This is a genomic window from Rhodococcus sp. NPDC003348, assembly GCF_053589375.1.
On the sequence record NZ_JBSFRT010000038.1, the window covers coordinates 1 to 57,671 of the forward strand.

Consider the following 57,671-nt stretch of genomic DNA (forward strand, 5'->3'; position numbering starts at 1 on the left):
GGCACGTCACGGGCGACCACCCGTGACGTGCCGACCGGGACCGCTCAGTCGGCGGCTGCGCCGAACCACCTGGGCAGGTGGCCCAGCAGGTCCTGCTGATCGTCGCCGACCCACGCCACGTGACCGTCCGGCCGCAGCAGCATCGCGGGCACGTCCAGTTCGGCGTCGGTGTCGACGACGTGGTCGACCCGATCGGCCCAGCCCGACACCGACAGCCGGCCGGTCCGGTCGAGCAGCAGTCCGCGACCTCCGCGCATCAGCTCGTAGAGGCGCCCCCGGGTCAACCGCACGTCCCGCATCCTCCGCCCGAGGAGCCGGTGCCCCTCGCCGAAGTCGTAACGAACCCCGATCGCGGTGATCTTCTCGATCAGGTAGCGGTTGACCTCGTCGAAGTCCATCAGTTCGGCCAGCAGCCGGCGCAACGCCTGGGCGCCCGGCGCGACGGACATCAGCTCCATCTGCGCACGGGTGTTGTCCAGCACGTCGGCCGCCACAGGGCGCCGTTCGGTGTGGTAGCTGTCCAGCAGCCCCTCCGGCGCCCAGCCCGCCACCTCGGCGGCGAGCTTCCAGCCAAGGTTGAACGCGTCCTGGATTCCGAGGTTCAGTCCCTGCCCGCCGGTCGGCGGGTGGATGTGCGCCGCGTCGCCGGCCAGCAGCACCCGGCCGCTCCGATAGCGGTCGGCGAGCCGGGTCGCGTCACCGAAGCGGGAGAGCCACCGCGGGGAGTGCACGCCGAAGTCGGTGCCGGCGACCGCCTCGAGCTGCCGTCGCAGTTCCTCGAGTGTCGGCGCGGCGGTGCGGTCCTCGGCCACCCCGGCGGCAGGCACGATCACGCGGTACAGCCCGTCCCCGAGAGGTGCGGCACCGAAGCGCAACTGGGATTTGCGGATCTCTGCCACCACGGCGGTGATCTGCTCCGGCTCCGCCGTGAACTCCACCTCGCCCAGGAGCGTCTCGACGCGGGAAGGTTCACCGGGGAAGCCGACGCCGAGCAACTTGCGCACCGTGCTGCGGCCGCCGTCGCACCCGACGAGGTAGCGCGCACTCAGCGCGGTGCCGTCGGACAACTCCGCGGTCACGCCCCGCTGGTCCTGACTCAGCCCGACAAGTTCGATGCCGCGCCGAATCTCGGCGCCCAGTTCGGTGGCGTGTTCGGCCAGCAGACGGTCGGTGACCGGTTGCCGGATGCCGAGGACGTATCCGTGTGCGGTGTCCAGCCCGTCCGGCCACGGCTTGACGAGGCCGGCGAAGAATCCGCCGACCTCGTGTCGCGTGCCGTGTGCGAGGAAGCGTTCGAGCAGCCCGCGCTGATCCATCACCTCGATGCTGCGCACGTGCAGGCCGAGCGAGCGGACCACCTTCGTCGGCTCCGGCTCCCTTTCCAGCACGACCACATCGACCCCGTGCAACCGCAACTCGCCGGCGAGCATCACACCGGTCGGCCCGCCGCCGGCAACGATCACGTCACTCATGCACACCCCATTCGTCCACCTGGATTCCGGGCGACCGCGGACCCGCGTCTCGATCGCCTGATCGCCGCGGGTTCCGACCCGGACTGACGAGTCTGCAACGCACCCGGGGTCTTGCCGCAAGACCCGGGGTGCGCTGTACGTTGGAAGGGGGTGAGGGGTGTGCTCCGCTGTTGCCACCGAAAACCGCATCACACCGACAGCCACCCGAGACACGAGTGGGGCCGACCCGGAATCCGGTTCGGCCCCACTGGCTCTGCTCCTCGAGGTTCCCGTGTCAGCGCGAGGTGGCGCCCCGGCGGATCAGCAGCGTGAAGCCGATGGCCGCCAGCGACATCACGCTCAACATCACGATGACGGCATTGAGGCCGCTGATCGTGTTCAGGCCGCTGGCCAGGGCAGTGCTCGACAGCAGCATGGTCGCGATCGAGACGCCGATGCCGCTGCCGCCGGTGCGGACCACCGCGTTGGTGCCGGTGGCCTCGCTGGTGGCGTGCTCGGGGACCGCCTCGACGAGCAGGTTCGGCAGCGCCGTGTAGGCGAAGGCCGTGGCGACCGACACCGTGATGACCATGACCACCATCCCGGCGACGGAGTCGTGGACGAAGAAGAGCAGCACGTTGCCGATCAGGAACAGGACACTGCCGATGAGCATCGAGGTGCGGGCACCGACCGCCGCGGCGATGCGACCGCTGAGGGGGGTGCAGACGAAGCCGAACATCGAGCCGACGAACGAGAGCCACCCGGCGTTCGTCGGGGTCAGGCCCAGCCCGAACGGTGCGCTGGTGGGCGACTGGAGCACGATCGGAATGATCATCGTGGTCACGCCGATGGGGCCGATCGAGATCGCCAGGGTCGCCAGCATGGTGAGGGCGAACTTGCGGTCGGCGAACTGCCGGATGTTGACGATCGGGGACGTGGCCCGCAACTCCCACAGCACCCACAGGACCATCATCGCCAGGCCACCGAGCACCAGGCCGAGGGTCGCCGGGTCGGTCCATCCCCACGTCGTCGACTTGTTGACGCCGAGCAGCACTGCCGCGATCGCGGGCACGAAGGCGACCGCGCCGACGTAGTCCACCTTCTCCGTCGTGCCCTTCGGCGGGCGCCACGGCAGCACGAACGCGACCAGTGCGATGGCGCCGATCGCGTACACGGCCGCGACCACGAAGATCATGTGCCAGCTGGCGTGGTCGAGCATCACGCCGGCCACCAGCAGCGACGCGGAACCTGCGGCCACCGCGGAGCCGGAGATGATCGCGACCGCGACCGGAACCTTCGCCGCGGGCAGGTGCTCGCGGGCCAGGCCGATGCACAGCGGCAGGATCGCGCCCGCCACGCCCTGGATCGCCCGTCCGACGATGATGCTGCCGATGCTGTCGCCGACGGCACTGATGATCGACCCGGCCGCGGCGGCGAAGAGCAGCACGATCAGGACCCGTTCGCGGCCGTACATGTCGCCGAGCCGCCCGCACACCGCCGCCGACGCCGCCGCCACCAGCAGGAAGGCGGTCACGGCCCAGCCGACCGTGGCCGCGTTGCTGTTGAACTCCGCGATGAACGTGGGGATGGCGGCGTACACCATCGACGTCTCGAACGCGCTGATGATCTCCACCGCCACGAGAACCGCGATGATCACCCAGGCGGACCGTTGACGGTTGTATCGACCCTTCCGCGCGGTGCCGTCCGGCGCGTCGTCGACTCGGATGTGGTCTGTTGCTGTCACTGAAAACCCGTCTGCCGTCTACCGAATTCTGGCAAGCGAAAACGCCCCGCTCGCATGGCTGGAAACGGTAAAGTGCTCCGGAACTCCGAGCCCCGGACTGTCTCGGTGACCGGGACCACACCCCGTAGTCTGTTGTCATGCACTCCACATTCGGTGAAATCGGTGACGCGAAATACGTCCTGCTGACGACGTTTCGCAAGGACGGGACACCGGTGGCGACACCACTCTGGGCGGCACGGGACGAGGACCGGTTGCTGATGTGGACGGTCACCGACTCGTGGAAGGTCAAACGGATCCGCCGCAATCCCCGGGTGACGGTTGCGCCCTGCGACGTGCGCGGCAACCCGAAGGGCGAGGCGGTGGAGGCAACCGCGGAGATCCTCGACCCGCCCGGGACCGATCACGCTCGTGACGCGATCGCCAAGAGGTACGGCATCCTCGGCTGGCTCACGATGAAGGGCAGCCTGCTGCGTCGGGGGAAGGCGGGCACGGTCGGGTTGGCGGTCACCGCCGCATAGCGGCCGACACGAGTCCCCACCCGGCGGGACATCGCCCCCTTCGTCCGGCGCACCGAGTTCGCCACGTCCACCGGTTACTTGCAGTTCGCAACTAGAGTCCCGGCTGAAGCGGTCGCCGGTGTCCACGTGGCGTCGGATGGACGGCCCACCGGTGTGAGCCGGCCGCGCCCGTCATGACGAAGGGAATCACGATGCCTCGCAGGACCATCCACGGCCTTGCCCGGAAGGGCGCGACACTGGCCGCGGCCGGGGTGCTGGCCGTCGCCGCGGCCGGGGCGGCCCATGCCAACGTTCCCGCCCCGCCCGCGGCGTCGACGCCCACCGCTGCGCCGGCAGGCGCGAACGACTGGAACTGCCGCCCCGCAGCCGCGCACCCGCGACCGGTGGTGCTGGTGCACGGCACCTGGGGCAACCAGAACAACTGGGACGCGCTCGCACCCGACCTCGCCGCGCAGGGCTACTGCGTGTTCACCCTCAACTACGGGCAGGACACCTCCAGCCTGATGGGGTCGCAGCCCGGGTCATACGCCAACGGAGACATCCCGACCTCGGCGAGGGAGGTGGGCGCGTTCGTCGATCGGGTTCGCGCGGCGACCGGAGTCGCACAGGTGGATGTGGTTGCGCATTCCCAAGGCGGGGTGGTCGCCCGGCACTACCTGAAGTTCGAGGGTGGCGCCGCCACCGACCCGGCGGAGAACAAGGTGCGCACCCTGGTGACCGTCGCCGCCACCAATCACGGCACCACCATGTCCGGACTCTCGGAGCTCGCGAAGACCTTCCCGCAGTTCACCGGAGACGTGGAGGGGATCGTCGGGAAGGCCGCGGTCCAGCAGCTGGTCGGCAGCCCGATCATCACCTCGCTCAACGACGGCGGGGACACCCTGCCGGGCATCGACTACACCGTGGCCGCCAGCCACGCGGACAGGATCTCCACCCCGCCGGAGGCAACCTTCCTGACCGCCGGGCCGGGCGCCACCGTGCGCAACGTGTGGCTGCAGGATCTGTGCCCGGCCGACACCACCGACCACGGCAGCCTGCCGAGCTCGCCGACCGTCGCGCACGTCGTCAAGTCCGCCCTCGACCCGTCCTACGTCGGCGACGCCTGCTCCGGTCGGTGACAGCGCCCTGGTGAGGGACCCGTCCGGCTCGGGCCGGACGTTCCCCTCACCAGGCGCCGAGATGCCGCGCCGGAGAGGTCAGGACTGGCTGCTGCCGAACAGGTCGGCGCTGCCGGAGCTGCCCGCGTCGGAACTGCCCGCGCTACCGGAATCGGAGCTGCCTGCGCTGCCGGTGTCCGAGCTGCCGCTGTCGGAGCTGCCACTCACGACGTACGCCGAATCGAAGGACACCTTGAGCTTGGCGCGATAGCCGGGCGAGGAGAGGCCGAGGGTGCCTCCGGCCGGAACCAGGGACGAGCCGCCACCGCCGCCCGCGGTACCGCCACCGCCGCCGTACAGGCCGCCGCCGCCACCGCCGCCGCCGACGCCGCCGGATCCACCTGCGCCGAGCACCCCAGCAGTGCCGCCGAGACCCGCTGCGCCACCGGCACTGTCGGTGCCGGCGAGGCCGCCGCTGGGGGCGTCCGCACCGGCGTCACCGCCGGCGCCGAGGCCGGCGCCTCCGCCGCCTCCCGCCACGACGAGACGACCCGCGAGCGCCGCCGCACCCTCGTCGAGTGAGGCGGTGCTGAGCGCGGAGTATCCGCCGCCGCGGTTCGTGCCGGTTCCGCCGCCGCTCCCGATCACCACGTACAGGGTCGAGCCGGGAGTGACCGCAATGTCACCCTCGACGAGTGCGCCTCGGCCTCCCCGTGCACCACCGCCGCTGCCTCCTTCCGCGACCACGTGCATGGTGGTCACGTCGTGCGGAACCTCCAGGAAGAACTCTTCGATTCCGGAGGAACTGTCGTATGCGCAGGTCGTGCTGCCGTTCGCCGACCCGCACCCGGTGCTCGCGGCAGGCTGCGCCGACACACCCCCAGCGCCCAGGAGTCCCGCGGAGGTACATGCGACGGCCACCACGGCGGCCATCCGCGCGGGCCTGCGCCCCCGCACCTGTTCCCGTCGACTGCCGACACGACCGATCATCAACCGCACCTCACTCATTCACGTCCATGCCGGAGCGGACGCCACCGGCGGCCGGAAGCATGACACGGAATGCCCTCGCGGACACCGTGAATCGGAATTGATGATTCGCCCAGATTGGTTAGCTAGTCTTCGTTAAACCCGCGAAGCCGATTGAGTTCTCGCCGTTCACGTTTCGTCGGACGGCCCGTCCCGCGGTCACGCTGGGGAACGGCCAGCAACACCTCTCGGGGCGGCGGAGGGGGAGACTTGTCGATCAGGCAGAGCGCGGCCTCGGGCGCGCCGACCCGCTTACGGACCAGTCGGGTTACGACCACGATCCGTTCCCGGCCGCCGACCCGCATCCGAATCTCGTCGTCGACCCGGACGAGTTGCGCTGGTTTCGCGGAGACCCCGTTCACGCGGACATGCCCCGACCGGCAGGCCGCGGCCGCCGCCGATCGGGTCTTGAACAGCCGCACCGACCACACCCAGCTGTCGAGCCGCACACCCGAGGATTCAGACACGCCCACCAGGGTACCGAGGGCTCATGGCCTGCCGAATCGTGCCAGGCTCACCGGCCGCATGCACATGCCGAGCAGCTCGCGATCCCACCATCGCCCGCTCGCTCGCCGGGTCCGCCGATCGGTGAACCGGTACTCGTAGAGCCGGGCCCGCACGAACCGGGGTGGATCGTCCGGGAACGGGTTGCGGCGCAGCAGTTTCAGGGTGTCTCGGTCGTTCTCGAGCAGGCGGCGCACGAATCCCCCGAACCAGCGGTCACCGTAGCCGGGTGAGATCGCGGCGAACCACATCAGCCAGTCCAGACGCAGGTGGTACGGCGCGAACTGACGCGGCCGCCGAGCCGGGTCGCCGGGTTTTCCCTTGAATTCGTACTCGCGCCACTCGGAAGCCGGGGTGATCGCCTCGTCGGCGGTGCCCTCGACGACGATCTCGGTACGCACGCGGGTGACGGAACCGAACGCGCCGTAGGTGTTGACCAGGTGCCAGTGGTTGAACGACGCGTTCATCAACTGGTGGTGTCCGAGCATGTTGCGGACCGGCCACCAGCTCAGCACCACGACACCCGCCGTCAGAGCGAGGGTGGCGATCGTGAACCACAGTGGCGCCGGGGAGGTCTCGGGAATCTCGACGGGCAGCAGCCGATCCAGCATCGCGTCGGGCAGCACCGAGCAGGCGAGCACGATGGCCAGCCAGTTGAGCCAGGAGAAGTTCCCGCTCGCCACCAGCCAGAGCTGCGTCAAGATCATCACCGTCGCCGCGCCCGCCGCCACCGGCTGAGGCGCGAACAGCAGGAAAGGCACCACCAGTTGGGTGACATGGTTGCCCGCCGCCTCGACCCGGTGCAGCGGCCGCGGAAGATGATGGAAGTACCAGCTCAACGGTCCGGGCATCGGCTGGGTCTCGTGGTGGTAGTACAGGCAGGTCAGCCGGCGCCAGCACGGATCGCCGCGGATCTTGATCAATCCGGCCCCGAACTCGAGCCGCAACAGCAGCCACCTCAGCAGCAGCATCACCACCACGGGCGGCGCGATCGCCGCATTGCCGACGAAGATCGCCAGGAACCCGGTCTCCAGCAGCAGCGACTCCCATCCGAAGCCGTACCAGAGCTGACCGACGTTGACGATCGACAGATACAGCACCCACATCAGCAGCCACACCAGCATGGACACCGGCAGCGGCAGCCGCGCGGTCACCCCGGCGACAGTGACGGCCGCCAACCCGGCACCCACCCAGGCCGCGGACGCATAGCAACGGTCGGAGTAGTACCAGTGGAAGATGCTCGGAGACCCGCGAAACGACGATGCGGCCAGGTAATCGGGGATGGGCAGCATTCCCTCGCTGCCCAGTAGTGCACGGAACTGGCTGGCCGCGGCGACGAAGGCGACGAGATAGATGACCGCGAGCCCTTCCGTGAAGAGCCATCGGCCGAGGTATCCGACTCCGAACCAGTCCATCACCGTCACCGCGCCCAGATCGGACGGTACTCCGTCTGTGCTCAGGTGACGGAGACGACCACACCGGGCGGATCCTCGACGGTGGTGACCGCGAACGGTCCGGGTGCGGTGGACAGTCCGATGAACGACTGGGTGACGGCGTCGGTACCCACACCGCGACCCGGAAGCAGGAACAGTTCGGTGACGACGGACCCTGGCGGTCCCGGCAGGGGATTCCGCCGGTCGTGGACGGGCGCGCCGGATGGCGGTGCAGCAGCGGTGCCCATGATGTCCACCTGCAGGATGGCGCGCCCGGACACCGGAATCGGCGCGCCGCCACCGTGCGGAACGGCCTCGGCGACGTAGCCGACCTTCCAGAACAGGGTGCCGTCGCCGGCGAATCGGAGTACGACGCGATTCCCCTCGACCGTCACCTCGGCGACCGCTGCGGTCGAGACCCACGGCCCCGGATCGGCGGCATCGGGTCCAGAGGTCGGCACGACCACCGTCGGCGGCGACTCCGGCGCCGAGCCCACCCGGAGGTGACCGGACTGCTCGACGGGCGCGGGACTCACCCATCCGGGGTTGTCGGACCTGGGTGCGGTGTCCGCGCCGCATCCGACAACGCCGAGCAGACACGCAGCGACTGCGGCAAGCGCTGCGTCCCTGGTGCCCGTCACGGCTCCTGACCCCTGCCCACGAGAAGTACGCCGGCCACCCCGGCCATCGTGAACACCACCGCGGACGCCATCGCCCACTGCCCGATGAGCAAGCCCCCGAACACGATCGATCCGAGGGTGCCGACGGCACCCACCCCGAGCAACACCACCCCGAAAACAGTCACCGGACGACTCATGGCCACCGCCCCTCCTCGTGTGCACCAGATCGTAGCCATCCGGGAACAGGTGGCCGATCACCCCGGGCGTCATGATCGTTCGCGCGGTTGTCGGTGGCGCCACCGCATCGACGGATCCGGGCACGGGCTCATCCCTGGACGGTACGCATCAGGACCGATGCCGATCCTCGACCAGCGGGCGCTGGACGTGATCGTGTCGCTACCTCGGGTGTGATGCGCGCAGCGACGTGTCCAGTGCGCTCATGAGCTGCGCCGTGCGGTTCCTGCCGGTCGGGGCGAGCGGATACCGGCTGAGCACGTCGACCAGGTGCGGCGTCGCTCGTTGCCGGACCTGCTCGATCACCATGTCTCCGATCGCAGGATCGCCGCCCGAGATCAACTCGGCGACCCGCGCGGCACTCGCAGCCGCACGCAGGATGTGGCCGACCTGGGTGGCCTTCGCGATCGGGTGCAGGTAGGCGGCGGCAGCGGCGTCACCGGCGGCCCGGGCAGCGAGACGAGCGGCCTCGGTGCCCGCATCCCTGGCCGCGCGGTGCGCGTCCAGCGCGGTGACGCGCTGCAGCCTGGTCCTGTTCGCGCCGTGAACGAATTCCCATGCCGCGTCGAGTGCCGCACGTGGGCGACGATCACCCGGCACGGCAGCCTCGAACACCGGGAGGAGGTCGTCGGCGCACTCCGCAGCGAACCGCGCGACGACGCGCAGGTCGTCGATCGTCAGCTCGAAATCACCGGCCGCGTCGGGCATCGACTCGTCCGCCCGGTCAGCCCAGCGCGTCGACGTACAGCCAACGGCCGTGCTCGCGAACGAACCGGCTGTGCTCGTGCAGGGAGTCGCGTTCACGTCCGTACCGGTAGTGGGCGACGAACTCGACGGTCCCGGCGGATTCGAGCGGGCTGCCGCCCGACCGGCCGAGAATGTCGAGGCGCACCCATTGCTGGTCGGGATCCAGGTCGAGGGATGGCGGGCGGGTGCTCGGATGCCAGGTACGCCGAAGGTAGTCGGCGTCGCCGACCGCGAACGCCGAGTACCGCGACCGCATCAGCGCTTCCGCGGTCGGCGCCTCGGCCGCACCGGAGTGGAACCGGCCGCAGCACGCCCCGTAGGTCTCCCCGCTCAGGCACGGACAGCGGGAACCGTCGGTGACGCTCACTGCGCCGCACTCACGGAGGACATGTGGAAGTCCGGGATCCGCAATGGCGGCATCGCGGTGCGGGTGAACCAGTCCTTCCACTCACGCGGCAGCGTCGGCTCGGTGGCACCCGCCTCGGTCACCCGGCGCAGCAGGTCGAGGGGACTTTCGTTGAAACGGAAGTTGTTCACCGCGCCGGTCACCTCGCCGTCCTCGACGAGGTACACACCGTCGCGGGTCAGCCCCGTCAGCAGCAGCGTCGTCGGGTCGACCTCGCGGATGTACCACAGCGTCGTCAGCAGCAGTCCCCGCTCGGTGCGGGCGACCATCTCGTCCAGTGTGCCCTTGCCACCGCCGGTGAGCAGCAGGTTGTCGCCCGGCACCGCGACCGGTGCATCGAACTCGCGGGCCGCGTGCCGGGGATAGGCGAGCGCGTTGATCACGCCGTCGCGGATCCAGTCGACCCGGGACGCGTCCATGCCGTTGTCGAACACGGACACCGTCTCGCTCGAGGTGGCGGTCGCGACGAACGGGGCGTACGTCAACCCGGGGGAGTGCGGATCGGAGAACAGGGTGAGCGGGATGTCGGTGAGCCGTTCCCCGACACGGGTGCCTCCGGCCCGCGACAGGGCGGTGTGCCCCTCCTGCGCGCCGCGGCCCTCCATCGTCCACATCAGGTAGATCATCAGGTCCGCGACCGCGGAGGGAGGGAGCAGCGTCTCGTACCGTCCCGCAGGGAGCTGCACCGTCCGCTTCGCCCAATCCAGCCGGGTACTCAACTGCGCCAACAGGTTCGACACGTCGACGTCGGCGAAGTCCAGGGTGCCCGCGCCCACCCAGGCGCTGGCGTCCCCACGTTTGCCGTTGATCTCCACCGAACCGGTAGGCTGGGTGAACCGCCGCCGCACGCCCGTCGTGGTTCCGAGCCAGGTGGAATGCAATTGGTGGTGAGCGAACCCGTACAACCGGTCCGCACCGTCGAAACCAGCGGTCAGTGCGTCGGCGAGACCGGCGAACACCTCGACTCGGGTCTCCGCCGGACCGTCGGCCCAGCCGGCGTCGGTTCCGTTGCCGGGCTGCACGAGTTCCATCGCGTCCTCGGCGGGGCGGGCGCTGCGCGCCGCACCCTCGGCCGCCTGCACCACACCCCGGATCGAATCCGGGTCGACGCTCGACGACGTCACCGATCCCACTCGCGCCCGGTCACCGTCCCGGACGATCGCGACGACGGTCCAGGTGCGTGAGCGGGAATCGCCGTTGGTCGTCATCGAACTTCCCGCCCACCGCAGCGCGGTCTCGGCGGCGTCGGTGACGATCACCATCGCCTCGTCGACGGTGACCAGCGACAACGCCTTCTCGATCAGTTCCTGAGCGGGGATCACCGGCCGGCCTCCTGACGGGTGTTGAGCACGTTCACGCCGCGGAACAGGGCCGACGGGCAACCGTGACTGACCGCGGCCACCTGACCCGGCTGCGCCTTGCCGCAGTTGAAGGCGCCACCGAGTCGCCACGTCGAGGGTCCGCCGACGGCCTCCATCGCCCCCCAGAAGTCAGTCGTGGTCGCCTGGTAGGCGACGTCGCGGAGCTGGCCGTCCAGCTTGCCGTCCCGGATCCGGAAGAACCGCTGGCCGGTGAACTGGAAGTTGTAGCGCTGCATGTCGATCGACCAGCTCTTGTCGCCGACGACGTAGACGCCGTCCTCGACACGGGAGATCAGCTCCTCGGTGCTCACGTCCCGTTCCGGATCCGGTTGCAGCGACACGTTCGCCATCCGCTGGATCGGCACGTGGTGCGGGGAGTCCGCGTACGAGCAGCCGTTGGACCGTGCCAGCCCCAGCCGCGGCGCGAACACCCGGTCCAGCTGGTAGCCGACGAGAATCCCGTCGCGCACCAGATCCCACCTCTGGCCGGACACCCCGTCGTCGTCGTAGCCGACGGTCGCCAGACCGTGCAGCTGCGTGCGGTCCGCGGTCACGTGCATGACCGGGGTGCCGTAGCGCAGGGTGCCGAGCTGGTCCGGGGTCGCGAACGACGTGCCCGCATACGCGGCCTCGTAGCCGATCGCCCGGTCGTATTCGGTGGCGTGGCCGACCGATTCGTGGATCGTCAACCACAGGTTCGTCGGATCGATCACCAGGTCCGTCGGACCGGCGGTCACCGACGGCGCCTTCACCTTCTCCGCCAGCCACTCCGGGATCCGGGCCAGCTCGGTGTCCCAGTCCCAGCCGTCGCCGCGCAGGTACTCCCAGCCGCGCCCCACCGGGGGAGCGAGGGTGCGCATCGTCTCGAAACTGCCCGCCTCCGCATCGACCGCCGTCGCCTCGAGTTCGGGATGCAGCCGCACCCGCTGCTGCGTGATCCGTGACCCGGCCAGATCCGCGTAGTACGTCTGTTCCTTGACCTGCAGCACACTCGCGGTCACGTGGTCGACGCCGTCCGCCCCGGACAACCGTCCCGAGTACTCGGTCAGCAACTCGACCTTCTCTGCGGTCGGCACCGCGAAGGGGTCCACCCCGTACTCGGAGACCCACACCGCGTCCCGGTACACCGCTTCGTCGGCCAGGTCGACCGGGTCCCGGTTCAGGGAACGCAGCGCCCGCGCCACCTGCACCGCACGGTTCGCGGTGCGCGCCGCGGCCTCGACCGTCAGCTCGGCGTGCGAGGCGAAACCCCAGGTGCCGTCGACGATCACCCGCACCGCCAGCCCGAGCTCGTCACCGTCGACCACGGATTGGACCGCGCCGTCCCGCAACCGCATCGACTGGGTCCGTAACCGGTGGACCCGCAGGTCGGCGTGACTCGCCCCGGCCGTGTGTGCGGCGGACAGTGCCGCGTCGGTGAGCGCCGCCAGTGGCAGCGCCAGGAAATCCGGATCGACGTCGTGTGTTCCCACCCGGTCAACCTAGCCGAACGGTGCGATTCGCTCCGCAGGCTGCGCTCACAACTGCTGCCAACCCAGCCGGATCACCATGACCACGACCACCACCAGGAGCACGATCCGGATGAAGCCGGCTCCCTTCGCCAGCGCCATCCGCGCCCCGAGGACCGCGCCGATCACGTTGCACGCCGCCATCGTCAGCCCGAGAGCCCACCAGACGTTGCCGGTGACCGCGAAGTACACCAGGGCACCGACATTGGAGCCGAGGTTGATCACCTTCGCCATCGCGGCGCTACGCACGAACTCGGTGCCGAGCATCACCGCGAACGTGATGATCAGGAACGTGCCGGTGCCCGGACCGAAGAGGCCGTCGTAGAAGCCGAGTGCGCCACCGGCGACCAAGACGGTGGTGATCACCCTCAGTCGCGTCGGCCGGTGCTTCGCGAGGGTGGTGCCGACGGTCGGCCGCAGCGTCACGAACACCGCCACCGCCACCAGCAGCACCATGATGATCGGGATGAACAGGTCCTTGTCGATCAGCGACACCGTCGCCGCCCCGAGCGCCGAGAAGACTGCGGCGAGCAGCGCGGCGGGGACCAGCAGCCGCCATTCGAGCCGGACCTTGCGGGCGAACGTGACCACGGCGGCCGCGGTGCCGTTGACAGCCGTCAACTTGTTGGTGGCCAGCGCTTCCTGCGGCGTCATCTGCGGCATGGTCAGCAGGATCACCGACAGCAGGATCAGCCCGCCGCCGCCGACCACGGCGTCCACCCAGCCCGCGGCCATCGCCGCGGCCATCAGCACACCCCAGTCGGTCCACGGCACCAGGTCACCCAATCACAGACCCGGTCGCCACGTCGGTGCGGACGCACTCGGCCGATCCGTCAGGACGGTGCGCGGGGCAGCCTCAACACCAGCCGGACGCCGCCGAGCGGACTGTCCTCGAACCATGCGGCGCCGCCGTGCAACTGCGCCTGCTGACGGATCAGCGCCAGGCCCAGCCCTGAGCCGTCCGGCGCCGCGGTGGTGCCGCGGCGGAATCGTTCGAACAGCGCCTCACGCTCATCCGTCGGTACACCGGTGCCGTCGTCGGTCACCGCGATGTACACCGCGTCGCGACCGTCCCGGGCGCCGATCTCGATCACCCGCGCCCCGCCGTGCCGGACCGCGTTGGAGACGGCGTTGTCCACGGCCAGCCGCAGCCCCGCGGGCAGGCCGATGACCGTCAGTGTCGACGGCACGTCCAGGCCGATGTCCACCCCGCTGTGGATGCGGGTCGCGTCCTGCGCGGCTCGGTCCAGCAACTCGGCCAGATCGACCGGCACGAAGTCGGCACCCGACGTCAGGTCACCGGCCGCGAGCCGTTCCAGCGCACCGAGAGTGGCCTCCGCCCGCCGCTGCGTACGCAACGTGTCGGCGAGGATCTCCTGGCGGGTGGACGCAGGCAGGTCCATCGTCGTCGCGACCTCGAGATTCGTGCGCATCGCGGTCAACGGGGTCCGCAACTCGTGGGCGGACGCGGCCGCGAAGTCACGGGCCGTCTCCAGCGCAGACTTCGTGCGGGCGCGCTCGGCCGCATTGGCCTCGAGCAGCTGCCGCAGCGCCGCGGCCAGCTCCTCGGCTTCCTGCGCCCCCGACCCCTGTGGCGGCGGCGCCGCGGAATCGACGCCGAGCCGCCTCGTCTGTTCCGCGAGCTTGCGCAGCGGCGCGATCGCGACCCCGGCGAACAGCCACCCCAACGCGGCCGCCACGAGGACCGCGCCGACACCGACGACCACCGTCCACCGGTGCAGCCCGGCGATCGTCGACCGGGCCGGGGCGGTCGGCGCACCGACCGAGATCGTCGCGCCGAGCCCACTGATCACCTCGACCGTCCGCACACGGTAGTGCGTCCCGTCCACCGTCGAGTCACTCCAACCTGCCTGCGACGGCGGAAGTGTCGCGGCGGTCGTCGACACCACCAGCCCGCCCGCGCGCAGCGTGCCCGCGTAATCCGGTGGCAGCGGCAGCGGTCCCTGCAGGACCCGCAGGCTGGTCAGGTTCGCCGCCGTCACCTGGGTGACCGAATCGAGCTTGGCGTCGAACTGCGAGGTGATCTGGCGTTCGATACCGATCCAGGCGACCCCACCGAGCAGCAACACGACCAGCGCGGTCCCGAACGCTGCGGCCGCAGTCACCCGCAGCCGCAGCGAGACCGGTCCCCGGTGCGTGGTCATCCGTCTCTGAGGACGAACCCGACCCCGCGCACGGTGTGCAGCACTCGGGGTGCGCCGCCGAACTCCAACTTGCGCCGCAGGTAGCTGACGAACACGTCCACCACGTTCGTCTCGGTCTCGAAGTCGTATCCCCACACCGACTCGAGCAGGGTTTCCCGGCTGAGCACGATCCCACGATTCTCGGCCAGCGCCGCGAGCAGGTCGAACTCCCGCTTGGTCAGCTGCACCGTCGTGCCGTCGACGTCGACGCTGCGGCCCAACAGGTCGACCGTGAGCGGTCCGACGTGGACCGTCCCACCAGGGTGTGCGTCGACCGGACCCGGCCGCCGCCGCAGCAGGGCGCGGATCCGCGCGACCAGCTCGCCGAACTCGTACGGCTTCACCAGGTAGTCGTCCGCGCCTGCCTCGAGGCCCGCGATCCGGTCGCCGACCGCACTGCGTGCGCTCAGCACACACACCGGCACATCGTTCTTCATCGCGCGCAACGCGGTGACCACCCCAACCCCGTCGAGCACGGGGAGAGTGAGATCGAGCACGATCAGGTCCGGATCGTGCACGTCGACGGCACGCAGAGCGGCCGCCCCGTCCGCTGCCGTGCAGACCGCGAAATCGGACAGTTCGAGTCCGCGCCGCAGCGCGGTCAGGACGTCCGAATCGTCCTCGACGATCAGTACCTTGTGGACGGCAACCACTTCCTCATCTTGCAGTGCCACGCCCGTCAGCGCCGGGCTATGCGGCCTCGGCTGCCGGCTGGGGGTTCAGCAGGCACTCCACCGCGTCGGACCACTCGCGGAAACCTTCGGTCCACTGCTGCGCCGGTTCGGTGGCGAAAAACAGGACATCGACCTCGACTTCGGGCGTGGCACCGGGCAGCACGGATGCCATCCACCCGCGGCCGGGCTCGGTGACGAGCACCTCTCGGCAGTTCCGCTCATCCGCGACGATCACGGCCAGCCCTCGGCTGCGCAACTCGGCGGTGGTCGTGGTGATGCAGTGCCGATCCCGGCTCGTCTTCAGAATGTTCGACATGACGCCTCCCTGCCTCGAAACATCTTTCCCTTCAAGGATGTTCGATTACCGAAGAGCCTGTGACACAAGCTAGGTACGGAAGATGGGGGTTCGATTGCGGGCGATTGAGAACTTTGTGAGAGTCGGCGCCGCGCGTCAGAGCCCGAGCGCGGTCACGGCGTTGCCGTGCAGGCCCGCGTGCTGGCGCGAATAAAGGGCGATCATCCGCTGGTCGGTGTGCCCGCTCTGCGTCATGATCTGCTCGGCGCTGGCGGCGTTGCGGACCGCCTGGGTGACGAACCCGGCCCGCAGACTGTGCCCACCGAGCATCGCCACGAACTCCTCGGCGTACCCTGCCTGCCGGGCCCGACGCTGGATCATCGACGCGACAGCCTGCCCGGACAGCGCCGCCGCGCCGAGAGCGCCGGTACGGTGCACCCGGCGGAACAGCGGTCGCGCCACCGACTCCGGGGTCCCGGTGATCCCGCGGCAGCGGTGCTCGGCGTGGTCGTCGTCGGGGCCGGACAGCAGCGCGGCGACACCGTCCCGGCCGGTGCCGTCCCACCCGTCCACGACCTCCCGCCACCGCCAGTACGCGCACACCGGGCACGTCACCGCCGACGCCCCGTAGGGCAGGGTGACGGTGCGCCCGGCGGCCGCCTGGTCCGTCTTCGACCGGCGAATCGTCACGTAGAGCCCGTCGGCGCGGTGTGGCCGGACGTCGGAGACGAGCAGTCCCGCCAGCTCGGAACGGCGCATCGCCCCGGTCAACCCGATCAACAGCAGGGCCGAGTCCCGACGCTCCGCGACGCGGTCCGACCAGGATCCGGCCGAGGACCCGGCGCGCATCTTCTCGACGATGATCCGAATGTCGTCCGTCAGCAACGGTTCCCGGCGTGCGGGCGGGGTGGCGCGGGTGCGGGCGATGCCGCGCAGGATCTCCCGCACCGCGGCCGCCTGGCCCGGCTTCGGGTGCCCGGCGAGCGAGTGGATCGTGTTGATCGACGCCACCCACCGCGTCAGCGTCGACGGCGCGTACGCGGGCCGCCCGTCCGGCCGAACCTCCGTCGACTTCTCGGTGAGGAACCAGCCGACCAGTTCCGGGGTCGCCGGCAGCGGGCGCTGCCCGACGCGTCCGCACCAACGGGTGAAGATCGTCCAGTCGCTGATCTGCGCGGCACGCGTGTTTGCGGACACCGACTCGGCCCGCAGTCGCTGCATTGCCGCCGCGACGTCCTCGGGAACCGGGGTCACCGTCGACGGCAGTGCGCCCGACCGCACCGGCGAGTCGCCGGCGCCGCCCATCCCATCCCACTTCTCTGGTTCGGCGGCGATCGTCACCTCGGTGACGATACGGGTTCGGGGTGACACGTGAGGGGAGCGTGCGGTCGCGTGGTGCGGGGTCGGTCAGCGGGCCGGAAATTCGTTGGACGAGCCTCGACGTCGGTTGATAGCGTCCGCGAGACCGTGACATCACGCCAGGAGGTGAGACCCATGAACGCAGTAACCATGTGGGTGCTCCCACTCGTGTTCACGGTTCGGCGACCGGCGTAGGTGTCGCCGGGAGCGCCTCGACAACAAGGCACTCCCGAAAGGCAACACCATGCACTTCACCTCTGAGACATCGTCGAACGGCGTCGTCGAACGACACTTCACCCTCGATTACATCACCGGCGTGCTCTGGTCGCCCACATCCGGAACCGTGGGCGCACCACTGCTGCTGTCGGGGCACAGCGGCGGCATGCACAAGAAGGCCCCGGGGTTGGTGGCAGGCGCATTCCGCAGCGTGACCACCGACGGCTTCACCGTGGCAGCCATTGACGCGCCCGGACACGGTGACCGCCCGCGAAACCACCAGGATCAACGGTGGGTCGAGGCGATCCACCGTGCCCGGGCATCGCGCGAGCCGATCGCCCCGATCGTCATCGACTACAACCTGTCGCTCGCAGAGCGTGCGGTACCGGAATGGCAGGCCACCCTCGATGCACTCCAGGCGCTGCCCGAGATCGGCGCCGCAGCGCCGATCGGCTACGGCGGCATGACCTTGGGCGTGGTGACCGGACTGATGTTGACGCCGGTCGAACCCCGGATCGCCGCTGTGAGCTTCGGCGGGGTCTTCGTGACCGACAGCCTGATCGAGGCGGCGAGAAGGATCACGGTCCCGGTCGAGTACCGGATCCCGTGGGACGACGGCGAACTCGACCGCGCGGCAGGGGTCGCGTTGTTCGACGCCTTCGCCTCGAAGGAGAAGACCCTGCACGCCCACCCGGGCAGGCACTACCAGGTGCCGGACCACGAGCGAGAAAGCTCGGCCCGGTTCTTCGCCCGCCACCTCGGCCGGGCCGCCGCGGCGTAGGAGTGACGTGACCGGTGTCGGAGGCCGACACCGGTCACGTTCCTGCCGGTCAGGGCCCGGGAAAGCACGTGGTTGTCGCGTCCGAACCGGACGTCGAGCCTGGTGATACGGCTCAAATTCGAGCGCTGGTGCGTCACAGTGACGTTTCGGGCTGCGGTAAGTGGATGCAGTCCCGGCGATCTCGACCCGAGCGGGGAGCACCCGCGTGGGACATCCCGGGGGAATGGTCGCCGAGGTCGCGTTGACGTGTGTCAACGGTGGACTGCGCCGGCGCCCACACTCTCGGAGCAGTCGGTCGCCATGCAGATGCGTGGCGCCACTGTCCGCGGGCCCACTCATCCCACCGGTTTCGGACCGGGATTTCGGCGGCGTTCGGCGCGAGATCGAGCCCGACTTGTAACTCACCATAAGTGGGGATTATGACGATCAAGAATCGCTGTTTCATTTCTTTCGATGTTACGTATCCTGAAACGTAACGTAATAAAAGCCAATCTGGAGGGTGACGCCGTGACAACCGAACCGAACGAGAACGACGCGGCACAGGCCGGCGCCGCCGACGAGTCCCGGCCGCGACCGGGCCGGCCCCGCAAGTACGCGAGCGACGCGGATCGGGTCCGAGCGTTCCGAGCTCGACAGAAAGCCAAGGGCCAGGAGATCGATCTCGAAGCGGTCGCGACCGCCACCCCGAGCGAGGCGGTCGGCACCCTCGAACGCACCCTGACCGAACTGCGGACGGTCAGTGACGGCGCGCTCGAGCAGTTCTCGCTCGCGGCCCGTCAGATCACCGCCGCGGTCGACCGGCTGGCCGACCCCGCGGCACTCGACGGCGCACTGCACCGCGCGAACGTCGAACTCGCCCAGACGAAGGCCAAGTACGAGACCGAGTTGGCGGAGCTGCGCGCGACGCTCGACGCGGCCGTCGACGATCGCGCCAACGCGGACGCCGCCGTCGAGGCGGTGGACGCCGAACTGGTCGACGCACTGAGGGCTCACCGGGCCGAGGTCGAACAGCTCACCGTCGACCACCGGACCGAGATCGAGGACCTCGAACGGTCCCACCGAACCCGATTGGGGGAGACCGCCGAGCAGATCGCGGCGCTGGAGGTTGACCGCGACACCCGACTGTCTTCCGCCGCGGCCGAGATCAACGCATTGCGAACACAGCTGCGCGAGTCGGATTCGCGTGCCGAGTCCGCCGAACAGCGGGCCGCGGTCGCCGAGCTCGCGGCGACCGCCGCCCAGCAGCGCGCCGTCGAGGAGAGCGAGACCGCCGCCCGCCACCTCGCCCAGGTCACGGCGGTGTCCGACCAGCGCATCGTGGATCTCCGGTCGGCCGCGGAGAGCGCGGCGACGGCCGCGGCGACCACGATCACGCGGCTCGAGCAGTCGGTCGAGCACGAACGCGCCGCCGCGGTCGACGCCCGGATGCGACTGGACACCCTCCGCGACGAACTCGAACGGTCCCGCGTCGAGGCAGGTCAGGCGCGCACCGCGGAGGCTGCGCTCCGCGATCAACTCGCCGCTCTCCGGGCAGCGCCGGCCGAGCCGGACTCACGCGCCTCGGACTGAGACCGGCGGCGTGATCATGCCGGTCGCGGCGCCTGATCGCTCGCACCGGCGGTGGATCCGCGACTTGTCGGAAGGCAGACTCACCTGTGGCATTGCCGTCGCTGACGTGGACATCTGAGTCGAGTGCCCGGACTTGCAGCGCGAATGGGGCAGAAGTCCTTCTACATCGTGAGACGAATCGGTGTCTGCGGGCCTTCCCTCAGGTGGATCTGACGCCGTGTTTGACGATGGTGGAGACGGACAGGTTCAGCGGGGCAAGTGGCGCGGTTAGCTGTACTGACCGGAGACGTTGATCGAGTGCTTCACTCACCTTGGCCATTCACGGGTCTTGCTGTCGCCGGGGGGATTCCGATCTCGTCGATGCCATGACCGCTGCAGGCAATCTTGGTGGTACTGGCGTGCTCGACACGGGACACGAGGAACCACCGCATATCGCTGCGCAGCCTGCACCAGCCGATCAGGTACCACTGGCCGTTCCTGGAGGCGAACATCACCGGCTCGACGTCGCGGGTGGTCGTGTTGCCGCCACGAGAGGTGTAGCGGATACGCGCCACCCGTTGCTCGGCCATCGCTTCCTCCAGCGCTGACTTGATCGTGCGCCGAGTAGGCGGCGCGTCGACCCAGACGCGACTGGCCAGCTCATCGGCCTTCGTCCGGGTCAGCGGATCGAGGACGTCCATGATCTTCCGAACGCCGGCCAAGGCGAGATCGGCGTAGGGTGCATCGGGTGCAGCAGAGACTGCCGCGAGTAGCGCCACCGCCTGCACCGGGGTCAGGCTGACCGGTGGCAGGGTGCCTCGGGCGACCAGCCCGTAGCCCCCTCCGGGGCCCGGGCGCGACCAGATCGGCGCACCACTGTTCTCGAGTGCGGCGAGGTCTCTCTTGACGGTCCGCACGGACACGCCGAACTCGTTTGCCAGTCGTTCGGCAGTGCATCCACGCGGCCCGCTGCGTCTCAGCATCTCGGACAGGGCGTGGAGCCGCTCCGTTCGCTTCATCCCCCACCCCGGCAGAAAATCATGTCAGAAATGGTGACATACTCTTGTCCTAGAGGCTTGAGAGCATCGTGGTGTGACGAACAATGCGAGCAGCCCGACCATCGTCCTGATCGCTGGCCATTGGCTAGGTGCTTGGGCATGGGACGAGGTGCGCGAACACCTGACCGCTGACGGCTGGCGAACCATCCCGATGACGCTTCCCGGCCTCGATGAGCGGGACCCCGAGCGGGCGTCCAGGACGCTCGATGACCAGGCGACGGCGATCGAGCAGACTATGACCCAGGCTGAGGCTTCCGAGGCCCAGCCGGTAGTCATCGTGGCGCACAGCGGAGCCAACGCGCCGGTTAGCCTTGTGCTCGATCAGCATCCTGAACTTGTCCGCCGAGTGGTGTGGGTCGACAGTGGGCCCGTCGCGTCCGGCAGTGTCTTCGCCCCGGATGCGCCCGAGGATCTGAACGAGTTTCCCCTGCCGCCCTTCGACGCGCTCGGGGAGCAGGCCAGTCTTGAGGGCCTGAGCCCTGAGGCTCTCGAGCGGTTTCGAGCCAGGGCCGTTCCAGAACCCGGTCCCGTGCTACGCCAGCAAGTGGAACTCACCAACGATGCGCGTCTGGCGGTCCCGACCACTCTGGTGTGCTGCTCGATCCCGAGCGCGCAGATAGTGGAGCTGGCCAACGCGGGTCATCCCATGTTCGCCGAGGTGTCAAACCTCGACCATGTTGACCTCATCGACCTCCCGACCGGGCATTGGCCCATGTGGAGCCGCCCCGGCGACCTCGCCCACATCCTCGCCGCAGCAGCGACTTCCCCAGCCAACTGAACCGCAGACAGATCTGAAGAGGGCCAGCCGAAGCGGCTGGCCCTCTTCCATTCCCGAAGGATCTCATGACACACCCAAATGCCGCACTCACCCCAAGACACCGCCTCAAGGTCGCCCGTCTCGTCGTAGAGGAGGGGTGGCCGATCAGCGAGGTCGCCGCCCATTTCCAGGTGTCCTGGCCGACTGTGAAGCGCTGGGTCGATCGCTACCTCGCCGGCGAGCCGATGCACGATCGCTCCTCGCTGCCGAGAACATCGCCGAACAAGACGAGCAAGGCCGTGACGAAGCGATGTGTGAGCCTGCGGATGCGGCTGCGCGAAGGCCCGGTTCAGCGCTTTCACCGCACTATGGCCGACGGATCGGCCTACGCCCGCTGCTACACCTCAGAACAAGAGCGGCGGGGAGCACTTGGGGCGTGGTTGCACCAGTACAACCAGCATCGCCCGCACACGGCGTGCGGCAACCAGCCGCCCTTCTCACGATTGATCAACCTCCCCGGGGCAGTACAGCTAGCCGGTGGTCTGGCCTTCCGGGAAGTACGCGGCGGCAGCAACGCAGGCGACGCTGCCAACCGCAATCGCCGGCCACAGATCGATGCCGGTCAGCCCGATCAGCACCAAGGCAACCACTGCGAGCACGGCGATTGCCAGTCCGGTTGCCCCGGCGAACAGCACACGGAGTCGGACCGGTTTTCTCGGGGGACGACCGTGAGCGGCGAAGCGAAGGACAACGTTGCCGATCCCGACCGCCACCGCTCCCAGGACAGCGCCTGCGGGCAGGGATGCGCAGACCCCAATCGTGATGGCCCACAGCTTCGATCCGACATCAGGGCCGGCGAACTGCAAGGCGAGCCACGTACCTACAGCAGCCCCACATACCAGTGGCCAGGCCATCGCCCGGGCTTGCCACCGCTCCTGGGTTGGCTCGGCAGGGTCCGGGCCAGCCATCATGGGTGTCTCTCGTTCGTCTCGATGCGACGGGGCCCGATACTCATCGACACACCCTATCCATCCAGGGGTACCGAGACTTGTCCCGCGGATGGAGTCGGACGCTCGTTCGGTGTCCTGTTCGACGATGGTCGCGTCGGACGGTTCGCGGTCGACGACAAGGGCGTCATTGCCGGGTATGGGTCTTCGAGATACGCGAGGGCGTCGGGGTCGGCGTTGCGGGTTGGCCAGGCGGGTGCTCACCCGGATCGGCTGGTGGTCCCATCACCTCTGGTGGTCCCGTCACGTCCGCGCCGTCGAGCATTGTCACGGTTGATGTCGAGCCGAACACCCTTGTACACCACTGTGTACGGCACATCGTCGTCGTTGTCCGGGTCGCCCGAGTCCGCGGGATCCGGCAGTTCCGCCATCTCCTCGATGACGATCTGTGCTCGCGCCGCACCGGGATCGAACATCTCCTGAAACGGCCCGACGAACGTTCCCCCGAGCCCGCGGTGCTTCGCCCGGATGGCTGCCCACCCGAACAGCGCCAACGGTCCGATCGTGGCGATCAGCAGAAACAAGTCCCCGCCCATGCCCGCGAGCGTAGCGATGAACTCATCCGCTGGCGGCACACTCGAAGCCGAACCGGCACGGCAGGTGATCGTGCGACGGGAATTTCTTGTCGGTCTGCGGTGCTTGGCGATAGTGACCGGCACGGCTCCACATTCGGAGCCGACGCCGGCCCGGTGGGTGAATCACGAAGGAGAAGGAATGTCCGACACGCGTAAGGCGATTCTGGCAGGCGGATGCTTCTGGGGCATGGAGGACTTGATTCGCAAGCAGCCGGGTGTGGTGTCGACACGAGTCGGCTACACCGGAGGGCGCAACGATCACCCCACGTATCGCAACCATCCGGGTCATGCGGAGGCGGTGGAGATCGTCTACGACCCCGCACGAACGGACTACCGAGCGCTGCTGGAGTTCTTCTTCCAGATCCACGATCCGACGACGGAGGATCGTCAGGGCAACGACATCGGGACCTCGTACCGTTCGGCGATCTTCTACCTCGACGAAGATCAGAAGCGTGTCGCCGTGGACACCATCGTCGATGTCGAGGACTCGGGGCTGTGGCCCGGCAAGGTGGTGACCGAGGTGACCCCCGCGGGCACCTTCTGGGAGGCGGAGGCCGAGCACCAGGACTACCTGCAGCGTTACCCGGACGGCTACACCTGCCACTTTCCGCGACCGGACTGGAAACTGCCGAACCGCCGAGCCACCACCTGAGCCTCACCGGGTGTCCTGCCGGCGCGCGGCGATCGCGCCGTGCGGCCGGTGGCCGGTCCCCGTTCGTGTATGTGTCTCGACCACCTCGAAGCCTGCCGTGACCAACTCCTCGCCGAGTTCGGCCACCGGCCACCGATGGGCAGTGGTCACGGCATGGTCGAAGCTCCCTACGGTTGCTCCTTCGAAGAAGCCCACCAGCAATCCTCCGCCCGGCCGGATCACGCGTGCGAACTCGGCGAGTGGCGTCCGGATGTCCTGCGGACTGTGGTGAATGAGGGAGTACCAGGAGAGCACGCCACCCAGTGATCCCGTCGCGGCGTCCAGTGCCTCGAAGCCGCCGACCTCGAAGGACAGGTCCGGATACTGCGTACGCGCGCGGTCGATGAACTCGGGAACCAGATCGATCCCGCGCGCGGCCAGTCCGCGCTCGGCCAGGAAGTCCGTCCACTGTCCCGGGCCACACCCGGCGTCGAGCACGGGACCGGTCAGGGTGGCGGCCCAGCTGCTCACCAGGGCCCGATCGGACGGGTGTGTCGAAGCGATGCTGCCGAAGAGATCCACGTACTCCTGGGACCTGGCCGAGTACGACGCTCGGACGGTGTCGTCTCGCGGGGCGCTCGTGTTCTTCATCCGTCAAGGATCGTCGATGCGGTGCCCGCAGGGGATGCGGTGGTGACACGCCCGACGTCTGTCGGCGAGCCGGAGGGGGAGTGGCGTGCGGCCGCCGCATGTCACGGCAGGAAACGCGCGGCCGGCGGCGTGCTCGGCGGCGGTCGGCTGCACCGGCAGCGGGCCGCGGGTCGGGCAGGATCGCAACCGGAACCCAACCGGACGAAGAGGACACCCGTATGCGCGTGATCACCCGCGCCGCACTCGTTGCGGCAGCGTCGATTCCACTTGCCGCCGCCGCTCCTGCGCTGGCATCTGCGGCTGCCGCAGGCGACGTCAGCTACAGCTACACGGTCAACGGATCGACCGTGACGAACACGATCACCAACAACTCCGGTGCGACCCTGACCTGTGCCACGTCGCTCGCGGCCGCGCCGGGCGGGGTGTTGCCGCCGGTCGCGGACGTCATCGCCGGCGGTCAGACCCTCTACGACGCGGGCGAGGTTCAGCCGGGGGTGTCGACCCAGGTCGTCTCCGACGTCCCGGACGGCACCTATGTCGTCCTGGCCACGTGCGGACGCCACGACGACGACCCGACCATGTGGGTCTCGGCCTACCCGGGCGTCGAGGAGTACCTGGCGGTGTTCCCGGCCACCACGTTCACGGTGGAGCAGGCCTCGACGGTGGTGTCGATCCCCTCGACACCACCGGCAGCAGGCCTGCTTCCGGACCTCGGCGCGATCTTCAGCAGCTGACCGCGCCCGGCCTCACGGGGCGGCGAGGGGCTCGACCGTCCCGTCGGAAACGCGATGGCGCCGACGGCTCGGCACCATCGCGGTCGGGTGGGAGACGCCCCACGCGGCGCCCGCACAGACGAACTCCTTGATCCGGGCGGCGGTGCGGCCGGTGACGGCGGTGGGCGTGGCCCGGTCGTCGGGGGTCACCCGCTGGATGATGCCGTCGCGGCGACCGAGGCTGATGCACTGGATGTTGTATCCGATGGTCGTCTCGGGAACCTTGCGACCGGTCAGACGGGCGGCGAGGGCGTCGGCGGCGAGCCATGCCATCGGGATTCCGGAGGCACAGGACATCCGCAGGGGCGTGCCGCCGGCGCCGTCGGCGAGTGCCGCGTCACCGACGGCGTAGACGTCGGGGTGCGAACGCGACCGCATCGTGGCGTCGACGACGATCCGCCCGCCCTCGGACACTTCCAGGGTGGTGGCGGCGGCGATCGGGTGCACGGCGAAACCGGCGGTCCAGACGGTGACCTCGGCGGGGATCTCGCCGGCCGCGGCGGTGACCACCGCGTTCGCCTCGACGCGCGTGACGTCGGCGTGCTCGTGGACCGTGATGCCGAGTCGGTCGAAGACGTTGTGCAGGTGGCGCACGGCCTTGTCGCTCAGCCAGTCACCGACGCCGCCGCGGGCGACGATCGCGACCTCGAGGTCCGGATGGGCCTCGGCGATCTCGGCGGCGGCCTCGATTGCGGTCAGGCCGCCGCCGACGACGACCACCGTCCCACCCGGATTCAACTCGGTCAGGCGGGCCCGCAGCCGCAGCGCCGCCCGCTTCCCGGCGACGTCGTGTGCGTATTCCGTGACACCCGGGACGCCGTGGTCGGCGGCGGTGCTCCCCAACGCGTAGACGAGGGTGTCGTAGGTGAGCGTCTCGGCACCCTGCTCGGCGGTGACGTCGACGGTGTGACGGTCCACATCGACTTCGGTGACCCGCGCCGTCCGGACCTGCACCCCGGTGCCCGCAAGGATGTCGCGCAGCGGGCGGTGCGGCAGGTCCTGTCCGCTCGCGAGTTGGTGCATCCGCACCCGCTCGACGAACTCGGGGTGGGCGTCGACGAGTGTGATCTCGACGTCGTCGCAATGGATCCGCTTGGCGAGGCGTCCCGCCGTGATCGTTCCGGTGTATCCGCCCCCGAGAATGACAATGCGGTGCTTCATGGCTCGCTCCTGTCCGGTTGAGTGTCACTCCCTGAACCGGACAGCCGGGCGATCCCTGACAGAACCGAACTGTGATCTGGGTCACCAGATCTCGACGAGGGGGCGGTGAGGCCCCTCGGCCGCCCACTGGCGCGTGATGCGCTCAAGCTTCTCGGGGTTGACCTGGGTGCGGATCGCTGCGACCCCGTCGGCGGTGGCCTCGAGGCAGAGGACTCCGAGGATCCGCTCGTCGACCTCGACCAGCACGGCGGGGCCGCCGTTGACGACGACGGCGTGGAGCGCCGGCCTGCCGCCGGCCTGGGCCCGCCGGGCGTCCGTCGGCCGGAACAGGCCGCGCAGGAACCGTGCGATACCGAGCGCACCGACGATCGGGGTCTTGCGGGCCGGGATCCGGCCTCCACCGTCGGCCACACTGACCGCGTCGTCGGTGAGCAGTCGGATCAGCGGCTCGGTGTCGCCGCTGAGTGCCGCGGTGAGGAATTCCTCGACGATCTTCGTCGCAGCGACCGAATCGACCTCGGTGCGGGGCCGGTCCGTGGTGACATGCCCCTTGGCGCGGCGGTAGATCTGCTGGCAGTTCGACTCGGTGAGGTCGAGGATCTCTGCGATCTCGCGGTGTGGGTACCCGAACGCCTCCCGCAGCACGTACACCACGCGCTCGTTGGGCGACAGTCGCTCCATGAGCGTGAGGATCGCCATCGAAACCGACTCACGCTGGACGGCGGTGTCGGCCGGACCGAGCATCGGGTCGCCCGCCAGGAGCGGCTCCGGGAGCCATTGCCCCACGTAGGTCTCGCGTCTGGCCCGCGCCGAGGTGAGCTGATTGAGGCAGAGATTGGTGAGGACCTTCGTCAGCCAGGCCTCGGGCGTCTCGATTCGCTCTCGGTCGGCCGCGTGCCACCGCAGAAACGTCTCCTGCACCGTGTCCTCGGCATCCCCGGCGGACCCGAGCAGCCGGTACGCGATCGCCTCCAGGCGGCCCCTGGAGCTCTCGAACAGATCGGCCTCGCGGTCGGTGAGCGACATCACCACATGGTCGGGGACGCGTGCCCGTCACGTCCAGCCGGCCAGGTGTGCGCGCCGGATTCATGTTCCGGAGCGGTCCGGGAGAAAATCGGACGTCCCGGACGTTGAACGGGCAGGGTTTCGACCGAAAGGACCGACATGTTCCTGGCACTTTTTGTGCTGTACCTCGTGGTGGAGATCGGGGCGGTGGTCTGGATCGCATCCATGATCGGGGTTGGGTGGACGATCGTGCTCTTCGCGGTCTGCTGGGCCATCGGACTCGCGCTCGCCTTCTCGCAGTTCCGCTCCGCCTTCGGTCAGTTCGTGCAGGCCGGCCGCGGGACCGGTTCGGTCGACCGCGCCATCGTCGACGGCGCACTGGTCGCCGCCGCATCCATCCTGCTGATCGTGCCCGGACTGGTGACCGGTCTGATCGGGCTGTTGCTCGTGCTCCCGCCGACGCGGCGCCTGCTGCGCCCGGTTGCCACGCTGCTCGGCGGCAAGCGGCTGGCCGTGATCAGTGCGACCGGCATGGCCGGGGCCGGGGTCTACTCGCGCATGCGCCACCGCACCGTGGTCGACGGCACCGTCGTCGAGGACGTCATCGTCGAGACCGGCCCGGAAGCGAACACCACGCGGATCGTCGATCCGCTCGCCATCGAGGGCGAAGTCATACTTCCCGATCCCGGTGCGAACCGTCCCGACGGCGGGCGGGCAGACTGACGTCCCGTGAGTACCCAACTGTTGGTCGGCGGCCGGATCTACAGCCCGTCCGCACCGGATGCGACGTCCATGGCGATCACCGACGGCACCGTCGTCTGGGTCGGTGAGGACCGCCCCGGCCGCGCGCTTCACCCGGATGCCGAGATCGTCGACCTCGGCGGAGCCTTCGTCGCCCCAGGATTCGTCGACACCCACGTGCACACCACCGCGGCCGGACTCGCCCTCACCGGGCTCGACGTCGCCGCGGCCCGCTCCCTGCGCGAATGCCTCGACCTCGTGCGCGCGTACGCCGCCACCCACGACGACGCCGTGATCTGGGGACACGGCTGGGACGAGACCGGCTGGCCCGACGCCGACCGCGGACCCACCACCGCCGAGCTCGACGAGGCCGCCCCCGGCCGGGCCGTGTACCTGGCCCGGATCGACGCGCACTCCGCCGCCTGCTCGACTCCGCTGCGCACGAGCGCCGGAATCCCCGGCGACACCCCGGTCACCGCAGACGACCACCACCGCGCCCGCGCCGCCGCCCGTGACCTGCTCACCATCGACCAGCGCGCGCGTGCCCGCGCCGCCGCACTGGACCGGGCCGCCTCCTACGGCATCGTCGCCGTCCACGAATGCTCCGGACCGGACATCGCCGGCCGCGCCGATCTCGCCGAACTGCTCGCCACCGACCACGGTGTCCAGGTCCGGGCGTACTGGGGGCAGGCCGTCGGCAGCGCCGAGGAGGCCACCGCACTGCTCGCCGAGACCGGCGCGCACGCGCTCGGCGGTGACCTGTTCGTCGACGGCGCGATCGGTTCACGGACCGCGTGGCTGTCCGAGCCGTACGCCGACCGGCCGCACACCGGCACCTCCTACCTCGACGTCGACGCGATCGCCGCCCATGTGCGCGCCTGCACCCTGGTCGGGATCCAGGCCGGCTTCCACGTCATCGGCGATGCCGCGGTGGCCGCGGCCGTCGAGGGATTCGACCGCGTCGTCGCGGAGCTCGGCGGCCCGGCCGTCGCGGCGTGCGGGCACCGCCTCGAGCACGTCGAGATGATCGACGCCGAGCAGTCCGCCATGCTCGCCGCCTGGGGCGTGGTGGCCAGCGTCCAGCCCGGCTTCGACGCCCAGTGGGGCGGCGCGGACGGGATGTACGCGCGCGCCCTCGGCGCCGACCGGGCGGTCGCGATGAACCCGTTCGCCGCGATGGCGTCCGCCGGGGTCTCCCTGGCGATCGGATCCGATGCCCCCGTCACCCCGCTGAACCCGTGGGACTCGCTGCGCGCGGCCGCACATCACCGCACCGAGGGCAGTGGCATCTCGCCCCGCGCGGCCTACGCGGCCGCCACCCGCGGCGCCTGGCGGGCCGGCGGGGTGCGCGACGGACTGGCAGGCACCCTCGTCCCCGGAGCCCCCGCGTCCTATGCCGTGTGGGACGCCGGCCAACTGGTCGTCACCGCCGCCAAGGACACGGTGCAGCGCTGGTCCACCGACCCGCGGTCCCGGGTGCCCGCGATGCCGCGCCTCGACGACGACGCACCGAACCCGGTGTGCCTGCGCACCGTGCACCGCGGCGCCACCATCTATGAACGCTGAGGCAGTGGCCGTCGAGGCGCCCGGTCGGTGGCGGCGGGCGGTGCCGGTCCTGAGGGACGGCGCGGCGGCCGTCGGCGCGGGTCTGCTGCTGTTCGCGAGCTTCCCACCGCGGCCGCTGTGGTTCCTTGCTCCCGTCGGCATCGGCCTACTCGTCCTGGTTCTCACCGGGTGGGGTCGCCGGCCGCGCACGTGGCGCGCCGGCTTCGGGTACGGCTACCTCGCCGGTCTCGGCTTCCTGCTGCCACTGCTGCCGTGGGTCGGCGAGTACGTCGGGCCGGTCCCGTGGCTGGCCCTGTCCGCCGTCGAGGCCCTGTTCGTCGGCCTGTTCGGTGCGCTCGCGATCGCGGTGTCGCGGCTGCCGCTGGCGCCGCTGTGGATCGCGAGCACCTGGTCGCTGACCGAATGGCTGCGCGCGTCCGTCCCGTTCGGCGGCTTTCCCTGGGGACGGCTGGCGTTCGGCCAGTCCGACGGACTGCTGCTGTCGCTCGCGAGCGTCGGCGGCTCGCCGCTGGTCGGTTTCGCGGTCGCGTTGACCGGCGCCGGTCTCGCCGCCCTGGTGACGGGTCTGACCGGTACCCCCCGGCGGTGGGTGTCCGCGGCCGCGCTGACCCTGGTCGCGCCCGTCCTCGCCGCCGCCCTGTGGCCGACCCTGCCCGGAGCCGACTCCGCCGACAGCGATCTCACCGCGAGCGGCACGATCACCGTCGCCGCGATCCAGGGCGGCGTCCCGCGCCTGGGCCTCGACTTCAATGCCCAGCGCCGTGCCGTCCTCGACAATCACGTCCGCCAGACCCTCGACCTCGCCACCGACATCGACGCGGGCAGCACCCCGCGACCGGACATCGTGATCTGGCCGGAGAACGCCTCCGACATCGACCCCTACCGCAACGCCGACGCGGCCGCCGCGATCACCGCCGCCGCCCGCGCCGTCGGCGCACCGATCCTCGTCGGCACCGTCCTTGTCAGGGGCAACGGCACCACCACCAACTCGGTCATCGCCTGGGACCCGACCACCGGCCCCGGCGACCAGCACGACAAGAAGATCATCCAGCCGTTCGGCGAATACCTGCCGTACCGCGACTTCTTCCGGCACTTCTCCGAGTACGCCGACCGCGCCGGTAACTTCGTGCCCGGCACCGGCGACGGCGTCGTGCACGCGGCCGGGATTCCCATCGGCATCGCCACCTGCTACGAGGTCGCGTTCGACCGGGCGCTGAACCAGTCGGTGCGGGCCGGTGCCCAGCTGATCGCGGTACCCACCAACAACGCGACCTTCGGCGACACCGAGATGACATATCAGCAGCTCGCGATGTCGCGGCTGCGCGCTGTCGAGCACGGCCGGGCCGTCGTCGTCGCCGCCACCTCCGGGGTCAGCGCGATCGTCGCGCCCGACGGCACCGTGCAGGAATCTTCGTCACTTTTCACGCCCACGACGCTGGTGGCGCAGGTGCCGCTGCGCGCCTCCACTACGCTGGCTACTCGGCTCGGCCCGATTCCGGAGTTCGCTCTCTGCATCGGAGCCGTGTTGGCCCTGCTCGCCGCAGCCCTGCACTCGGCAGCGCGGCGGCGCCGGCCGGCCGCACCCTCAAAGGACGGTGCGGATGTTCACGGAAAGAACCAGCCTCGGCTGGGGGAGAGGATCGAATGAGCGCGGGTACGCCGACAGGGGACAAGCCGAGCTCCCACACGCTGGTGATCATTCCGACTTACAACGAGCGGGAGAACATCGCACTGATCATCGGCCGCCTGCACGCGGCCCTGCCCGACGTCCACGTCCTCGTCGCCGACGACGGCAGCCCGGACGGCACCGGTGACATCGCCGACAAGCTCGCCGCCGACGACACCGACGGCCGCATCCACGTGATGCACCGCACCGAGAAGAACGGGCTCGGCGCCGCATACATCGCCGGATTCCAGTGGGCCCTCGAACGCGACTACCAGGTCGTCGTGGAAATGGACGCCGACGGCAGCCACGCCCCCGAGCAGCTGCACCGCCTCCTCGACAAGATCGACGCGGGCGCCGACGTCGTCGCCGGCTCCCGCTACGTTCCCGGCGGCAGCGTCGTCAACTGGCCGCGGCGCCGGGAGATCCTCTCCCGCGGCGGCAACATCTACTCCCAGCTCGCGCTCGGAGTGAAGATCAAGGACATCACCGGCGGCTACCGCGCCTACCGTCGCGTCGTGCTCGAGACCCTCGACCTGGGTGCCATCGAGTCGGCCGGCTACTGCTTCCAGATCGACATGGGCTGGCGGGCGCTGCAGGCCGGGTTCACCATGGTCGAGGTGCCGATCACCTTCACCGAGCGCGAATTCGGTGAATCGAAGATGTCCGGAAACATCATCACCGAAGCGTTCACCAAGGTCCTCGGCTGGGGCATGAAGAACCGGTGGGACAAGCTGCGATCCCTGATCGGGAAGTAGTACCGACACGAAAGCGCCCCGGAGGATGATCCTCCGGGGCGCTTTCGTCGATCCGACGCCTGTCCGCGTCCGCCGGCTCCGCGCCGCGGTGCCGCTAGGCTCCGCGCCGCTTGGTCTTCAGCAGTTCCAGGCGCTCCTTGAGCAGCTCGTCGAGCTCCTCGACGGAGCGACGCTCGAGCAGCATGTCCCAGTGGGTGCGCGGCGGCTTCACCTTCTTGACCTCGGGTGCGGCGCCCTCCAGGAGCGTGCCCTCGAGGCCGTTCTTGCACAGCCAGGTACCGGGGATCTCGGCCTCGTCGGCGAACGGAACGTCGAACTCCTCGCCGTTGTCACAGCGATACCGGGCGATCCGTCGGGGCGCGAGATCGTGATCACGGTCCGTCTCGTAGCTCACCGCACCGAGGCGGCTCCCTCGAAGTACGCGATCTGCCATGGTGGTGATTCCTCTCCTCGGTCGTCACGCGAGCACGCCCGGCGGACCAGGCGTTCACTCTCTACAACGACACGTACTCCCGAATGGTTCCCGCGCCGAGCGCAGAAGCAACCACGCCATTCTACCGGTGGGGGTGTGGCGATCTCACCCCTAGGGTGACTCCCCGGCCGTGCGGGAATCCGGAACTCTCGACCGTGCCAGCAACTCCACGATCCACCGGAGCCACCATGAACTGCCGCAGCGACGGGCACCGGGCTCGCTCGCCGCACGCTCGCGTGCCGCCCACTTGCTTACCTCCTAGTAGGGTGAGGTCGTGCCCAGCCCCACCCGCCGACTCGAGTCCTGCATGTGGTGTGGTCGGGAGGTTCCCGACGCCGGGGTCGGCCGCCGACGCCGCTACTGCCGGCAGTCCTGTCGGCAGCGCGCGTACGAACAGCGAAGCGCGGTCAAGGGCACCACGATCGCGCCGGACTCCACGATCCTCACCGCCGCGGAGGCGGAGGCCGCGATGGACCGGATGTTCGAGGTGCGCTGCGCTGCCGAGGACGTGGCCACCGCGGCCGCGGAGGGAGCGGGAGCGGACGAGATCGCGACCCTGTGCGACACGCTGGTCAAGCTGGCCCGAGACGCCGAACGTCTGCGTTGACCCTTCCATCTTTTCGTCGCCTGTAGAAAGATCGAACCAGGTAACGCCCTCGGGCGTGGTCTCGACTAAACGACAGACGCACAAATCCACAGACGGCAGGCAGAGGCGCCCATTACGCTGAACACAACGCCGAATCGTTGAGAACACGCCGAAACAGCACCGCAACTGTCCCTTTGCGTGAGGATTACGATGAAGGATTCTTCCTCTGTTGATCCCGGCCCAGACGCACCACGTACGCGGGATCCCCACACCGAAGGAACCGAACCACTCGACCAGACCGGGTCGTCCGGTTCATTTCCGCTGTCTGCCGTACAGCGGACGATGTGGTTCTCGCAGCAGCTCAACCCGACCGTGCCGACGTTCATCGCGCAGTACGTCGAGCTGCACGGCGAAATCGACATCCCGCTGCTGCGGGAGGCCGCCGTCACGGCCGCGCACGAGTTCCAGTCGCCGTTCCTGACCCTCGTCGAGATCGACGGCGAACCCCGCCAGATCGTGGACCCGTCGATCGACTCGAGTGTCGGCTTCTTCGACTTCCGTGGCGAACGGGATCCGATGGCGGCGGCGCACGCCTGGATCGACACCGACTACGTGACGCCGATCCGACTCACCCGAGATCGCCTGGTGGAGATGACGATTCTCCAGGTGGGCGATCGAGATTACCTGTGGTACACCAGAATTCATCATGTCGCACTGGACGGCTACAGCGGCATGACGATGGTCAACCGGATCGCGGCGCTGTACACCGCGGCCGCGAAGGGCGTTGAACCCGACCCGAGTCGGGCGTTGGACCTACGCAAGGTGTACGACCTGGACCTCAAGTACCGTGAGTCGAGCCGCTTCACGGCCGACCGTGAGTACTGGGCCGAACACATCAGGGGTATCGAATCGGGGTCCACCCTCGCCCAGCGTGAGGGCCCGGTTTCCGCCCGCAGCCGGCTCGAGAGTGCCGCCCTGACGCCCGCCGCCCTCGCGCGGCTCGGATCGTCCGACGACCTGTTCGGCGGGACGTCCGCGGCGGTGCTCATCGCGGCGTTCGCCTGCTACCTGTCCAGGATGACCGGTCGGCACGACGTGCTCGTCAACCTGCCGGTGTCCGCGCGCACCACCGCGCCGCTGCAGCGGTCGGGTGGCATGCTCGTCAACGTTGCGCCGCTGAACATCACCGTTGCCGCGGACGACACCGTCGGCTCGCTCGTCCAGCGGGTGCAGCTGGAACTGATGGGCGCACTGCGTCACCAGCGGTGCAGCATCGAGGACATCCGCCGTGACGCCGGACTGACCGGCGCCCGTCAGGGGTTGTCGGGGCCGATGGTCAACGTGATGCTGTTCCGGCAGGAGATCACGCTGGGTTCGGTGGTGGGGGAGTACCACATCGTCACCTCCGGGCCCGTGCAGGACCTGCTGGTGAACATCTACCAGAGCGGGTCTCCCGCCCGTACTCTCGTCGACTTCCGCGGCAACCCGAACCGATACGGGGCCGACGAGCTCCGCGATCACCACGACCGGTTCCTCGCCCTGGCGGAGGAGTTCCTCGCCGCCGGGCAGGACACCCCCGTCGCCGAAGTGCACGGCGAGTCCGCCGCTCTCGGCGAGGAGAACCTGCGCGCGTCCGCCGCGCTCGACTTCTGGCGCGCCGAACTGGCCGGCCTCCCCGCCGAACCCAGCCTGCCCGGCGCTCGTCACGAACGCCGCCAACCCGGTTACACCACAACCGAATTCGAGCTGGATCCCGACCTGTGGGCGAGGGTCCACCCGGTCGCCACCGGCCTCGGGGTGGACGATGCGGCGCTGCTGCACGGCGCGGTCGCGGTGCTGATCGGCCGCCTCACCGGTGCCGACGACTTCGCGATCGCCACGGCCGTCGCGCATGCCGCGGACAAGCCCCCGGACGCCCTCTTCCCGATCCGCACCGCGCTCGACCCCGCCACACCGTTCTCCGACCTCGCCCGCGCCGTGTTCGACCGCGAGCGCCGCGCCGCCGCCCATTCCCGAACGCCGCTGGCCCGCCTCGCCGAATCCCTGACGATTCCCTTCCTCCCCGTCGCGATCTCCGCGCCGGGCATCGATCCCGACTCCCATCCGGGCGGCGCCGACCTCGTACTGCAGTTCCCCGACGCCGGATCCGGCCGGTCGCCCGCGCTGGTCGTGGACCACGCCAACGACGTGTTCGGTCCGGAGGCCGTCGCCGTCCTGGTCGCCCGCCTCGAACAGGTGCTGACCGCAATCCTCGACCGCCCGGACCTGGCTTGCGGGGACGTGCCGGTGATGTCGCCGACGGAGACGCAGGCCCTGACCCCGGTGTGGGGGCCGCCGCCGGTGCCGCCCCGCACGCTGGACCGCATCCTGGCGGACGCGGTCACCGCGGGACCGGACACGGATGCCGTCGTCGACGGCGACCGCACCCTGACGTACCGGGAGCTCGACTCGCGGTCCGGCCTCCTCGCCTCGCTGCTCGCCGCGCGCGGTGTCGGTCCGGACTCCGTTGTGGCCCTGTCGATTGCGCGATCGATCGAATCGGTGACGGCGGTGTGGGCGGTCGCGAAGACGGGCGCCGCGTTCGTCCCTGTCGATCCGAACTATCCGGCGGACCGCATCGAACACATGCTGACCGACTCCGGCGCGGCCTTCGGCCTGACCACGCGGGCCCATCGGCACCAGATCCCGGACCTCGTCGAGTGGCTCGCCGTCGACGAATTCGACCTGGTGTCGGGCAGCGGGTACGTCCCGGTCCACGAGCCGCACCTCGACGACGCCGCCTACCTGATCTACACGTCCGGTTCGACCGGGGTGCCGAAGGGCGTTGTGGTCGGCCACCGCGGTCTGGCGAACTTCGCCGCGGAGATGCGGGAACGCTTCGGGGTCACGCCCCGTGCCCGCACCCTGCACTTCTCGTCGCCCAGCTTCGACGCGTCGATCCTGGAACTGCTGCTTGCCGTCGACGTCGGGGCGACGATGGTGATCGCGCCGCCCGGGATCTTCGGTGGCACCGAACTGGCCGACCTGTTGCGGCGGCAGCGGGTCACGCACGCGTTCGTCACCCCGGCCGCGCTGGCGTCCGTCGACCCGGCGGGGCTCGACGACCTCACCTGCGTGATCACCGGCGGCGACGTGTGCCCGCCGGAACTCGTCCGGCAGTGGGTCGGCACCGCCCCGGAGGACGACACCGGGCGCCGAATGTTCAACGCGTACGGCCCCACCGAGTCCACCGTCGTCGCCGGGATCAGTGCACCCCTGGATCCGCGGCTCCCGGTGACCATCGGCGGTCCGTCCAGGGGCAGCGGCTCGATGGTCCTGGACGACCGCCTGCGCCCGGTCCCGGTGGGCGCGATCGGCGAGCTGTACGTCACCGGCCCCAGCCTGGCACGGGGCTACCGGAACCGGCCCGGGGTGACCGCCGAACGGTTCGTCGCCGACCCGTTCACGGGGGGCCGGATGTACCGGACCGGCGACCTGGTCCGGTGGACCGACGCGGGGGAGCTGGAGTACCTGGGCCGCAGCGACTTCCAGATCAAGATCCGCGGCTTCCGGATCGAGCTCGGCGAGATCGACTCGGTGCTGCGCGCCGACCCGTCGGTCGCGTTCGCGGTCACCACCGGGTACGTCCGGTCGTCCGGGGATGTCGCCCTGGTCGGCTACGTCCTGCCCGTCGACGGGGCCACCGTCCGGGAACCGGAACTGCTGGCCAGGGCCGCCGAGTCGTTGCCGGCGCACATGGTGCCGGCGACGATCGTAGTCCTCGACCGGGTGCCGCTGACCCCGGCGGGCAAGGTGGACCGGAAGGCGCTGCCGCAGCCGCGGTTCGACGCGTCCGCAACCGAGTACCGGGAACCGGGCACCGACACGGAGGCCCGGATCGCGGCGGTGTTCGCCGACGTCCTGACAAACCCCCGCGTCGGTGCCGACGACAGCTTCTTCGATCTCGGCGGCGACTCCCTGATCGCGACGCGGGTGATCGCACGGACCAACGCCGCCCTCGGCACGTCCCTCGGCGTGCTCGACCTGTTCGAGGCGCCGACCGTCGCGATGCTCGCCGACCGTGCCGACGAGGCCGCCTCTGCACTCGCGGCCGGCGCCGGCGCGGCCGTCCCGGTCCCGTCCCGCCCGCCGCTGACGGTTCGTTCCTTCGGTGGTCCGGTTCCGGTGTCGATGGCCCAGCAGCGCATGTGGGTGGTCAACCAGCTCGACACCACCTCGGCGGTCTACAACATCCCGATCGCGGTGCGGCTGTCCGGGGATCTCGACGTGGACGCACTGGCCGCCGCGCTCAGCGACGTGATCGCGCGGCACGAGACGCTGCGCACCGTGTTCCCGAACACTCCCACCGGACCCGTGCAGCGGGTGCTCCCTGCCGCCGAGTCGGCACTCGACCTGACCCCGGTGGATGTCCCCGTCGACCAGTTGCGGCCGCGGGTGCGGGCACTGGCGACGGAGGGCTTCGACGTCACCGCGAGCACCGCGCTGCGCGCCACCCTGCTGCGCATCGAGCCCACCACCCACGTCCTGGTGCTGGTGGTGCACCACATCGCCGCGGACGGGCTGTCGATGGGCCCGCTGGCCCGTGACCTGCTGACCGCGTACGCCGCCCGGGTCGCGGGTGCACCACCCGCCTGGGCGCCGCTGACCGTGCAGTACTCGGACTACGCGCTGTGGCAACGCGACCTCCTCGGGTCCGCGGACGACCCGGACAGCCTGATGTCCCGGCAGCTGCAGTACTGGACGACGGCCCTCGACGGCGCGCCCGAGGTGCTGGCACTGCCCGCCGACCGGCCGCGGCCGGCGCGGGCGTCGATGCGCGGCGGCACCGTCGACGTGACCCTCGAGCCCGATCTGCACCGGCGACTGCTCGATCTCGCCCACGCTCACGGCACCAGCCTGTTCATGGTGCTGCACGCGGCACTGGCGGTGCTGCTGGCCCGGTCGAGCGGCGAATCGGACATCTCGATCGGATCCCCGGTGTCGGGTCGCGGCGAGGCCGGCCTCGACGACCTCGTCGGCATGTTCGTCGGCACCCTGGTGCTGCGGACCCGGATCGATCCCGGCGAACCGTTCGCCACCCTGCTCGACCGGGTCCGGGGCGACGACCTCGCGGCGATGAGCCGTACCGACCTGCCGTTCGAGGTGCTCGTCGACGCCATGCACCCGACCCGGACGACCGCGCACTCCCCGCTGTTCCAGGTGATGCTGGTGCTCCAGGGTGCGGTCGACGCCCATCTCGAACTGCCCGGCGTCACCGCGGACGTCCGGGACGTCGACACCGGAACCGCGAAGTTCGACCTGCAGGTGATCGCCACCGAACACACCGACAAGGCCGGCGACCCCGGCCCGTTGGACACCCAGTTCGCCTACGCCCGAGACCTTTTCGACCACACCACGATGTCGGCGATGATCGATCGTTTCGTCCGCGTGCTCGAGGAGATCACGGCCGATCCGGCGGCCCTGGTCGGTGATCTGTCCATCGTCGGGGAGGACGAGCGCCGGCGCGTCGTGCAGGACTGGAACGAGACCGTCGTCGCGCTCGACGGCGAGGCCACGCTCACCGGGCTGTTCCGTGAGCAGGTGGCCCGTACCCCCGACGCGGTCGCGCTCGTGTCCGGCGACCGGACCTGGACGTACGGCGAGTTCGCGGAACGGGTCGACGCACTCGCACGGATCCTGATCGCCCGCGGAGTCGGCCCGGAGTCTCGGGTGGCGGTGGCGCTGCGCCGGTCCCCGGAACTGCTGGTCGCCATCTACGCAGTGATCCGGGCCGGTGCCGCCTACGTGCCGCTGGACCCGGATCATCCACCGGCCCGGGTCCGGCACGTCCTCGACAGCGCGGCCCCGGTGTGCGTGCTCAGCACCGGCGTGCACCGGGCACTGCTGCCCGAGGACATCGACCTACTGGACCTCGACGTGGTCGACCTGTCCGGCTCCGGCGGCGCCCCGCTGCCGCTGCCGCATCCCGATTCGACCGCGTACGTCATCTACACCTCCGGGTCGACCGGCACCCCGAAGGGTGTGGCGGTCACCCACCGCGCCATCGTCAACCGACTGCGGTGGATGCAGGACACCTACCCGCTCGACGGCACCGACGTGGTACTGCAGAAGACCCCGGTCACGTTCGACGTGTCGGTGTGGGAACTGTTCTGGCCGTTGCAGACCGGGGCGCGGCTGGTCCTCGCCGCCCCGGACGGCCACCGCGACCCGGACTACCTGTCCCGCGTCATCGCCGCCGAGCACGTGACCACCGTCCACTTCGTGCCGTCGATGCTCGCGACCTTCCTGTCCGCCGCCCGCCCCGACGACTGCACGGGGTTGCGCCGGGTGTTCTGCAGCGGCGAGGCGCTGCCCCCGTCCACCGCGGAGACGTTCCGCCGCTTCTGCACCGCCGCGCTGCACAACCTCTACGGCCCGACGGAGGCCGCGGTGGACGTGACCGCCTGGGAGACCTCCGACGCCGACGTCCACACGGTGCCGATCGGTGCCCCGGTGTGGAACACCCGCCTGTACGTGCTGGATTCGCGCCTGCACCCGGTTCCGGTGGGCGTGCGGGGCGAGTTGTACCTCGCGGGCGCGCAGATCGCGCGCGGCTACGTCGGGCGCCCCGACCTGACCGCGGACCGGTTCGTCGCGGACCCGTTCAGCGGCGAACCCGGCAGCCGGATGTACCGCACCGGTGACGTGGTGCGCTGGCTCGAACACCCGAGTCGGGCGCCGGGCCGGCCGAGCATCGGGGCACTGGAGTACGTGGGCCGCAGCGACTTCCAGGTCAAGTTGCGTGGGCAGCGGATCGAGCTCGGCGAGGTCGAGGCCGCGCTGCTGGCGGCTCCGGGCGTCGCGCAGGCCGTGGTCGTCACCCATCACGACGACATCACCGGGGATTCGCTGGTCGGGTACGTGATCGGTGCACCGGGCGCCGCGGTGGACCCGGCCGCGGTCCGGACGCACGCGGCCACCGAACTGGCCGCGTACATGGTGCCGGCGCAGATCCTGGTCCTCGACGAGTTCCCGCTCGGCCCGTCCGGCAAGCTCGATCGCCGGGCGCTGCCCGAGCCCGAGTTCCTGGTCGCGTCGGCGGAGTTCGTCGCACCCCGCAACCCGGTGGAGGAGATTCTCTGCTCGATCGTCTCCGACCTGCTCGAGATACCCCGCGTCGGCGTGCACGACAACTTCTTCGACCTCGGCGGCAACTCGCTCATCGCTGCTCGGCTGGTGGCCCGCGCCAACGGGGCGCTCGGCGCCCATGTCGGCGTCCGCGAGGTGTTCGACGCGCCGACGGTGGCCACCCTGGCACTGCGCGTCGAGTCGGCGACCGCGGCCGCCGCGGACCGGCCGCCGCTGCGACCGGAGGCGCGCCCCGACCCGATTCCCGTCGCGCTGGCGCAGAAGCGAATGTGGTTCGTCAACCAGTTCGACACCACGTCCCCGGCCTACAACATCGCCATGGCGATCCGGCTGGACGGCACTCTCGACGTCCCCGCCCTGCAGACGGCGGTGGCGGACGTGCTCGATCGGCACGAGTCCCTGCGCACCAGGTTCCCGCTGGTCGGCGCCGAGCCGACCCAGGACATCCTGCCCACCGCCGCGGTGGCCCCGGACCTGACTCCGGTCCCGATCAGCGAATCCGAACTGCCGGAGCGGATCACCGCTCTGACCGACACCGGGTTCGACGTCACCACCGCCGCGCCGCTGCGGGCCCGGTTGCTGCGCGTCGCCGGCGACCGGCACGTGCTCGTGATCGTGGTGCACCACATCTGCGCCGATGGCTTCTCGATGGCGCCGCTGGCCCGGGACGTGATGGGCGCGTACGGCGCCCGCACCACCGGGCAGGTCCCACAGTGGGCCCCGCTGCCGGTGCAGTACGCCGATTTCGCGTCGTGGCAGCAGCGGGTCCTCGGCGATCCCGCCGACCCGGAGTCGCTGATGGCGCGGCAACTCGACCACTGGACCACCACGCTCGACGAGTTGCCGGACCTGTTGCCGCTACCGACCGACCGGCCCCGGCCTGCGACCCAGTCCCTGCGCGGTGCCGCGTCGACCTTCGACATCGACGCGGACCTGCATCGGCGGTTGATCGCGATCGCCCGGGACCGCGGCACCACCGTGTTCATGGCGATGCACGCCGTCCTGGCGGTGTTGCTGGCCCGGTCGTCCGGGACCGACGACATCGCGGTCGGCACCCCGATCGCGGGGCGCGGCGAACCCGAACTCGACGACATGGTCGGAATGTTCGTCAACACCCTGGTACTGCGCACCGAGGTACCCGCGGAGCGCTCGTTCACCGACCTTCTCGCCGCCGTCCGCGACCGCGACCTGGAGGCGTTCCACCAGTCGGATCTGCCGTTCGAGCGGCTGGTCGAGGCCCTCGCCCCGGAACGCAGCACCGCCCACTCGCCGCTGTTCCAGGTGATGTTCGAGTTCCGCAACAACGAACGGCCGCGTCTCGAGCTGCCCGGCCTGACCGTCTCGGCACTGGACCTCGGCGTCGCGACCGCGAACTTCGACCTGCAGCTGACCTGCACGGAACGGTTCCACGGCGACGGCTCCCCGGCCGGCATCGACGCCGGGTTCACCTACGCCGCCGACCTTTTCGACCCCGCGACCATCGACGAGTTCGGGCGGCGACTGGTGCGCATCCTCGACGCGGTGACCGCCGATCCCGACACGCCCGTCGGCGATGTCGCCGTCCTCGATTCCGACACCGCCCACGCCCTCGCCCCGGTGTGGGGACCCGGTACCGTCCCGCTGCGCACCCTGCCCGAGCTGCTCATCGCGGCCGCGGCGGGCAACCCGGACGGCATCGCCGTCGTCGACGGTCCCGACGCACTGACCTATCGCGACCTGGACGAGTCGTCGAACCGCTTGGCCCGCAGGCTGATCGGCCTCGGCGCCGGGCCCGAGACGGTGGTCGCGGTGGCGGTGCCGCGCTCACTGCGCTCCGTCCTCACCGTGTGGGCGGTCGCGAAGACCGGTGCCGCGTTCGTGCCCGTCGATCCGCACTACCCGCAGGACCGGATCCTGCACATGCTCGAGGACTCCGGCGCCGCGTGGACCGTCACCCTCGCCGAACACCGGCACATCGTGCCCGACGGCGTCACCCCCGTCGTCCTCGACGCCCCTGAAACGGAGGCGTCGATCGCCGCACTGCCGGGGGACGCGGTGACCGACGCCGATCGCACCGGGCCGCTGCTCCTCGACCACTGCGCCTACCTGATCTACACGTCGGGATCCACCGGTGTCCCCAAGGGTGTCATCGTCACGCACCGCGGACTGGCCGGCTTCGCCGAGGACGTGCGGGCGCGCTACGGGGTCACGGCCGCGTCGCGGACCCTGCACTTCTCCTCGCCGAGTTTCGACGCGTCGATCCTGGAACTGTTCTTCGCCGTCGGCGCCGGCGCGACCATGGTGATCGCGCCGGCCGGGATGCTCGGTGGCGACGAACTGACCGAGCTGCTGCGGCGGCAGCGGGTCACGCACGGGTTCGTCACCCCGGCAGCGCTCGCCTCCGTCGACGCGGACGCGCTGCCGGATCTGCGGTGCGTGGTCACCGGCGGCGACACCTGCCCACCGGAGCTGGTCCGCCAGTGGGCGCGACCGGGCCGGTCGATGTACAACGCCTACGGTCCCACCGAGACGACCGTCGTCGCCGCGGTGTCCGGGCCGATGGACGCGGAGCGGCCGGTCACGATCGGGCGACCCCCGCTGGGCAGCGCGGCCGTCGTCCTCGACGACCGCCTCCACCCGGTCCCGGTCGGGGTCACCGGCGAGCTGTACGTCACCGGGCCGTCCGTGACGCGTGGTTACCGGAACCGTCCCGGCACCACCGCGGAACGGTTCGTCGCCGACCCGTTCACCGGCGGCCGCATGTACCGCACCGGCGACCTCGTGCGCTGGACCCTGACGAGCGCAGCGACGGGGGATGGCACCCTGACGAGCGGAGCGCCGGGGGACGTCGCGGGGGTGGAGCTGGAGTACTTGGGGCGCAGCGACTTCCAGGTCAAGATCCGCGGCTTCCGGATCGAGCTCGGCGAGATCGAGTCCGCGCTGATGCGCCACGACGCGGTGGCCCGGGCCGTCGTCACCACGCACCAGGACAGCGCCGGCCGACCCCGGCTGGTCGGTTACGTGGTGCCCCACATCGGTGCCACCGTCGACAGCGCCGAGGTCCTCGCGTTCGCCAATACGCTGCTCGCGCCCCACATGGTGCCCGCCGCGCTGGTGGTGCTCGACGACCTGCCCGTCACCCCGGTCGGCAAGCTCGACCGCAAGGGACTGCCCGAACCGGACTTCACCCCGCGCGCCGGTACCCGGCGCGCCCCCACCGGGCACACCGAGACGGTCCTCGCCGAGCTGTACGCCGAGGTGCTTGGTGTCGGGGAGGTCGGGGTCGACGACTCGTTCTTCGCGCTCGGCGGCGACAGCATCATGTCGATCCAGCTGGTGGCGCGGGCCAAGGAGTCCGGCGTCCACCTGTCCCCGCGGCAGGTGTTCGAGCACCGGACCGTGGCCGCGCTCGCGGCGGTCGCCCAGGCCGGGGACACCGGTCCGCAGGTCCTCGAGGAACTGCCCGGCGGAGGGGTCGGCGACATGCCGGCGACCCCGATCGTGCGCTGGCTGCTCGAGCGCGCCAGCGTCGGGGAGGTCGGTGGGGAACGGCGCTTCGACCGGATGTCGCAGGCCACGCTGCTCCGCGCGCCGCACGATCTGACCTCGCTCGCGCCGCTGGTGGCGACCGTCCAGGCGGTCCTCGACCGGCACGACATGCTTCGGGCGCGGCTGCGGATCGACGGCGCCGCAGCATCGGGCGGCACCACCGCCGCCACTGGTGGTGCGGTGATGGAGGTTCGGCCCGTCGGCGCCGTCGACGCCGCCGGGTGTGTCCGGCGGGTCGCGGTCCAGGCGGCGCCGGGCACGCCGGAGTACGCGTCCGAGGCGCTCGACGCACTCGACGCGGCGCAGGACCGCCTCGACCCGCTCGGCGGCGTCATGCTGCAGGTGGTGTGGCTCGACTCCACGACCGGGGACGGCAGGTTGCTGGTCGTGGTCCACCACCTGGCGGTCGACGGTGTCTCCTGGCGGGTGCTGGTCCCGGACCTGGCGATCGCCTGGGCGCACGTCGCGGCGGGGCAGACGGCGACGCTGCCCCCGGTCGGCACCTCGATGCGCCGGTGGGCCCATGCCCTCGTCGACGCCGCCGCCGAACGCCGCGACGAGCTCGCGATGTGGCGCGGGATGTCCACCGGCCCGGACCCGCTGCTCGGGTCGCGGCCGCTGGACCCCGACGTCGACGTCGAGTCCACCGTGGCGCGACTGACCGTCGAACTGCCCGCCGACGTCAGCGCCGCGATCCTGACCGCCGTCCCCGAGACGTACCGGGGCGGCGTCACCGACGGACTGCTCACCGCACTCGCCATGGCCCTGACCCGGTGGCACCGCGGCCATGGCCGCACCGTCGACGGCGGCACCCTGGTCGCGCTCGAGGGGCACGGTCGCGAGGACCAGATCGTCACGGCACCGGATGCCCGAGGAGTACAGGACGCCCACGAGAGTCGCGCGGATCTGTCGCGGACGGTCGGCTGGTTCACCACGATCCACCCGCTGCGACTGCGCCTGCCCGACATCGACCTCGACGCCGCGTTCACCGGCGGCGCCGCGACCGGTGCCGCGATCAAGGCCGTCAAGGAGCAGCTGCTCGCGGTCCCCGACAACGGCATCGGCTACGGGTTGCTGCGGTACCTCGACCCGGAGGGCGGCGCGGAACTGGCCGGGCAGCCCGCACCGCAGGTCGCGTTCAACTACCTGGGCCGATTCGCGACCGACCTCACCGACGAGGGCGCGGAGACGGGCTGGGCCCCCACCGCGGACGTGGACATGGAGCGAGCCCAGGACCACGACCTGCCGGTCGCGTCGGCGCTCGACATCAACGCGGTGACCACACAGGTCGACGGCCGGCCGGTGCTGCGGGCCACGTGGGCGTACGCGTCGGGTGTCCTGGACGCCGCGGACGTCCGGGAGATCGCCGGCCTGTGGACCTCTGCGCTGACCGCGCTCGCCGCCCACGTGGACGCGCCCGGCGCGGGCGGGCTGACCCCGTCCGACCTCGATCTGGTGGACCTGAGCCAGACGGCGATCGACGGACTCGAGTCGCGATACCCCGATCTGCAGGACATCTGGTCCCTGTCGCCGTTGCAGTCCGGCCTGCTGTACCACGCAGTGGCGGCCGGCACCCCTGACGTGGAGGGGGACAAGCCCGTCGACTCGTACACGGTGCAGTTGACGCTCGAGGTGCTCGGCGCCGACCCGGTGCGGATGCGGCGTGCGGGCCAGGCGCTGCTCGACCGCCACCCGAATCTGCGCACCGCGTTCGCCGCCGACGACACCGGCCGCGCGCTGCAGATCGTGCACCGCCACGTCGAGCTGCCCTGGACCGAAGTCGACCTCACCGGACTGCCCGCCGCGGACCGCGGCCGGGCTCTGGACCGGCTGATGGCGGAGGATCGGGCCCGCGGATTCGAGATGGACACCGCGCCGTTGCTGCGGATGACGGCGATCCGCACCGGGCCGGACGAACAGCGCATCGTGCTGACGAATCACCACATCCTGCTCGACGGCTGGTCGATGCCCCTGGTCCTGCGGGATCTGCTGACCCTGTACGCGACCGACGGCGAGGACGACATCCTGCCGCCGGTGCGGCCGTACCGCGACTACCTCGGCTGGATGGCGCGGCGCCCGGCCGAGGAGTCATTGCACGAATGGCAGCGGGCGCTGGCCGGGGCGACGGACGCCACCCTGCTCGGTCACGGTCGACCGACCGGGCCGACCTCGCACGAGGTGCGGGTCGCCCTCGACACCGACACCGCGGACGCGTTGCGGACACTGGCCCGTGGCCGCGGCACCACCATTTCCACCATGATCCGCGCGGCATGGGGAATCCTGTTGGGGGAGTTGACCGGTCGCGACGACGTGACGTTCGGCGGCACCGTGGCCGGACGTCCCCCGCAGGTGCCGGGCATCGAGACGATGGTCGGGCTGTTCATCAACACGCTGCCGGTGCGGGTGACCCTGGACCCGCACGAGACGCTTCTCGACCTCCTCGTCCGGTTGCAGTCTGAGCAGGCGACGCTGCTCGACCACCAACACGTCGGCCTCTCCGACATCCAGGCCGGCGCCGGCGCCGGCGCCGTGTTCGACACCCTGACCGTGTTCGAGTCCTATCCGATCGACCGGGACGCGCTGACCGCGGACACCGACATCGCGGGGATGCACGTCACCGGCGTCCACGACAACGCGAACACCGCGCACTACCCGCTGGCGTTGGTCGTCACCGACGACGACGCCCTCACCCTGAAGCTGGAGTACTTCCCGGAACTGTTCGACCGGGAGCAGGTCGAACAGTTCGGGCACCGCATGGCCCTCGCGCTGACCGCCCTCGCCGAGACCCCGGATCTGCCGCTGTCCCGGCTGCGTCTGCTCACCGACCGGGAGCACACCGACCTGGTCCCCGCCCGGGGCCTCCCGGCCGATCACCGGCGAACACTCCCGCAGATCCTCTCGGACGCGGCCGCGCAGGACCTGGACGCGGTCGCGCTCATCGCGCCGCCGGCCGATCCCGCGACCGGCGACCGCTCGGTCACCTACCGGGAGCTCGACGAGACGTCGAACCGGTTGGCGCGGCTGCTGATCGCCCGCGGCGCCGGACCCGACACCTCCGTCGCGCTGTGCCTGGCCCGCTCGGTGGAGTCGGTGACCGCGATGTGGGCGATCGCCAAGTCCGGGGCCGCGTTCATGCCGGCCGATCCGAACTACCCACCCGAGCGGGTCGCGCACATGCTCGCCGATTCCGGTGCGGTACTCGGCATCACGGACGCGGCGACCGTGGACCGGCTGCCCGACCAGGTGATCTGGCTGGTCCTCGACGGACCGGACGCCGCCGATCTGCTCGCCTCCGTCTCCGCGGCACCGGTCAGCGACGCCGACCGCCGGGCGCCCCTGCGCCTCGACCACGCCTCCTACGTGATCTACACGTCCGGATCGACGGGCACCCCCAAGGGGGTGGTGGTCCCGCACCGCGGCCTCGACAACTTCACCCACGAACTGCAGCAGCGGATGCGCGCGACTCCCGGCAGCCGCACCATGCACTTCGCGTCCCCGAGTTTCGACGGCGCGGTCTACGACTACCTGCTCGCCTTCGGTCCCGGCGCCACGATGGTGATCGTCCCGCCGACCGTGTACGGCGGAATCGAACTCGCCGACGTGATCGCCCGCCAGCACGTCACCCACTCGTACGTGAACGTCGCCGGCCTGGAGACCGTCGACCCGACCGGCCTGGACGAGTTCACGACCGTGATGGTCGGCGGCGAGGCCTGCCCACCGGAACTGGCCGCCAAGTGGGCCGCGTTGGACGGCCGCCGGTTCTTCGACGGTTACGGGCCGACCGAGGCGACGATCATGGCCGACATGAGCGAGCCGCTGGTTGCGGGGGAGCCGGTCGGGATCGGGGGGCCCGTGCTCGGGGTCTCCGAGGTGGTGCTCGGCACCCGGCTGCAGCCGGTCCCGCTCGGGGTACCCGGTGAGCTGTACCTGTGCGGTCCCGGCCTGGCCCGCGGCTACCACGATCGTCCCGGCTTCACCGCAGGCCGGTTCGTCGCCAACCCGTACGGCGAGCCCGGGGAGCGGATGTACCGGACCGGGGATCTGGTGCGGTGGACGGAGCACACGAGCACGACGACCGGCGCGACCACGCTCGAGCTCGACTACCTGGGCCGCGCCGACTTCCAGGTCAAGATCCGCGGCTTCCGCATCGAGCTCGGCGAGATCGACTCCGCCGTCGCCGCCCACCCGGATGTCGACTTCGCGGTGACCGTCGCCCGCAGGACGGGCGAGGACACCCATCTCGCCACCTACGTGACGACCCCCGGGCCGCGACCGGCGGCGACCGAGATCCGTGAGTTCGTCCGGGGCCGCCTGCCCGCACACATGGTCCCCGAATCCGTGACCTTCCTCGACGAGATCCCGCTGACCCCGGTCGGCAAACTGGACCGCTCGGCCCTCCCGGAGCCCGAGTTCGTTTCGGCACAGTATGTTCCGCCGTCGAATCCGATCGAACAGACCGTCGCGGACGTCTACGCCGACGTCCTCGGCCTGGAGCGGGTCGGCGCCGAGGACGACTTCTTCGACCTCGGCGGCAACTCGCTGATCGCGACCAGGGTCGCCGCCCGGCTCGGTGCCACCCTCGGCGCGACCGTCGGGGTGCGCGCCCTGTTCGAGGCACGGACGGTGCGGGAGGTCGCACAGCTGGTCGCCGACACCGGCACCGGACCGGACCGGCCGCCCCTGGTCGCCGGCCCGCGCCCGGCGAGGCTGCCGCTCTCGCCGGCCCAACAGCGGATGTGGTTCCTCAACCAGTTCGACACCGCGTCGCCGGCCTACAACATCCCCCTCGCGGTGCGCCTGAGCGGCGACCTCGACGTCGATGCGCTGGCCGCCGCGCTCCGTGACGTGCAGACCAGGCACGAGTCGCTGCGCACCGTGTTCCCGCTCGGTGCGGACCGGGAACCGGAGCAGGTGGTCCTGACCGCGGACGAGTCGACCAACCTGTCGGTCGAGACCGTCTCCGAGGCCGAGTTGCCCACCCGCCTCGCGGAATTCGTCGGCGCGGGATTCGACGTCACCGCCGGGGTCCCGATCCGGGTGTCGTTGCTCCGGCTGTCGCCGACCGAGCACGTCCTGGCGATCGTCGTGCACCACATCTGCGCGGACGGCTTCTCGATGGCGCCGCTGGCCCGGGACGTGATGGCCGCCTACGCCGCGCGCGCGGCGGGGGTCGCGCCGGACCGGGAGCCGCTGGCCGTCCAGTTCGCGGACTTCGCACTGTGGCAGCGGGGCCTGCTCGGCGACCCCGCCGATCCGGCCTCCCGACACGCCACCCAACTCGACTTCTGGTCGAACGAGCTCGCCGGCCTCCCGGAGGTCCTGGCGCTGCCCACGGATCGGCCGCGTCCCGCCGAGCGCACCCTGCGCGGCGGGCGGATCCCGCTGACCGTGGACGCCGACACGCACCGGGCGCTCGCCGCCCTCGCCCGCACCCGCGGCGCGACGATGTTCATGACGATGCACGCGGCGCTCGCGGTGCTGCTGGCGAAGACCACCGGATCCGAGGACCTCGCGATCGGCACCCCGGTCGCCGGGCGCGGCGACGCCGCGCTGGACGAGATGGTCGGCATGTTCGTCGGGACACTGGTGTTGCGCAGCCCGGTCCCGCCGGAACGATCGTTCCGGGATCTGATCGGCGACGTGCGGGCCCGCGACGTGGCCGCGTTCGAGCACACCGACCTGCCCTTCGAGGTGCTCGTCGACGCCCTCGCCCCGGACCGGTCGACCAGTCACACCCCGCTGTTCCAGGTCCTGATCGAGTTCCAGAACAACGAACTGCCGACCCTCACGCTGCCCGGCCTGACGGTCACCGCGCTCGAACCGGATCTGCCGGTGGCGAAGTTCGACCTGCAGTTGACCCTCGCCGAGACGTTCGCCGACGACGGCACCCCGGCGGGGATGACCGGTGCCCTGACCTACGCCACCGACGTCTTCGACAGCCGCACCGCCGCGACCCTCGCCGCCCGTTTCGAGCGCTTGTTGACGGCGGTCAACAGTCACCCGGATCGGCCGATCGGCGACCTCGACCTGTGCACCGCGGCCGAACACGCGGCGATCGACACCGAGTGGAATCTCCCCGGCCGGCGCGCCCCGCAGACCACGCTGGCGGACGCGTTCGCGTCCGCGGTCGCCACGTACCCCGATTCGACCGCGGTCACCTTCGCGGACACCACCCTCACGTACGCGGAACTCGACGCCCGCGCCAACCGGCTCGCCCGCCTGCTGACCGAGCGCGGCGCGGGACCGGAACGGCTTGTCGCGGTCGCGCTTCCGCGTACCACCGACCTGGTCGTAGCGCTGCTCGCGGTGATCAAGTCCGGCGCCGGATACCTGCCGCTCGACGTCAGCTACCCACCCGACCGGCTGGCGTTCATGCTCGCCGACGCCGACCCCGTGTGCACGCTGTCGGTGTCCGCGGACGTCGCGCGACTGCCCGACAGCGATGTCCCGACGGTGCTGCTCGACGCCCCGGACGTCGCGGCCCGGCTGGCCGCGATGTCGCCCGCACCCGTCACCGACGCCGACCGCGCCGCGCCACTCGACCCGGCCGCAATCGCGTACGTCATCTACACCTCCGGCTCGACCGGGCGCCCCAAGGGCGTGCTCGTCCCGCACCGTTCCGTGCTGACCCTGATCGAGAACACCCGCGACAGCTTCGACTTCGGACCGGCGGACGTGTGGACCATGTTCCACTCCTATGCCTTCGACTTCTCGGTCTGGGAACTGTGGGGGCCGCTGCTGCACGGTGGCCGGCTCGTCGTCGTCGACCACGACACGGCCCGATCCCCGCAGCAGTTCCTGCGCCTGCTCGAACGGGAACAGGTCACGGTCCTGAACCAGACCCCGACCGCGTTCTACCAACTGGCCGAGGCGGACCGCGAGGCCAGCGGAGCGGACCTGCTTGCGGCACTGCGGTACGTGATCTTCGGCGGGGAGGCCCTCGACTTCGCGCAGCTCGGGCGCTGGTACACCCGCCACGGCGGGGCGAGCGAAGCGACGGGGAATCTCACTGCAGGACCCGAACTGGTGAACATGTACGGGATCACCGAGACCACCGTGCACGTCACCCGGCTGCCGCTGACTCCGGAACTGGCCGCGACGTCGTCGGCGAGCGTGGTGGGCCGCGCGATCCCGGGTCTGCGGGTGTCGATTCTGGACCGCCGCCTGCGTCCGGTCCCACCGGGCGTGGTCGGGGAGATGTACGTCGCGGGCGACCAGGTCACCCGCGGCTACCTCGGCCGCCCGGACCTGACCACGGCCCGGTTCGTCGCCGACCCGTCCGGCGCGCCGGGCGCACGGATGTACCGCACCGGCGACCTGGCCCGCTGGGACCACACCGGGCACCTCGAATACCTCGGTCGCTCGGACATGCAGGTCAAGATCCGCGGCTTCCGCATCGAACTCGGCGAGATCGAGTCCGAGATGCTCGGCTTCCCCGGCGTCGCGGCCGCCGTCGCCACCGTCCACGACGACGGCGCCGGCCGGACGCGCCTGGTCGGCTACCTGGTCCGCGAGCCCGGCGTCGAGGTGGACCGGGGACGGCTGCGCGAGCACCTCGCCGCCGAACTCGCCTCGCACATGGTGCCGGCCGCGTTCGTCGACCTGGACCGGCTGCCGTTGACCGCGAACGGGAAGCTGGACCGGAAGGCGTTGCCGGAGCCGGACTTCGGGGCCCTCGCCGGTGCGGGCAGGGACCCGGCGAGCGAGGCCGAGGCACAACTCGCCGGGCTGTTCGCCGAGGTGCTCGGACTCGACACCGTCGGCGGTGCCGACTCGTCCCGCACCGTGGGCGTCGACGACTCGTTCTTCGCGCTCGGCGGCGACAGCATCATGTCGATCCAACTGGTCGCCCGGGCGAAGGACGCGGGCCTGACGCTGACCCCGCGGCAGGTGTTCGAGCACAAGACCGTCGCCGCGCTCGCGGAGATAGCGGAGGAGTCCACCGTCGAGGACGTGCCGGTCCTCGAAGAACTGCCCGGCGGCGGGGTCGGTTCCTTCCCGGCCACCCCGATCGTGCGGTGGCTGCTCGACCGGGCCGGTGCGGGCGATCTGGGCCGGTACACGCAGTCGGCGCTGCTGACCCTGCCGGCGGGCGCCACCCGCGAGCATCTCGAACGCACCCTCCGCGCCGTGCTGGATCGGCACGACATGCTCCGGGCCCGGCTCGACCGCGCGACCGCGACGATGACGGTCGCCGCACCCGGGTCCGTGGGGCCGGCTCTGACCCGGGTGCCCGTCGACTCCGTGAGCGGTGCCGCCTTCGAGCGGATCGCCGCTGCGGAGCTCGCCGACGCAGCAGGCAGGCTCGACCCGGAAGCCGGGATCATGCTGCAGGCGGTGTGGTTCGACCCGGTCGGCGGGTCGGACCACACCGGGTCCGGTCGGTTGCTGCTGGTGGTGCATCACCTGGCGGTCGACGGGGTGTCGTGGCGGGTGCTGGTGCCGGACCTGGCGATCGCGTGGTCCCGGATCGTGCAGGACACCGAACCCGCGCTCGCACCCGTCGGAACGTCGATGCGCAGGTGGTCGCGCGCGCTCGCCGACACCGACCGCACCTCCGAGCTCGGGTACTGGACCTCGGTGCTCGCCGGACCTGATCCGGTGCTCGGCACCCGGGCCCTCGACCCCACGGTCGATGTGAACGCGACCGTGGAGCGGGTGCGGGTGGAGGTGCCTGCCGATGTCACCGAGGCGCTCCTCACCGCGGTGCCGGAGTCCTTCCACGGCAGCGTCAACGACGGACTGCTGACCGCGCTGGCGCTCGCGTTGACCCGGTGGCGGGCCGATCGCGGCGAGTTCCACACCGACGCGCTGATCAACGTGGAGGGGCACGGCCGCGAGGAAACCGGCGTCGGCGGTGCCGACCAGCCCGGAGCGGGCGGTGCCGCCCGGGCCGATCTGGCCCGCACGGTCGGCTGGTTCACCACCATCTACCCGGTGCGGCTCGACCTGGAGGGGGTGGACCTCGACGAGGCGTTCGACTCCGGTCCGGCCACCGGAGCCGCGATCAAGGCCGTCAAGGAGCAGTTGCTGGCGGTCCCGGACCACGGCATCGGGTTCGGGCTGCTGCGGTACCCGCCGGACGGGACGACCGCACTCGCCGACACCCGCACCCCGCAGGTCTCCTTCAACTACCTCGGCCGCCTCGGAGGCACGGTCACCGACACCGACGCCGGCTGGGTGCCCGTCGCCGACGTCGACCTCGACGACCGGCCGAGCCCTGACCTGCCGGTCGCGGCCGTCCTCGACGTCAACGCCGTCACCCTCGCCGGTGCCGACGGGTCGCGGCTGCAGGCGACCTGGGAGTTCCCGACCGGGGTGCTGTCGGCGGAGGAGGTCACGCTGCTCGCGGAACTGTGGGTGGAGGCGTTGACCGCCGTCGCCCGGCACGCCGCCGACCCGGCTGCCGGGGGTCTCACCCCGTCCGACGTGGACCTCGTCGACCTCGACCAGCGGGCCATCGACCGCCTCGAGGCCCGCTACCCGGACCTGTCCGAGATCTGGTCGCTCGGTCCGCTGCAGTCGGGGCTGCTGTTCCAGGCCCGCGTCACCGAGCACGCCGTCGATCCGTACGTGGTGCAGTTGACGCTCGACCTGCGTGGCGTCGTCGACGCCGACCGGCTGCGCCGCGCCGGCCAGGCACTGCTGGACCGGCATCCGAACCTGCGGGCCGCGTTCGTGCATGATCCGGACGGCACCGCCGTGCAGGTGGTGCCCGCCCACGCGGTGCTGCCGTGGACCGAGACGGACCTGACCGGATGGGACCGCGGCGTCGCCGAGTCCGAGTTCACCCGAATCCTCGACGCGGACCGGACCGCCGGCTTCGACATGACCGCCCCGCCGCTGCTTCGGTTGCTGCTGGTGACGATCGCACCGGGGGAGTACCGCCTGGTGCTCACCAACCACCACATCCTGCTCGACGGCTGGTCCACGCCGCTGATCCTGCGGGACCTGCTCACCCTGTACGCCACCGACGCCGATGCGTCGAACCTGCCTCGGGTCCGGCCGTACCGCGACTACCTGCACTGGCTGGCCGGACGTGACGGCGCCGCCTCGATGGACGTGTGGCGCGACCGCCTCGGCGACGTGGGGGAGCCGACGCTCCTGGCCCCGATCTCACCCGGGCAGCCGGCGCCCGCCGGGTCCCGCGAGTACGCGGTGTCGCTGACCTCCGAGGACACCGCCCGCCTGCGCGCGCTGGCCCGCGGCCGCGGCGTCACCGTCAACACCGTCGTGCAGGCCGCGTGGGGTGTCGTCCTCGGCGCGCTGACCGGCCGCGACGACGTGGTGTTCGGTGCCACCGTCTCCGGGCGGCCGCCGCAGATCCCCGGCATCGAGGAGATGGTGGGCCTGTTCATCACCACCATCCCGGTCCGGGTCACCCTCGACCCGCACGAATCCCTCGGCGAGCTCCTCGATCGGCTCCAGGTCGAACAGGCGAGCCTGCTCGACCACCACCTTCTCGGCCTGCCGGCCATCCAGCAGGCCGCCGGACCGGGATCGGTGTTCGACACCCTCACGGTGTTCGAGTCCTATCCCGTCGACCGGGCCGGGTTGAGCGAGGACACCGACATCGCGGGGATGCGGGTGGCAGCGGTCGGCGGCCGCGACTCCGCGCACTATCCGCTGGCGCTTGTCGCGTCGGAGGCGACCTCCCGGACGGGCGAGGAGTCACTGCACCTGAAGTACGAGTACTCGGACGCCTTCGGCCGCGGCGAGATCGCCGTCATCGCCGACCGCGTGCACCGCGTGCTGCGCCTGCTGTCCACGAGCCCCGAGACCCGCGTCGCACAGGCCCACGCCCTCGACGCCACCGAACTGGCCGAACTGCTGCCGGTGGCCGGGCCCGCCGGACGGTCCCTGCGGACGCTGCCCCAGATCCTCACCGACGCAGCGGCACTCGATCCCGACGCGGTCGCGCTGAGCGCGGAGGGCCACGAGGTCCGCTACCGCGAGCTCGACGAACGCTCGAACCGGTTGGCCCGGGTCCTGATCGGGCTCGGCGCCGGACCGGAGACGTTCGTCGCGGTGGGTGTCGCCCGGTCGCTGTCGTCGGTGCTGTGCATGTGGGCGGTCGCCAAGACCGGTGCCGCGTTCGTCCCGGTGGACCCGAACTATCCGCCGGAGCGCATCACCCAGATGCTCACGGACTCCGGTGCCACTGTCGGCCTGGCGCTGAACGCCCACCGCGGGACGCTGCCCGACTCGGTGCCCTGGCTGTACCTCGACGCCCCCGCCTTCGCCGACCGGTGCGCCGCCGAATCCGCCGAGCCCATCACCGACGCCGACCGGCTCGCCCCGATCGAACTGACCAACGCCGCCTACCTGGTGTACACGTCCGGGTCGACCGGCACCCCCAAGGGTGTCGTCGTCACCCACACCGGCCTGGACAACTTCGCGCGTGACCAGCTCGACCGGTTCGCCGCCGCACCCGGTTCCCGGACGCTGCACTTCTCCACACCCAGCTTCGACGGCGCAGTGTTCGAGTACCTGCAGGCGTTCGGGGCGGGCGCGACGATGGTGCTGGCACCGCCGACCGTCTACGGCGGAACCGAACTCGCGCAGCTGATCAAGGCCGAACGCATCACCCACGCCTTCGTCACCACGGCGGCGCTGGCCACCGTCGATCCCGGCGGACTGGACGAGTTCCAGGACGTGGTGTTCGGCGGCGAGGCGTGCCCGCCGGACCTCGTCACCCGGTGGGCGCCCGGCCGGCTGCTGCACAACGCGTACGGACCGACCGAGACGACGGTGATGACGAACATCAGCGCACCGATGACGCCGGACCGGCCGATCAGCCTCGGCGGCCCGATCCGCGGCGTCCAGGAACTGGTGCTCGGATCCCACCTGCAGCCGGTGCCCGTCGGCGCGCCCGGCGAGCTGTACATCTGCGGTGTCGGGTTGGCGCGCGGCTACCACAACCGCCCCGGTTTCACCGCCGGCCGCTTCGTCGCCAACCCGTACGCGCCGGGCGAGCGGATGTACCGGACCGGCGACATCGTCCGCTGGACCCGCACCGTCGGAACCGGCGAATACACGGTCGAGTATCTGGGACGCAGCGACTTCCAGGTCAAGATCCGCGGCTTCCGCATCGAACTCGGCGAGATCGACGCCGCGATCATGGCCCAGCCCGGCGTCGGGTTCGCCGTGACCGTCGCCGTCGACGGACCGTCCGGGGACACCGCGCTCGCCAGCTACGTCCTGCCCGCGACCGGGCACCGCCTCGATCCCGCCGAACTCACCGCGGGCCTGGCCCACCGGCTGCCGACGCACATGGTGCCCGCGGCCGTCACCATCCTCGACGAGATCCCCCTGACCCCGGTCGGCAAGCTCGACCGCGCGGCGCTGCCGAGCCCGCGGTTCGCCGGCCGCGGCGGCCGGTTCACCGCCCCGACGACCGCACTGGAACGGACCGTAGCGGACGTGTTCGCGGAGGTGCTCGGCCTCGACCGGATCGGCATCGACGACGACTTCTTCGAGGTGGGCGGAAACTCGCTGGTCGCAACGCGGGTCACCGCCCGGCTCGCCGCCGCGCTCGGCACCTCCGTCGGGGTGCGGGCGCTGTTCGAGGCGCCGACCGTGCGGGCCCTGGCGGCGAGGATCGACGACTCGGAGCACGACCGGGGCCGCCCCGCGCTGACCGCCGGACCGCGGCCGGAGCGGATCCCGATCTCCCTCGCGCAGCAGCGGATGTGGTTCCTCAACCAGTTCGACACCACCTCGCCGGCCTACAACATTCCCCTCGCGGTCCGCTTGACCGGAGACCTCGACGTCGCCGCGCTGCGCGGCGCGGTCGCCGACGTCCTGGACCGCCACGAATCGCTGCGCACGATGTTCCCGGTCGTCGACGGGGAGCCCACGCAGCGGATCGTCCGCACCGCGGACGCGTTGACCGAGTTCGTGGAGACCGAGATCACGGCTGGCGAATTGCCCTCCCGGATAACCGACTTCGCGTCCCGCGGTTTCGACGTGAGCGCCGGCGTCCCGATCCGCGCCGCCCTGTACGCACTCGCGCCGGACGACCACGCCCTCGTCGTGGTCGTCCACCACATCAGCGCGGACGGCGCCTCCCTCGCCACGCTGGCCCGCGACGTGATGGCCGCCTACCTGGCCCGCAGCGCGGGGCAGGCCCCGCAGTGGACGCCGCTGCCCGCGCAGTACGCCGACTTCACGCTGTGGCAGCACCGCGTCCTCGGCTCCGACGACGACGAGCAGTCGCTGATCAGCAGACAGTGGCAGTTCTGGCGGGACGCGCTTGCCGGCCTGCCCGACGTCCTCGCCCTGCCCACCGACCGGCCCCGACCCCTGCAGCAGACGATGCGGGGCGACCGCGTCGAGTTCACCGTCCCCGCCGACCTGCACCGCGCCGTCGCCGACCTGGCCCGCGGGGAGGGCGCCTCCGTCTTCATGGCGGTCCACGCCGCCTACGCGCTGATGCTGTCCCGCCTCGGCGACACCGACGACATCGCGATCGGCACCCCGATCGCCGGTCGCGGGGATGCCGCGCTCGACGAGATGATCGGCATGTTCGTCGGCACCCTGGTGCTGCGCACCCGGATCGACGCCGCGGAGTCGTTCACCGAGTTCCTCGGCAAGGTCCGGGAATTCGACCTCGACGCGTTCGCGCACGCGGATCTGCCGTTCGAGTTGCTGGTCGAGAAGCTGAATCCGCCGCGGTCCACCTCGTACTCGCCGCTGTTCCAGGTCTCCCTCGAGTTCCAGAACACCGAGACCCCGCACCTGGAGCTGCCCGGCCTGGCGGCCGAGGCGATGGACCTGTCGACCCGCGTCGCGAAGGAGGACCTCGAACTCGTCCTCGCCGAACGCTTCGACGACGAGCAGAACCCGGCCGGGATGAGCGGGGCCTTCGATTTCGCCACCGACC

General features: G+C 70.7%; 35 protein-coding genes (1 of these 35 running past the window's edge). 14 read left to right on the top strand and 21 right to left on the bottom strand.

From position 1 onward, the window contains the following. Positions 1–44: 44 nt before the first annotated feature. On the bottom strand, positions 45–1,472 hold the full coding sequence (gene rox, locus ACWDU4_RS21615) for a rifampin monooxygenase (protein ID WP_450115973.1): 1,428 nt from the start codon (positions 1,470–1,472) through the stop codon (positions 45–47). 274 nt (positions 1,473–1,746) lie between these two features. Further along, a complete protein-coding gene (locus ACWDU4_RS21620; RefSeq protein ID WP_450116008.1) occupies positions 1,747–3,108 on the bottom strand; it encodes an MFS transporter in 1,362 nt (453 codons plus the stop codon). A gap of 224 nt (positions 3,109–3,332) precedes the next feature. Between ACWDU4_RS21620 and ACWDU4_RS21625 the strand changes: the two genes are divergently transcribed. Both ACWDU4_RS21625 and ACWDU4_RS21630 read left to right on the top strand, forming a co-directional pair. Continuing rightward, positions 3,333–3,713, top strand: a complete 381-nt coding sequence (locus ACWDU4_RS21625; RefSeq protein ID WP_450115974.1) for a PPOX class F420-dependent oxidoreductase — start codon at positions 3,333–3,335, stop codon at positions 3,711–3,713. Between the two features lie 191 nt (positions 3,714–3,904). Further along, complete coding sequence (locus ACWDU4_RS21630; RefSeq protein ID WP_450115975.1) at positions 3,905–4,831, top strand: esterase/lipase family protein; 927 nt, start codon at positions 3,905–3,907, stop codon at positions 4,829–4,831. A 78-nt stretch (positions 4,832–4,909) separates the two neighbouring features. Here ACWDU4_RS21630 and ACWDU4_RS21635 read toward each other — a convergent pair whose 3' ends face one another. The 14 genes from ACWDU4_RS21635 to ACWDU4_RS21700 all read right to left on the bottom strand — a co-directional run bounded on the left by ACWDU4_RS21635 (position 4,910) and on the right by ACWDU4_RS21700 (position 17,043). After that, positions 4,910–5,818: a hypothetical protein gene (locus tag ACWDU4_RS21635; RefSeq protein ID WP_450115976.1), complete on the bottom strand. Its 909-nt coding sequence runs from the start codon at positions 5,816–5,818 to the stop codon at positions 4,910–4,912. 104 nt (positions 5,819–5,922) lie between these two features. Beyond that, positions 5,923–6,303, bottom strand: a complete 381-nt coding sequence (locus ACWDU4_RS21640; RefSeq protein ID WP_450115977.1) for an RNA-binding S4 domain-containing protein — start codon at positions 6,301–6,303, stop codon at positions 5,923–5,925. 21 nt (positions 6,304–6,324) lie between these two features. Further along, positions 6,325–7,755 carry a lipase maturation factor family protein gene (locus ACWDU4_RS21645; protein WP_450115978.1) on the bottom strand — a complete coding sequence of 477 codons (1,431 nt, stop codon included), beginning with the start codon at positions 7,753–7,755 and terminating at the stop codon, positions 6,325–6,327. Positions 7,756–7,796: 41 nt separating this feature from the next. Next, positions 7,797–8,414: an AMIN-like domain-containing (lipo)protein gene (locus ACWDU4_RS21650; RefSeq protein WP_450115979.1), complete on the bottom strand. Its 618-nt coding sequence runs from the start codon at positions 8,412–8,414 to the stop codon at positions 7,797–7,799. Continuing rightward, on the bottom strand, positions 8,411–8,590 hold the full coding sequence (locus ACWDU4_RS21655; protein ID WP_450115980.1) for a hypothetical protein: 180 nt from the start codon (positions 8,588–8,590) through the stop codon (positions 8,411–8,413). Before ACWDU4_RS21655 ends, ACWDU4_RS21650 begins: the two co-directional genes overlap by 4 nt. A 199-nt stretch (positions 8,591–8,789) precedes the next feature. Further along, complete coding sequence (locus tag ACWDU4_RS21660) at positions 8,790–9,335, bottom strand: putative immunity protein (RefSeq protein WP_450115981.1); 546 nt, start codon at positions 9,333–9,335, stop codon at positions 8,790–8,792. 16 nt (positions 9,336–9,351) lie between these two features. Next, a complete protein-coding gene (locus ACWDU4_RS21665; RefSeq protein ID WP_450115982.1) occupies positions 9,352–9,741 on the bottom strand; it encodes a YchJ family protein in 390 nt (129 codons plus the stop codon). Beyond that, positions 9,738–11,102, bottom strand: coding sequence for a metallopeptidase TldD-related protein (locus ACWDU4_RS21670; protein ID WP_450115983.1), 1,365 nt, complete (start codon positions 11,100–11,102; stop codon positions 9,738–9,740). Before ACWDU4_RS21670 ends, ACWDU4_RS21665 begins: the two co-directional genes overlap by 4 nt. Further along, positions 11,099–12,613 (bottom strand): TldD/PmbA family protein, encoded by a 1,515-nt coding sequence (locus ACWDU4_RS21675; RefSeq protein ID WP_450115984.1) that lies wholly within the window; start codon positions 12,611–12,613, stop codon positions 11,099–11,101. Before ACWDU4_RS21675 ends, ACWDU4_RS21670 begins: the two co-directional genes overlap by 4 nt. Before the next feature lie 45 nt (positions 12,614–12,658). Further along, on the bottom strand, positions 12,659–13,423 hold the full coding sequence (locus tag ACWDU4_RS21680) for a TSUP family transporter (protein ID WP_450115985.1): 765 nt from the start codon (positions 13,421–13,423) through the stop codon (positions 12,659–12,661). A gap of 59 nt (positions 13,424–13,482) precedes the next feature. Further along, positions 13,483–14,814 (bottom strand): sensor histidine kinase, encoded by a 1,332-nt coding sequence (locus ACWDU4_RS21685; protein ID WP_450115986.1) that lies wholly within the window; start codon positions 14,812–14,814, stop codon positions 13,483–13,485. After that, a complete protein-coding gene (locus tag ACWDU4_RS21690) occupies positions 14,811–15,521 on the bottom strand; it encodes a response regulator transcription factor (RefSeq protein ID WP_450116009.1) in 711 nt (236 codons plus the stop codon). The genes ACWDU4_RS21685 and ACWDU4_RS21690 overlap by 4 nt, the downstream gene beginning before the upstream one ends. Before the next feature lie 22 nt (positions 15,522–15,543). Further along, entirely contained in the window at positions 15,544–15,843 is a 300-nt protein-coding gene (locus tag ACWDU4_RS21695) for a hypothetical protein (protein ID WP_450115987.1), read from the bottom strand. 135 nt (positions 15,844–15,978) lie between these two features. Beyond that, positions 15,979–17,043 (bottom strand): tyrosine-type recombinase/integrase, encoded by a 1,065-nt coding sequence (locus tag ACWDU4_RS21700; RefSeq protein ID WP_450116010.1) that lies wholly within the window; start codon positions 17,041–17,043, stop codon positions 15,979–15,981. Positions 17,044–17,425: 382 nt separating this feature from the next. On the opposite strand from ACWDU4_RS21700, the gene ACWDU4_RS21705 reads away from it, so the two are divergent. Further along, positions 17,426–18,178: an alpha/beta hydrolase gene (locus tag ACWDU4_RS21705; protein ID WP_450115988.1), complete on the top strand. Its 753-nt coding sequence runs from the start codon at positions 17,426–17,428 to the stop codon at positions 18,176–18,178. A 507-nt stretch (positions 18,179–18,685) separates the two neighbouring features. After that, entirely contained in the window at positions 18,686–19,747 is a 1,062-nt protein-coding gene (locus tag ACWDU4_RS21710) for a hypothetical protein (RefSeq protein WP_450115989.1), read from the top strand. A 302-nt stretch (positions 19,748–20,049) separates the two neighbouring features. Here the strand turns inward: ACWDU4_RS21710 and ACWDU4_RS21715 are convergent, their stop codons facing one another. Continuing rightward, on the bottom strand, positions 20,050–20,745 hold the full coding sequence (locus tag ACWDU4_RS21715) for a helix-turn-helix transcriptional regulator (protein ID WP_450115990.1): 696 nt from the start codon (positions 20,743–20,745) through the stop codon (positions 20,050–20,052). Between the two features lie 73 nt (positions 20,746–20,818). On the opposite strand from ACWDU4_RS21715, the gene ACWDU4_RS21720 reads away from it, so the two are divergent. The 3 genes from ACWDU4_RS21720 (at position 20,819) to msrA (ending at position 23,775) form a co-directional block, all read left to right on the top strand. Beyond that, positions 20,819–21,562 carry an alpha/beta fold hydrolase gene (locus ACWDU4_RS21720; RefSeq protein WP_450115991.1) on the top strand — a complete coding sequence of 248 codons (744 nt, stop codon included), beginning with the start codon at positions 20,819–20,821 and terminating at the stop codon, positions 21,560–21,562. Positions 21,563–21,627: 65 nt separating this feature from the next. Next, positions 21,628–22,971, top strand: coding sequence for a helix-turn-helix domain-containing protein (locus ACWDU4_RS21725; protein ID WP_450115992.1), 1,344 nt, complete (start codon positions 21,628–21,630; stop codon positions 22,969–22,971). A 291-nt stretch (positions 22,972–23,262) separates the two neighbouring features. After that, positions 23,263–23,775 (top strand): peptide-methionine (S)-S-oxide reductase MsrA, encoded by a 513-nt coding sequence (msrA, locus tag ACWDU4_RS21730; RefSeq protein ID WP_450115993.1) that lies wholly within the window; start codon positions 23,263–23,265, stop codon positions 23,773–23,775. 3 nt (positions 23,776–23,778) lie between these two features. Here msrA and ACWDU4_RS21735 read toward each other — a convergent pair whose 3' ends face one another. Then, positions 23,779–24,405 carry a class I SAM-dependent methyltransferase gene (locus ACWDU4_RS21735; protein WP_450115994.1) on the bottom strand — a complete coding sequence of 209 codons (627 nt, stop codon included), beginning with the start codon at positions 24,403–24,405 and terminating at the stop codon, positions 23,779–23,781. Positions 24,406–24,623: 218 nt separating this feature from the next. Between ACWDU4_RS21735 and ACWDU4_RS21740 the strand changes: the two genes are divergently transcribed. Beyond that, positions 24,624–25,139: a hypothetical protein gene (locus tag ACWDU4_RS21740; protein ID WP_450115995.1), complete on the top strand. Its 516-nt coding sequence runs from the start codon at positions 24,624–24,626 to the stop codon at positions 25,137–25,139. Positions 25,140–25,151: 12 nt separating this feature from the next. Here ACWDU4_RS21740 and ACWDU4_RS21745 read toward each other — a convergent pair whose 3' ends face one another. After that, on the bottom strand, positions 25,152–26,339 hold the full coding sequence (locus tag ACWDU4_RS21745) for an NAD(P)/FAD-dependent oxidoreductase (protein ID WP_450115996.1): 1,188 nt from the start codon (positions 26,337–26,339) through the stop codon (positions 25,152–25,154). A gap of 81 nt (positions 26,340–26,420) precedes the next feature. Then, entirely contained in the window at positions 26,421–27,365 is a 945-nt protein-coding gene (locus ACWDU4_RS21750) for an RNA polymerase sigma-70 factor (RefSeq protein WP_450115997.1), read from the bottom strand. 138 nt (positions 27,366–27,503) lie between these two features. Here ACWDU4_RS21750 and ACWDU4_RS21755 point away from each other — a divergent pair, with 138 nt between their 5' ends. Genes ACWDU4_RS21755 through ACWDU4_RS21770 form a run of 4 tightly spaced genes read left to right on the top strand, consistent with a single transcriptional unit; the run spans position 27,504 to position 32,072 of the window. Then, positions 27,504–28,067: an FxsA family protein gene (locus tag ACWDU4_RS21755; protein WP_450115998.1), complete on the top strand. Its 564-nt coding sequence runs from the start codon at positions 27,504–27,506 to the stop codon at positions 28,065–28,067. A 6-nt stretch (positions 28,068–28,073) separates the two neighbouring features. Then, a complete protein-coding gene (locus ACWDU4_RS21760; protein ID WP_450115999.1) occupies positions 28,074–29,651 on the top strand; it encodes an amidohydrolase in 1,578 nt (525 codons plus the stop codon). Next, positions 29,641–31,299, top strand: a complete 1,659-nt coding sequence (gene lnt, locus ACWDU4_RS21765; RefSeq protein WP_450116000.1) for an apolipoprotein N-acyltransferase — start codon at positions 29,641–29,643, stop codon at positions 31,297–31,299. Before ACWDU4_RS21760 ends, lnt begins: the two co-directional genes overlap by 11 nt. After that, on the top strand, positions 31,296–32,072 hold the full coding sequence (locus tag ACWDU4_RS21770) for a polyprenol monophosphomannose synthase (RefSeq protein WP_450116001.1): 777 nt from the start codon (positions 31,296–31,298) through the stop codon (positions 32,070–32,072). Before lnt ends, ACWDU4_RS21770 begins: the two co-directional genes overlap by 4 nt. 94 nt (positions 32,073–32,166) lie before the next feature. Here the strand turns inward: ACWDU4_RS21770 and ACWDU4_RS21775 are convergent, their stop codons facing one another. After that, complete coding sequence (locus ACWDU4_RS21775) at positions 32,167–32,505, bottom strand: RNA polymerase-binding protein RbpA (protein ID WP_450116002.1); 339 nt, start codon at positions 32,503–32,505, stop codon at positions 32,167–32,169. 313 nt (positions 32,506–32,818) lie between these two features. Between ACWDU4_RS21775 and ACWDU4_RS21780 the strand changes: the two genes are divergently transcribed. Together ACWDU4_RS21780 and ACWDU4_RS21785 are read left to right on the top strand one after the other, a co-directional pair. Beyond that, positions 32,819–33,151, top strand: a complete 333-nt coding sequence (locus ACWDU4_RS21780; protein ID WP_450116003.1) for a hypothetical protein — start codon at positions 32,819–32,821, stop codon at positions 33,149–33,151. 321 nt (positions 33,152–33,472) lie between these two features. Continuing rightward, positions 33,473–57,671: the 5' portion of a non-ribosomal peptide synthase/polyketide synthase gene (locus tag ACWDU4_RS21785; protein ID WP_450116004.1), read on the top strand. 2,696 nt of this gene lie beyond the right edge of the window; only the first 24,199 of its 26,895 coding nucleotides appear in the window; the start codon lies at positions 33,473–33,475; its stop codon lies off the right edge, out of view.

Excerpts from the sequence above, each read along its gene's own strand:
- rox (WP_450115973.1), bottom strand. The coding sequence starts at position 1,472 with ATGAGTGACGTGATCGTTGCCGGCGGCGGGCCGACCGGTGTGATGCTC.
- ACWDU4_RS21625 (WP_450115974.1), top strand. The coding sequence starts at position 3,333 with ATGCACTCCACATTCGGTGAAATCGGTGACGCGAAATACGTCCTGCTG.
- ACWDU4_RS21630 (WP_450115975.1), top strand. The coding sequence starts at position 3,905 with ATGCCTCGCAGGACCATCCACGGCCTTGCCCGGAAGGGCGCGACACTG.
- ACWDU4_RS21635 (WP_450115976.1), bottom strand. The coding sequence starts at position 5,818 with ATGAGTGAGGTGCGGTTGATGATCGGTCGTGTCGGCAGTCGACGGGAA.
- ACWDU4_RS21645 (WP_450115978.1), bottom strand. The coding sequence starts at position 7,755 with ATGGACTGGTTCGGAGTCGGATACCTCGGCCGATGGCTCTTCACGGAA.
- ACWDU4_RS21655 (WP_450115980.1), bottom strand. The coding sequence starts at position 8,590 with ATGAGTCGTCCGGTGACTGTTTTCGGGGTGGTGTTGCTCGGGGTGGGT.
- ACWDU4_RS21660 (WP_450115981.1), bottom strand. The coding sequence starts at position 9,335 with ATGCCCGACGCGGCCGGTGATTTCGAGCTGACGATCGACGACCTGCGC.
- ACWDU4_RS21685 (WP_450115986.1), bottom strand. The coding sequence starts at position 14,814 with ATGACCACGCACCGGGGACCGGTCTCGCTGCGGCTGCGGGTGACTGCG.
- ACWDU4_RS21695 (WP_450115987.1), bottom strand. The coding sequence starts at position 15,843 with ATGTCGAACATTCTGAAGACGAGCCGGGATCGGCACTGCATCACCACG.
- ACWDU4_RS21700 (WP_450116010.1), bottom strand. The coding sequence starts at position 17,043 with ATGCAGCGACTGCGGGCCGAGTCGGTGTCCGCAAACACGCGTGCCGCG.
- ACWDU4_RS21705 (WP_450115988.1), top strand. The coding sequence starts at position 17,426 with ATGCACTTCACCTCTGAGACATCGTCGAACGGCGTCGTCGAACGACAC.
- ACWDU4_RS21715 (WP_450115990.1), bottom strand. The coding sequence starts at position 20,745 with ATGAAGCGAACGGAGCGGCTCCACGCCCTGTCCGAGATGCTGAGACGC.
- ACWDU4_RS21725 (WP_450115992.1), top strand. The coding sequence starts at position 21,628 with ATGACACACCCAAATGCCGCACTCACCCCAAGACACCGCCTCAAGGTC.
- msrA (WP_450115993.1), top strand. The coding sequence starts at position 23,263 with ATGTCCGACACGCGTAAGGCGATTCTGGCAGGCGGATGCTTCTGGGGC.
- ACWDU4_RS21735 (WP_450115994.1), bottom strand. The coding sequence starts at position 24,405 with ATGAAGAACACGAGCGCCCCGCGAGACGACACCGTCCGAGCGTCGTAC.
- ACWDU4_RS21740 (WP_450115995.1), top strand. The coding sequence starts at position 24,624 with ATGCGCGTGATCACCCGCGCCGCACTCGTTGCGGCAGCGTCGATTCCA.
- ACWDU4_RS21745 (WP_450115996.1), bottom strand. The coding sequence starts at position 26,339 with ATGAAGCACCGCATTGTCATTCTCGGGGGCGGATACACCGGAACGATC.
- ACWDU4_RS21750 (WP_450115997.1), bottom strand. The coding sequence starts at position 27,365 with ATGTCGCTCACCGACCGCGAGGCCGATCTGTTCGAGAGCTCCAGGGGC.
- ACWDU4_RS21755 (WP_450115998.1), top strand. The coding sequence starts at position 27,504 with ATGTTCCTGGCACTTTTTGTGCTGTACCTCGTGGTGGAGATCGGGGCG.
- lnt (WP_450116000.1), top strand. The coding sequence starts at position 29,641 with ATGAACGCTGAGGCAGTGGCCGTCGAGGCGCCCGGTCGGTGGCGGCGG.
- ACWDU4_RS21770 (WP_450116001.1), top strand. The coding sequence starts at position 31,296 with ATGAGCGCGGGTACGCCGACAGGGGACAAGCCGAGCTCCCACACGCTG.
- ACWDU4_RS21775 (WP_450116002.1), bottom strand. The coding sequence starts at position 32,505 with ATGGCAGATCGCGTACTTCGAGGGAGCCGCCTCGGTGCGGTGAGCTAC.